This is a genomic window from Pedobacter psychrophilus (assembly GCF_001652725.1).
Taxonomy (GTDB): domain Bacteria; phylum Bacteroidota; class Bacteroidia; order Sphingobacteriales; family Sphingobacteriaceae; genus Pseudopedobacter; species Pseudopedobacter psychrophilus.
Genome location: NZ_LWHJ01000030.1, coordinates 57,672 through 115,342 on the forward strand (window position 1 = coordinate 57,672; position 57,671 = coordinate 115,342).

Below are 57,671 nucleotides of genomic sequence, written 5' to 3' on the forward strand. Positions count from 1 at the left end.
TAATAGAAATTCCAAAAGGATCAAAAGCTAAATATGAAATTGATAAGGACACTGGTCTTTTAAGATTGGATAGAATTTTGTTTTCTTCTGTAATGTACCCTGCTAATTATGGTTTTATTCCACAAACTTATTGTGATGATCATGATCCATTAGATATATTAGTTCTATGTTCAGCGGATGTTTACCCAATGTCTATGATTGAGGCAAAGGTGATTGGTGTAATGCACATGGTTGATAATGGGGAACAGGATGATAAAATCATTGCGGTAGCAAAAAATGATATGTCTGTTAATTATATTGAAGACTTAAAAGAATTGCCTCCACATACAATGAAAGAAATTGTAAGATTTTTTCAAGATTATAAAGCTTTAGAAGAGAAAAATGTAACTATCGAGCACTTGCTTGGTAAAAAGTATGCTTATAAAGTAATTGAAGAAAGTATAGAATTGTATAATAAAACTTATAGAGATAAATAATGGACCCCCACCCCGAAATTAGTACTTTAAGTATTTTATTTACTATATTTTTAGTTCTTTTAAACGGCTTTTTTGTAGCGGCCGAATTTGCTATTGTTAAAGTTAGGGGCTCCCAAATAGAAATTAAAGCCAAAACTGGCAGTAAGGTTGCCCAAATTGCGAAACATATGACCACTCATTTAGATGGTTATTTGGCAGCAACACAGCTTGGTATAACCCTAGCCTCTTTAGGCTTAGGTTGGGTAGGTGAAAGAGTAATGTCAAGCTTGGTGGCAAATGTTTTTAGTTTCATAAATCTTCCTATATCTGCAAGTTTAACAGAAACATTAGGTCTTATTTTTGCTTTTACCATTATAACTGTTTTACATATTGTTTTTGGGGAATTGGCACCAAAAACCTTGGCAATTCAAAAACCGGTAGCAACTACTATGGCTATCGCACTTCCTTTACAGTTCGTTTACATCGTTTTTAAACCTTTTATTTATGTTTTAAACGGTTTTGCAAACGTTATTTTAAAACTGATTGGAATTGATTCTACAAACGCACATGAATCCATTCACTCATCAGAAGAATTGCAATATCTTTTAGAGCAGGGAAAAGAATCCGGTGCAATTGATAAAGCTGAGCATGAGCTAATTAAGAACGTTTTTGATTTTAATGAGCGAGTAGTAAAGAATATTATGGTTCCAAGAACCAAGATATCTGCTATAGAATTAATGTCAACTCAAGAAGAATTATTAGAATGTATTATTTCTGAAGGCTATTCTAGAATACCAGTTTATGAAGATACCATCGATAAAATTGTTGGTATAGTTCACGCTAAAGATATTTTATCGCTTATTGTAAAACACGGTCAGTTTAATTTGAATGATATTTTAAGAAAACCTCTTTTTGTACCAGAATCTAAAAAAATAAATGATTTAATGGCAGAATTGAAGTTAAAACGCATTCAAATCGCTATTGTATTGGATGAGTTTGGTGGTACCGCGGGTATGGTAACTTTAGAGGATATTGTAGAAGAATTGGTGGGCGATATACAAGATGAGTATGATGAAGAAAAACCTTTGGTAGAAAAGATTTCTGATAACGAATTTATTATCACATCATCCGCAACAGTTTATGACGTAAATGAGCATTTACTCATGATTTGCCAGAGGATGAAGATTACGATACCATTGCTGGTTTGATAAGTGAAATTTTTGGGAAAATACCAGAAGTAGGAGAAACTAAAGATTTTAACGGTTACACTTTTACTATCCTAAAAAAAGTAGGTCAAAACATAGAATCTGTTAAGCTTCAATTGCTTTTAGAAAAAGAAGAACAGATAGATAATCATTAAATTATGCATCTTTTTTATACACCTGATATACAATCAAAAACTTATCAGCTAGATGAAGAGGAAAGCAAACACTGCATTAAAGTTTTACGTTTAAAAAACGGCGATCAAGTCAACTTGATTGATGGCAAAGGCGGATTCTATTTGGCTGAAATTATTGATGAACATCCAAAAAGAACCATTTTAAATATCATTGATACAAAACTGGAATTTGGCAAAAGAAACCACTACCTACATATTGCAATAGCGCCTACAAAAAACATTGATCGTTTTGAATGGTTTTTAGAAAAAGCAACTGAGATTGGCATTGATGAAATTACCCCAATTATTTGCGATAGATCAGAAAGGAAAGAAATCAAATTAGATCGTTCTAATAAAATAATTACTTCTGCAATTAAGCAATCTTTAAAAGCTTACCATCCTTATCTCAACAATTATATCTCTTTCAAAACGTTTATTTCTCAGGCTTCCGCCGATTTAAAATTCATAGCTCATTGCGAGGAAAATAAAAAATCAGCGATAGCAGATGCTTTTAAACCTCAACAAAAATATTTAATTTTAATTGGTCCTGAAGGTGATTTTTCTCCTTCAGAAATAGACCTCGCTTTACAAAATGGTTTTGTCCCCATAACTTTAGGTGAAAGCAGATTAAGAACGGAAACCGCAGCTTTAGAAGCTTGTTTCGAGATAAATTATTTTAATAGATGATTGAGTTAAAAGTTAAAAGTAAAGAGTTTAAAGCTAATAGAAAAGCTTCAAAACAAGAGATATGGTTTAGAACTAAGAGTCTAAATTTTTTTCTCATTTTAGGGCTTTCCACTTTTTACTTTCTACTTTCTACTTCATTTTCATCAACCTATAAAATCGCAAAACTAAAATATAATGGTGGGGGAGATTGGTATGCAAACAGAACAGCAATCCCTAATCTTATAGATTTTTGTAATAAAAATTTAGGCACCAATATTTCTACCGAAGAGGGTTTAGTAGAAATTGGCAGCAGCGATTTATATAATTATCCTTTTGTTTATTTAACGGGACATGGTAATGTTATTTTTACTGATCAAGAAGCTAAAAATCTAAGAAATTATTTAATTGGCGGTGGTTTTTTGCATATTGATGATAATTATGGCTTGGATAAATTTATCCGCCCACAAATGAAAAAAGTTTTTCCAGAATTAGATTTTGTAGAATTACCACCAAGTCATCCTATATTTCATCAAAAATTTGATTTCCCAAATGGATTACCAAAAATTCATGAACACGATGGAAAACGTCCGCAAGGTTTTGCTTTAGTTTATAAAGGAAAAGTAGTTTGTTTCTATGATTATGAATGTGACTTAGGAAATGGCTGGGAAGATTTAGGCACTTATCCGGATGATTCACAATCGAAAAGAATAGAAGCTTTAAAAATGGGTGCTAATCTTGTACAATATGCATTAACTCAATAAATATGTTTAAGATAAAAGTGAATAACAATTTCGATTTTGAGACAACTATTAAAAATGAGGTGATCAATTTAAATGGGAACGATTTAAGTTTAGATATGGTAAATCTTGGAAATAATAAATTCCATATCATAAAAAACAATAAATCTTACACCGCCGAATTAGTTGATAAAAATTTAGCTGAGAAAACTTTTAAGATTAAGGTAAATAATAATATTTACGATATTAAAGCTAAAGATCAATATGATGAATTATTAAAGGATTTAGGTTTAGAAAATCTGAATGCAATTAAGCTTAAAGAGATAAAAGCCCCCATGCCTGGTTTAGTCTTGAAAATTTTAATTAATGAAGGTGATGAGGTAAGAAAGGGTGAAAATCTATTTATTTTAGAAGCTATGAAGATGGAAAACATGATAAAAGCACCTGCAGATATTATAATTAAAAAATTGTATATAAAATCTGGGGATAAAGTAGAGAAAAATCAGATTTTAGTAGTTTTAAATTGAATTAATCATATAAAAATATAAATAATCACACAAATAGTATAAAATTTAAGCCTAAATGGTGTTATTTTCATAATTAATTTATACTTTAGTTTTTTAACTAAACAAAATTATATGAAAAAATTATTACTAAGCTATTTTTTAATGTGCTTTTTAATGGTTACGGTATTGTATGCTCAAAACAAAACTATAACTGGAAAAGTAACATCCGCTACTGATGGAGCTCCACTACCAGGAGTAAGTGTTTCCGTAAAAGGGAATACTTCGATAGGCTCTCAAACCGATGCAAGTGGAAATTTTAAACTTTCTGTTCCATCCACTGCTAAAACTTTAGTATTTCGCTATATCGGCTTTAAAGAAATAGAACTTCCTGTTTCTACAACAGTTAATGTAAAGTTAGCCGAAGATTTAAAAGCGTTGTCAGAGGTAGTTGTTGTGGGTTATGGAACGCAAAACAAACAAGATTTAACAGGTTCTGTATCTAGAGTTACTTCTAAAGAATTTGCAGACCAGCCTATTTCAACCTTTGAAACTGCTTTACAAGGTAGAGCTGCCGGTGTATTTATAAATTCTGGATCAGGTAAGTTGGGGCAAGGTTTAACCATCAGAGTTAGAGGTATTTCTTCTATATCTGCAGGACAGGACCCTCTTTATGTTATTGATGGACAGCCAGTTGTGTCTCAAGCTTTAGGTAGTGCTACTGAGCCGGATAATCCATTAGCCTCAATTGCTCCAGAAGATATTGAATCTATAGAAATATTAAAAGATGCTGCAGCGGCATCAATTTACGGTGCAAGAGCCTCAAATGGTGTCGTCTTGGTTACTACTAAATCAGGGAAAGCTGGCAAAACCAAAGTTAATTTTACATATTTTACAGGAATCAGTAACCCAACCTACAGGGGTGATTTTTTGAACTCTGCTGAATACAGACAATTATTTACAGAAGCGATAAAAAATTCTTCATTAAATGGAGTCGGTTGGAATACAGATGATGCTGAAGATGCTTGGTTGCAGTATGGGGCTGGAACAGATGATTGGTCTAAGGATTATGATACAAAATGGACGGATTTATCTTTTCAAGATGGTGGAATATCACAATACAATATTTCTGTAAATGGTGGTGATGCTAAAACTAGATTTTTTATAAGTGGAGGGTATAATGACCAAACAGGTATCTTGATAGGTAATTCTTTTAATAGGTCTAATGGAAGACTTAATGTTGATCATTCTGTAAGTAATAAATTTAAAATAGGAACTAATATATCTATAGCCAAAACTAAAAATAATAGAGTTTCAAGTGATAATGCTTTTACTAATCCGTTACAATTAAATGCTATTCCACCTATTCAAAGAGCTAGACTAGATGACGGAGAATTAAGTGACGAAACTTTATATTATAACAATTTAATTGATTTAGAAAAGGCAACAGCTATTTCTTCTCAGCTTAGATCAATTAGTAATTTCAATGCTAAATATAATTTTTCATCAGATTTATCAATTACTGGTGATTTGGGGTTTGACATTACACAATTGGACGAAGAAAATTATAATGGTAAAGAAACACTAGATGGAGCACCTACAGGTTTAGGATTTACACGTCAAGTAAACTCTAGTTCTTATAATACTAACATTTATTTGAGCTATTTAAAATCTTTTGGCAAACACAATATTGATTTGGTAGGGGGAAATTCTTTCCAAACAACTACTTTAAAAACGGGGTCATCAACTGGTATTGGATTTCCGAATGATAAGTTTACTAAAATTGCAAGTGCGGCAATTGTTAGTGGAGGTTCTTCAACCGAAACTGGTTATAGCTTTTTGTCTTATTTTGCTAGAGGTAATTATAAGTTTAATAACAAATATATTGTTGGAGCATCAGGAAGAATTGATGGTTCTTCAAGATTTGGTAAAAATAATAGATATGGTTTTTTCCCTTCCGTATCTGCTGGTTGGATTATATCAGAAGAAAATTTTATAAAATCTATCTCTAAAATTAGTTTCTTGAAACTTAGAGCTAGCTATGGATTAACAGGAAACTCAGAAATAGGAAACTTTCCTTCTTTAACATTGTATTCTGCCCTTCCATATGCCGATAAGGCGGGTATTGTACCATCTCAAATTGGAGTCGATGATTTGAAATGGGAAAAAAGTAAAAAATTAGATTTTGGGTTAGATTTTGGATTTTTCAACAATAGAATATCTGGAGAATTTGATTATTTTAATAATCAAACAGAAGATTTATTATTGAGCTTTCCTTTACCTGCAATCAATGGTTTTACCTCTATAGTTAGGAATGTTGGTAAATTAGAAAATAAAGGACTAGAGTTTACTTTAACAACAAACAACTTAGTTGGTAAATTTAAATGGTCCACTAGTTTCAACATCTCAACTTACAAAAACAAAATTTTAGCAACCGATGGTTCAATAATTAATGGCGGTTCTAGGCAGCTAGGTAGAATAGCAGAAGGTAATGCTTATGGATATTTTTATGGACCAAAATATGCTGGAGTGGATCCTGCAAATGGAGATGCATTGTTCTTTAATGAAGACGGAACCACTGCAAATGATTCTGACTGGGATGGTTATGAACAAGAAGTAGGTGATCCAAACCCGGAATTTTATGGTGGTTTTGGTAACACTTTCTCATATAAAGGATTTGATCTAAATATTCAATCACAGTTTGTTTATGGTAATGATTTATATAATATAGCAGGATTTTTCCAATCTGTCAATGGTGATTATTATGACAATCAAACAAGAGACCAATTAAATTATTGGACCCCTACTAATACAATCACAAATATTCCTCAACCAAGATTTCTAGATGGTAATGGAGCTTTTAAATCAAGTAGATGGGTACAAGACGGATCTTATTTCAGAGTAAAAAGCGTTGTATTGGGTTATAAAATTCCTTCAAATATATTATCTAAGTTAAAAGTTGATAATGCAAGAGTTTATATATCCGGTCAAAACCTTTTAACTTTTACTAATTATAAAGGGTATGATCCAGAAGTGAATGCAACTTATACTGGAAGAGTAAACTTGGGCCATGATTTCTATACACCGCCACAAGCTAGAACTATAACATTTGGTGTTAATTTTGGATTTTAATTATTAGATTATTATGAAAGCAAATTATATAAACAAAATTATTTTAGCAGTATTACTTTTTGGGCTAGTTTCTTGCGATAGTGAGCTTAACTTTGAACCTCGACAAAGTATTGATGCAACAACAGCATTAGAAACAGCACAAGATATAGAAAGTGCTGTTGTTGGTGCATATGCGATTATGGGCGGTGGCTCACTTTATGGAACAAATTTAAATGTTGTACCAGAACTTTTGGCCTCTGACACATATTTTTCATGGTTTGGTACTTTTCAAAGTTACCGTCAAATAGCATTAAAAACTATGGATGCTAATAATGCAGAAGCCTCTAGAACCTGGATAAATGCTTATAGAGCCATAAATGTGGCAAACACTATTCTTGCTAACATAGATAAAATAAGTGCAGGTGCTACAAAAGATAGATTAACAGGTGAAGCATATTTTATTAGAGGTTCTATGTTCTTTGAATTAGTTAGATTATATGGGTTACCTTTTTCGGCTGGAAATACTACAACTAATTTGGGGGTTCCTATTAACCTTATAGCTACAACTGACGATAAATTAGCTTCATCTCTAGGTGCTAGAAAAACTGTTGCCGAGGTTTATACGCAAGTGATTGCAGATTTGAATCAAGCAGTTACATTGATCCCTAACAGTAATCCAACAAGAGCGACAAAATTTTCCGCTCTTGCAATGTTATCAAGAGTATATTTGCAACAGGGTAATTATACTGCAGCTAGAGCTGCCGCTGATAATGTAATAACTAATAGTGGAAAATCATTAACAGGAACAGTAGGTGCCCCATTTTTAAATAAAAATTCATCAGAAAGTTTATTTGAAATACAACAAAATGATCAAAATAATGCCGGTACGTCAAATGATGGATTAGCCACATTTTATGCAAGTTTACAAGGTATTGGAAGGGCTGATATCAGAATTTTAGCTTCATTTAGAAATTTATACGAAGCTACTGATAAGAGACGTTCTGACTTGATATATTCTGCAGTAGGTGCCCGAGCAGGTTCAACAAGATATCATACTGGTAAATGGATTGCCTTCGGATCAAACATTCTTGTTATTCGCTTATCTGAAATGTATTTGACAAGGGCAGAATGTAATCTTAGACTTTCACTTCCTTTTGTTGGTGATTCTCCTACAAATGATTATAATTTAGTTAGAAATAGAGCAGGCGCAACACCGGCTTTACTAGTTTCTTCTGTTCAGACAATTTTAAACGAAAGAGTTTTAGAACTAGCATTTGAAGGTTCAAGAATTCATGATTTGAAACGAGTTAAAGTTTCTACGGGTACTTTTCCATACGATAGTCCAAAACTTGTTCTACCAATTCCTCGTAGAGAAATTGATGCAAATGCTTCTTTGATTCAAAATCCTGGTTATAATTAAATCTAATTTTAAAAAGCTGCAATTTTTATAATTGCAGCTTTTTATTTAATAATTAAATTCTTTAGTATTTAATGTAGACGATTTATAATCTACAAGCTATAAACTAAATAATAAAATATATAAAATCAGGGAAGTGTTTTATTCACAAAGCATTCAATTAGAAATGAAATTAGTTCGGCTGAAGTTTACGTTACCTGTCAGATTTAAAACTCCCCAATTACTTGTTTCCCCTTTTAGGGCGTTCCTTAAAGATTTAAAGAAAACATAATACACATTATCGCCATATAAAACGTTGTGTGTATGTTAATTTTTATCGGGCTCAATTTTAGAAAAATCCACACCGCATTTACCGCAACCGCTAGCACAACCATTTTTAGCTTTTAAACTACTATAAATGATTTTGCCGATGTAAAAAACAGCTCCCAAAAATAATACGAATACGATAATTATTTGAATATTCATGATACAATCAAAACTAAGGAATTATTAAATTATCATAGTCATTTTAAATTCAAATGATTAAGGTGCAATTTTTATTAATTAAAACCTTACCTTTGCAAAAATTTTTTAGAGCTATTTTGAATGCAAAAGATTAGAAATATAGCGATTATCGCCCACGTTGACCACGGTAAAACAACCTTGGTTGATAAAATTTTACACTCTTGTTCTATCTTTAGAGATAATGAAACTGCGGGTGAATTAATACTTGATAATAACGATTTGGAACGTGAACGTGGTATTACCATCGTTTCTAAAAACGTTTCAGTGATGTACAAAGATGTTAAGATCAACATTATTGACACTCCTGGTCACGCCGATTTTGGTGGTGAGGTAGAGCGTGTATTAAAAATGGCTGATGGTGTTTTGATTTTATGTGATGCTTTTGAAGGCGCAATGCCTCAAACTCGTTTTGTAACGCAAAAGGCTTTGGCTTTAGGTTTAAAACCGATTGTTGTTGTTAATAAAGTAGATAAAGAAAACTGTCGTCCAGAAGAAGTTTACGAGCAAATTTTCGAATTGTTCTTCAACTTAGAAGCTACAGAAGATCAATTAGATTTTCAAGTTATCTACGGCTCATCAAAACAAGGATGGATGAGTACAGATTGGAAAAAGCCAACTGAAGATATTTTCCCTTTGATGGATGCCATTTTAGAGAATATCCCACCTGCACCAATACAAGAAGGTACTTTACAAATGCAAATTACTTCGTTAGATTATTCTTCTTTCGTAGGTCGTATTGCAATTGGTAGGGTTGCCCGTGGAACTATCAAAGAAAATATGCCAGTTTCTTTGGTTAAAAGAGATGGTAAAATCGTAAAATCAAGAATTAAAGAATTATATACTTTTGAAGGTTTAGGAAAAGTTAAAGTTTCTGAAGTTTCATCAGGAGATATTTGTGCTGTTGTAGGAATTGATGGTTTTGATATTGGCGATACCATTGCTGATTTTGATAAACCGGAACAATTAGAAGTAATTAGCATTGATGAGCCAACAATGAATATGTTGTTTACCATCAATAACTCTCCTTTCTTTGGTAAAGAAGGTAAATTTGTTACTTCACAACGCTTACGCGAGCGTTTGAATAAAGAGTTAGAAAAAAATCTAGCTTTACGATTAGTAGAAACTGACTCTCCGGATTCTTATTTGGTTTACGGTCGTGGTATTCTTCACTTATCGGTTTTAATAGAAACTATGCGTCGTGAAGGTTACGAAATGCAAGTTGGCCAACCACAGGTAATTATTAAAGTTATTGATGGAGTTAAATGTGAGCCTATAGAAACTTTAATTGTGGATGTTCCTGGTGAGGTTTCTGGTAAAGTTATCGAATTAGTAACCCAACGTAAAGGCGAGTTATTGATTATGGAGCCTAAGGGCGATTTACAACATTTAGAATTTGATATTCCTGCTCGTGGAATTATCGGTTTACGTAATAACGTTTTAACTGCAACTGCAGGTGAAGCAATTATGGCTCACCGTTTTAAAGCTTATGAGCCTTGGAAAGGCACAATTCCTGGACGTGGTAATGGGGTTTTAATCTCTATGGATAAAGGGATGACAACTGCTTATGCAATTGATAAATTACAAGATAGAGGTCGTTTCTTTGTTGATCCAGGAGTTGATATTTACGAAGGTCAGATTTTGGGTGAGCACATCCGTGATACTGATTTGGTAATTAATGTAACCAAAGGAAAGCAATTAACTAACATGAGAGCTTCTGGAACTGATGATAATACTCGTATTTCACCAGCTATTAAATTCTCTTTAGAAGAATGTATGGAATACATACAAGCTGATGAATACATTGAAGTTACACCATTGAGCATCCGTTTACGTAAGATTTACTTAACCGAGCAAGAACGTAAGGTTAAAGGAAAGTCTTTAGTAAACCAATAAAATTTGTTCAATTGATATTCAAAAATCCCCACTTGAAAAAGTGGGGATTTTTTTGTTAAAGAGATTCCTGTTTTAAGTGTTAAATCAATAAGTTTGATAAATTTTTTAAAATGATAAAATTCATTCAGGATATATTTTATAAAATGGGCGTAATTATAAAATTGGTACGTCCCGAAAATAATAAATGGTTGCAAAATAGAAACCTTGATTACGTTTTAGATATTGGAGCCAACGTAGGTCAATATGCCAATCTTGTTCATGAAATTTTACCGACTGCAAAAATCATTTCTTTTGAACCTATTAAAGCTTGTTTCGATGAGTTAGTAGAAAACACAAAATGCATCAATGTTAAGACTTTAAACTGTGCTTTAGGTGATGTTAATGAACAACAAGAAATCAATATTAGCGCCCATACTCCAAGCTCTTCTTTATTAAACATGGCGGATTTACATACAGAAGTTTTTGCCGGAACAGATTATGTAAAAAAAGAATCAATTACAGTTAGAAGGTTAGATGATGTTTTTCCAGAATTAAATATTAGTGGGAAATTTATGGTAAAGGTTGATGTGCAAGGTTTTGAGGATAGAGTGATTAAAGGCGGATTAGAAACCTTAAAAATAGCAGATAGTGTTTTAATTGAAACTTCTTTTGAAGAATTATATAAAGATCAATTATTGTTTGATGGAATCTATCAATTATTGATTGGCATCGGATACGTTTTTCAAGGAAATTATACTCAAACTTTTAATAAAGAGGACGGTAGGATTTTATATGCTGAATCTTTTTTTATCAATACTGCTAAAAATTGAAAATTGGAATCATAGAAATATGTGAAGCTAATCATTATACGGCTGTTGAAGCTTTAGCAATTACTTATTCTTTAAAATCCGAAAATCAAGTTTGCATTTATACTCTAAAAAGTTTAAAAATCCCGCTTTCATTCTCCCAAAAAAACATTGAAATAGCTTTTGATAATAGTGGAGAGTTAATCGAAGATTATTTGAAAAGGATTGACAATGACGGCTTTGATCAGATTCACATTAATACCATTTCTAAATATTATAAAGAATTTGCCTCTGTTAACTGGCAATCAAAAGTTGTTTTAACAGTTCATAATATTGATGCCTATTTTGATAATTCGTTTGACAAACAAATTGATTTATTAAAATATCGATTAAATAGAGCTTCGATACAAAAAATAAAAACCAGTTTTTATTTACCGATTAAATATTTCTTCAAGGAATTAAAAAGGCAAAAACAAAGAGATTTGATAATCAAGAATTTAAAAGCCAAAGGCGATAAAGTTTTGATTTATAGCGATGCGCAAAAAGTATACTTGCAAAAGTTTATTGATGCTTCAAAAGTTATCGTTTTTCCATTTTGTATCCATCAATCTAGTAAAGATTTATCGCAAACAAATCAAAAACTAAGAATTTGTATTCCCGGTTCTGTTGATAATGAAAGAAGAGATTATGTTGGTTTCTTTGAGGTTCTGAAACAGAACATTTCCTTCTTAAAAGGTAAAATAGCTATTGATTTATTAGGATACATCCCTAAGAATAATCAGTTTTTAATCCCATTGATAAAAGAATTAGAAATTTTAGGAATCCAGTTTTTTTATCAAGCCAACTTTTTAAAAGCTGATGAATTTGAACTGCGTTTAAATACTTGCGATATTATCCTAGGTAACTTAAAAGTTAACCTCAACAACCAAAGTAAATACGGTGAAACAAAAGAAACGGGAGTGATTTTTAACATGATTAAAGCTGCAAAACCTGGGATTTTTCCATCAGATTATATTGTTCCTGAAGATTTGAAAGAAATCTGTTTGAATTATGATGAAGATATTTATCCTATTTTAAAAAATTTAATAGAAGATAATTCTTTAGTTAAAGATTTAAAAGAAAAGGCTAAACTTGCAGTTAAGGCTTATGAGCCAGAAAACTTATATCAAAAACTTGTTCAAGATTAAAAAATGAACCTATTAAAAAAGCAAGGTTTTTTCAACAGCATTACCCTTTATATAGGGACTGCTTTGGGCTTTTTTAATCTAATAATTCTTTTTCAAAGGATTTTAACGGCAGAACAGATAGGTTTTTTTGTTTTAATAACCTCTGTTTCTTTGCTTTACACTCAATTAGCCGCAATCGGTTTTAGTAGTGCAATTACTCGTTATTTTCCTTTTTTTAAAACTGATGATAGAAAACACAATGGTTTCCCGCTTTATGTTTTTAAGATTACGCTTATTGGTTTTTTGGCTGTAACCGTATGCTATATTTTTGGGAAAGAATTTATCCAAAATTATAACAACAAGGATAAAGGCGCCTCCCTTTTTTATAGCTACTACTATTATATTATTCCGATTGCGTTATTTACGCTTTGGTATAACTTGGCAGAAACATTTGCCCGAACCACTTTTCATAATATTTTACCTTCATTTTTAAGAGAAGTTTTATTAAAAGTAATGACCGCCTTAGCTGTGGTTTTAGTTTATTTTAATTGGATAAATTATGATCAATTTGTTTATTGGTACGTATTATCAAATGGACTTATTTTATTGCTTTTATTATTTTATCTAAAAAAACTCGACTTAATTAGGTTTAATAAGGTTACTGAAAAAGTAAGGGAACAATCTCCAGAAATGATAAAATATGGCTTATATGCCATGTTGGCTGGAGGTTCTTTTGCTATGATACAAAACATCGATACTCTGTTACTTAAGGTTTTCTCAAGCGAAGCGATGGTAGGTTATTATGGTACTTTTTTTGGGATGGCTTTGGTAATTAATTTGCCAGCAAAGGCTTTAAATACAACGTCTTACCAAATTATTGCAGATGCCTGGAAAACAGAGGATTTAGTTAAAATCAACAAGATTTACCACAAAACTTCCTTAGTGCAATTTCTATTAGGTTGTTTGTTATTGATAGGATTAATCGCCAACTGGCAAAACATTTTGGTAATGCTTAAAAAACCAGAATATGTAAATTATTACGATGTTTTTATTGTTCTCGGACTAGGATTTCTGTTCGATATTACTGGCGGTTTAAATGGTGCAATTATCAGTTTTTCTAAAAACTATAAACTGACGATGTATATTCTGGTAACTGCGGCATTCATTTGCGTTGGATTAAATGTTTTGCTGATTCCTAAATTTGGGATGTTAGGAGCAGCTATTTCATACTCAGCAACCATGTTATTGTTGAATTTTTCTTATTGGGCATTTCTTGCGTATCGCTACAAACTGCAGCCTTTTAATATTCAATTTTTAAAGTTATTGGTAATTTCTATTGTTGTTTTGATAATTGGTTTGCTGCTGCCTTATCTCAATAATTTCTTTATTGATGTTCCCGTTCGTTCTTTGTTGATGTTATTTATTTATAGCATTTTGATTTACTACTTTAAAATATCTCATGATATTAACGAGTTTATAAATCAAATCATCAATAAAATAAAATTCTAGCCAATGCAAAATCTAGCACCAATAGCACTTTTTGTTTATAACCGACCGGAACATACTCGGCGAACTTTAAAATTTTTGCAAGCCAATGCCTTAGCGGAAGATTCAAGATTATATATTTTTGCAGATGCAGCTAAAAACATCGAACAAGAAGAAAATGTTAAACTGGTTAATGAGATAATTTCTAATATCGATGGTTTTAAATCTGTACGAATTGTAAGGGCAAAAAAGAATTTAGGTTTGGCAAATTCTATTATTAGTGGTGTAAAAGAATTGGTAAATACTTATGGTAAAGTCATCGTTTTTGAAGATGATTTATTGAGCTCGCCTTATACTTTAGCATATTTTAATGAAGCTTTGGATAAATATCAAAATGAAGAAAAAGTGATGCACATTAGCGCATATATGTATCCTTTGGCTTTCGCCGATGATTTGCCAGAAACCTTTTTTTATAGAGCTGTGCATAGTTGGGGATGGGCAACTTGGAAACGGGCTTGGGATAAATTTAATCCAGATATTGATGAATTGATTGCTCAATTTGATGATGACAAAAAATTCGCTTTTTCCATTGAACACAAAATGAATTTTTGGAAGCAGATGCTAGGTTTTAAAGCTGGGAAAAATAATTCCTGGGCAATTAGATGGTACGCTTCAGTTTTTTTAAACGGAGGATTAAGCTTGAATCCAACTCATTCATTAATCAATAATATTGGACATGATGGTACAGGAACACATTCTAATATCGAAAAAATGTACCAGGTAAATATTCGCCAAAAACCTATCAAACAATTTCCGGATACGATAGAAGAAAATTCAATTGCTTACCAAATGATTAGGAATTTCTTGGCCAAAAGAAAGGGAAATCTTTTTGAAAGATTATTGCGGTTTATCAAACAAAGGATGTAAATCTATTTCCTGGCCTCTAAAACAATATAAGGAGATAATAATTTACTTTCCTGTCTTAATACTTTTGAAACGATTTTCCCCCCAAACCAAATTGTTTTCACAATAGCCTTATCAATTGTAGATTTAGATTCTTTGTTCTCTAGCCAAGTGCTAAAGCCGCCCGTGTAATAAGTTTTTACTTCTTTTAAGCCTAAATCTTGAGCAACTGAACTTAAAAAACTCAAATCCATACAACCAATGTTGTGTTTATCGTAATTGTATTTATCAAAATTATTTTGGACCCAACCATTTACGCCTTTAAAATTCGGAAGTGTAATAAACAAAGTTCCACCTTCGTTTAAAAACATCAAATGTTTCTCTATAATTTCTTTAGTGTTTTCAAAATGCTCAATCAAACCAAAAGAACTCACTAAATCGTATTTTTCGATTGGTTGATAAGTGAATAAATCTGCTTCAATAATATTGATGTCACTGCTTTTTAATTCGTTAAAAGCCAAAAGTTCATCAATTATTTTTTGATGGATGAAATAATCAAAAAGTGTAACTTTTAAATCGAAATATTTCTTTAAAAAAGTGGAATAATAACCTGGAAATCCGCCTAATTCTATTGCAGTTTTAACACCTCTATCTTTTATCAGCTTTGATAAAATGGCGCTAAAAGTATAATCGGGTTTTACCTTAAAAATCAATCCTTTTTTAGATTCCCAAAAGTTTTTCCAAAAGGTATGGTCGGTTAAATTATTGTTCATTTATAAATTTAAAATTATTCTTGCGGGATTTCCCACCACCACACAATTATCAGGAATATCTTTCACCACCACTGTTCCAGCTCCAATTTTCACATCATTTCCAATTTTCACATTTCCAATAATGCAAACATTTGCGCCAATATCAACCCTATTTCCAATTACCGGACAACCACTAAAAGTGCCGTCTTTTAAAATTTTATGTCCAATAGTTGTCGAGTTTCTTAAGATACAATCTTCGCCAAAAACAACACCCTGATTAATTACCAAAGCTTGTCCGTGATAAATTACCAAACCTTTACCAGCTTTGGTTTTGCGGGGAAGTTCTACACACAAAAACCACTCGACAAAAACATGATAAAAACCCAAATAGATGCACAATAATATCGCAATTAAAATATGTCTGTTGGTTAATTGAGCAAACCTGAACATAAAAAGGATAATTCTGCCCTTTAAATTTCCTTTATTCTTTTTTTGATCTTGAAATAAAGAAGAAATAATGTTCATTGATTAAATATTGATGGCATTTTTAATAATTTGCAAGATATTATTAAAAATAATTTTATTCGCATAAAATCAATAAATGAAAGTTTGCCTAATCAATACAGCTGATCATGGCGGCGGTGCTCCCGTTGCCTGCAAAAGATTATTGCAAGCTTTAAAGCCAAAGGTTGATGTTAATTTATTGGTTCAAGAGAAAAAAACGGATGATGAATATATCGTTTCTACTATTGATAATTCTTTAGATCTATTCAAATCTCAAGCAAATTTCTATTTAGAAAGATTGCCTTTTATTGCTTTTCAGGAGAGAGATAAATCGGTAAGGTTTGCGTTTTCACCTTCAAATTCTGGGACTGATATTACTCAAAATAAATACATTCAAAATACCGATATTCTTCATTTTCATTGGATAAATCAAGGTTTTTTATCGTTGAAAAACATTAAATCCTTATTTCATCTCAATAAACCCATAGTTTGGACTTTGCATGATATGTGGACCTTTACCGGAGGTTGCCATTATGCTGGAGATTGCGATCATTTTTTAAATCAGTGTGGTAACTGCAAGTTTTTGCGAAACCCCAATAAAAATGATATTTCACATCGAGGATGGCTGGGTAAAGAAGAAATCTATCAGCAAAATAAGAATATAGTTTTTGTTGCTTGCAGCGAGTGGTTGGCTAATGTTGCAAAATCTAGCAGTTTATTAAAAAATTTCAGGATCGAAGCAATTCCAAATCCTATAAAAACGGAGGTGTACAAACCTTTATATAAAACACTTTTAAAAAAAAAATGGAATATTGCTTTAGAGGCCAAAATTGTTCTTTTTGGTGCAGCAAACATCAATGATAAAAGAAAGGGATTAGTTTATTTGCTAGAAGCTTTAGAAATTCTAAAAAAATCTAACGCTAACTCAAATATTCAAGTCTTGCTTTTTGGCAAGAATAAATCCTTGGATATTTCTCAATTACCTTTCCCTGCTAAAAGTTTTTCGATAGTTAATGATGAGCAACAATTGGTAGAAATTTACAATTTGGCCGATGTTTTTGTATTGCCATCTTTGGAAGATAATTTGCCCAATATGGTAATGGAAGCTTTGTCTTGCGCTATTCCTGTGGTGGCTTTTGATCAAGGCGGAATTCCAGAAATGCTGAGCCATCATCAAAATGGGTATATCGCAAAATATAAATCTTCCGAAGATTTAGCGAACGGTATTTCTTGGGTTTTAAATGTAGAAGGAGAGCATCTTAAAAATAATGCCCGAGAAAAAGTTTTGAATTCTTACAGCGAAGAAGTGGTTGCGGAAAAATATTTGGCAGTTTACAAATCTTTAGTGAAATGAAAGAGCCATTATTAACAGTAATTACCGTTGTTTACAATAATGAAAAACATATTGAACGCACCATAAAATCGGTTATCAATCAAACTTACTCCAAAATTGAATATCTGATTATCGATGGAAAATCTACCGATGGAACTTTAGAAATCATTGAAAAATATAAAGAAAACATCACTAAAATAATTTCTGAGCCGGATAAAGGAATTTACGATGCCATGAATAAAGGCTTAAAATTAGCCAAAGGCGATTATGTTTTATTCATGAATTCTGGAGATGAAATTTATGATAATCAAACTGTTGCAAAGATTTTCTATGATCAGGCTTTCGCCGATATTTATTACGGCGAAACAGAAATGATTGATGAAAACCTGAAAAGTCAAGGGCAACGCAGGCATAAAGCGCCAGAAAATTTAAACTTAGATGGTTTTAAATATGGGATGAGCGTGAGTCATCAAGCTATTTATATCAAAAAATCAATGACCAAACTTTATGATTCTCAATATCAATTAAGTGCCGATATCGATTGGATTTTGGATGCGATAAGTAAAGCTAAAACTATTGTAAACACAAAAATGTATGTGGCTAGATACTTAATGGGCGGCATGTCTAAACAAAAACACCAGCAAAGTTTAATAGAACGTTATCAGATTTTTGAAAAGTATTATGGCTTTTTCCCTAATATTTTTAATCACTTTATTATCGCTTTAAAACTATCGACTTACTATCTCAAAAGAGGAAAAACGAACGATTAATTTAATTTTTAATCGGTTCTATCTGGAAAAGTTTATCCCATTTTTTGCCTGTCACAAAAATCCGATTTCCAGATTTATCATAGGCAATCCCGTTGAAAACATCATTATCTGCATCTGCAATAGCTCCGTGTGGTAAACCCATCATGTTGATATAACCTTCAACAGCGCCAGATTTCGGATTAATAATGGCAATTAATTCTGACTGATAAATATTTGCATACAGTTTTCCATTAATCCATTCCAACTCATTTAATTGCGTTACTGGACCTTTATCATCATAAACTTCTAAGTACCCCTTTGGCAAATAAGTGTTTTTATCCAACATAAAAATACGGTTGCTACCATCTGTATTATAAATGGTTTCGCCATCAAAAGTTAATCCCCAACCTTCGTTTGCATGGTTATATGGAAAGGTTTTTAATACTTTAAAAGTGTTTTTATCGTATTCAAAACCAACTTTTTCTTTATAAGTTAACTGGATAATTTTATCACCAATCATGGTAATTCCCTCTCCAAAATACTGCTTATCTAAATCTGCTTGTTGTACAACTTTACCTTCTAAAGTAGTTTTTCTCAAACTAGAATTTCCGTAGTCGCCGGCACTTTCATATAAAAAGCCATCATGATATTCTAAACCTTCAGTGTAAGATGTAGTAGAATGAGGATAAGTATTGATGATTTTATAACGATAAGAATCAGGTTTTATAGCACTTATTATTACCACATTTGTAGTAGCTTCTTCCTCAACTCCTTTTCTAAAAATTTTTGCAGTAATTAATCTGCTTCCTAAAGCGAAATCTTTGGTATCTAAAGTCGAACCTGTCGTATCTTTTTGAGTTTTAATTTTTAAGGTATCTACAAAATATTGGATAGAATCTACTAAACCATCAGAAAAATTTAAGTTCAGTTTTAGGCTTTCGCCCGATTTTATAACAGCGCCACTTTCAGGATTTACAAAGGAAGAACTGCTTGAGGTATCGTTTTTTTTATTGTCGCATGAAAATAAAAGGGAGACAATAGCAATTAAAGGAATATATCTTAAAAATTTATAAATCATTTTTTTGGATTTGCTTAAAATGTCTAAAATAAAGGAAAGCATTTACTATTTACAACTTTTGTGATATTTTAACATTTATATTAGGGTTTGAATATTTGATTTCCACGTGATTACACCCTAACTTAAAGTCACAAATTGTGATCTCAAACAATAAAAATGTTTATGATATATTTGATTTTAACTTTTATAAATGGCTAAGAAAGAAACATTTCCTATTATCTCTGATGATTCCGTAATTAATAAAATATATTTAGTAAGAAGTCATAAAGTGATGTTAGATAGTGATTAATCAGAACTTTATGGAGTTGAAACCAAAGGTTTTAAATCAAGGCTTAAAAAGGAATTTAGATAGATTTCCTGAGGATTTCATGTTTCAACTGAATGTAGAAGAATGGGAATCTTTGAGGTCACAATTTGTGACCTCAAACAAACGTAGAGGAGGAAGAACCTATTTACCAAATGTTTTACAGAACACGGAGTACTTATGCTCTCGAGTATATTAAATAGTTCGCAAGCCATTCAGGTAAACATTCAGATTGTAAGGATTTTTTCTCGACTAAGAAATATATTAAATGAACAAAGTGATTTCAAAATGGAAATCAGCGAAATAAAACAACAATTAAGCCATCATGATAAAAGCATAGCATTGGTTTTTAATTATGTGGATGAACTGGTGCAACATAAAAACAATCCTGTAAAAAGGAAAAGGATCGGATATAAATCTGATGATTTGTAGGGATTTTTCGAATAATCTAAATTCCGCGGGTTAGGGAGTGAAGCGACATCCTTTTTATTTGCTTGATTGGTGCAAAGCGTAAGGAAACAAATAAAAAGATAAAGCGGAAATGCTGTGAAACCCTTTAATTAAAATATACTAGTAATTCCAAAAAGCATCTTCAATATGATTTATCTCATAGCTTTCAAAACCTTTTTTGAAGAGTATAGCAATTACATCAAAACGGATTTCATGTTTATGATTTACAACATGAACGTATTCTTCTGCCGCCTTAGCAAGTAATTGCTGTTTTTTAACGCTGATAAAATCTTCGGGGTTACCAAAATAATTTCCAGAGCGGGCTTTAACTTCTACAAAAATAATTGTTCTATTTAAGTGAGCGATGATGTCAACCTCGGCTTTGCCAAATGTCCAATTTTCATCTAAAATCTCATAACCTTTGGCTTCTAAAAATGCTTTTGCAATTGTCTCTCCCTTTTTGCCATCATCATTATGGGTTGCCATTATTTAGTAATTACAGAGCCTAAATAATTAGAAATGTAGCGTTCCACTTCTTTTAATTCGAGGTATTCTTTCATTAAAATGATGACGTTGGCTTCGTCTTTTTCTTCTTGAATCAATTTTTGTTTGGCGGTAATCATGGTAGTTACTTTTTTCTTCTTTAAGTGAAAAATGGCACCCATCACGGTCCCTTTTAATCTTTCCACCTCATTTGGTACAGTAATGTTATGCATACTATACCAATTGTCGCTCAAAACATAAGGCGACGAAATCATTGAAATTGCCATAGACGCCATTGCAGAGTCTGGATGTTGGATAAAATCTTTTTCTTTAGGAACGTATCCATTTTCCAATTCATCATGATAATATTGAATCACTTTTTGATAAAGCGGATTAGAGAAAGTAACATCACTTAAATTGGTAATGATGTATGGACCAATTAAAGTATCTGTTAATCCATCCCAATTCACCATTTGATCGCCATAAATCAACAAAACCCTAATCATATCTTTTTCTTGATATTCATCGGTTTCTATAGGCTTTTCTACTAAATATTCTTCAGGAATTGGTGGTTCTTCTTCGCTATTGCGATAAGGTTGTTGGCTATCTTTTTTTGCTTTTGCCAAACGCATTTTGTTCAATTCAGAAATCAAAATGCGTTCTTCCATCTGCAACAAACCGCTACATTCCCTAATAAAAACAGAAGCTTTTATGGCATCGGGTATTTTAGCGATACTTTCTACCACTTCCCTAATTACACCCGCTCTTTTTATAGGATCAGATGCTGCTTCCTTTAAAAGTATTTCTGTTTTAAAAAAGATGAAATCTTTTTTAGCTTTTTCTATATGGGTTTTAAATGCCGAAGCTCCCAATTTTTGTACGTAAGAATCCGGATCGTGTCCATCAGGGAAAAGGACAACTTTTACATCTAATCCTTCTTCTAAAATCATATCCAATCCACGTAAAGAAGCTTTTATTCCTGCTGCATCACCATCATATAAAATGGTAATGCTTTTTGTGAATCTTCCAATTAATCTGATTTGTTCTGTTGTTAGCGATGTTCCTGAACTAGCAACCACATTTTCTACACCAGCTTGCTGTACAGAAAGTACATCGGCATAACCTTCTACTAAAAAACAATTATCTAAATCTCTAATTGCTTTTTTAGCTTGGAATAAACCGTAAAGCACATTAGATTTATGATAAATATCGCTTTCTGGTGAGTTTACATATTTAGGAACTGCTTTATCTGTTTTTAAAGTTCGTCCACCAAAACCAATTACCCTTCCGGTAAAATTATGGATGGGAAACATTACCCTTCCCCTAAATCGATCGTATATTTTTCCTTGATCGTTTTTAACCACCAGGCCAACATCCTCTAAAAAATTTTGTTGGTAGCCATCTTTAATTGCAGCTTCTAAAAGGGCACTCCAATCATCAGGAGAATAACCCAGTTCAAATTTTTGAACAATATCATCCCTAAAACCTCTTTCTTTAAAATAGCTTAAGCCGATAGTTTTTCCATCTTCAGAATTCCACATTCTATCAGCATAAAATTTTGCTGCATAGTTGGAAACGATATATAAACTTTCTCTTTTATCTTGTTCTTGCTTAAATTCTGGAGTTACTTCGGTTTCTTCAACCTCAATATTATATTTATTAGCGATGTATTTTAAAGCTTCTGGATACGAATATTTTTCGTGTTCCATAATAAATCTTACCGAATCGCCACCTTTTCCACAACCAAAACATTTGAAAATCCCTTTTGAAGGTGAAACATGGAAAGATGGAGATTTTTCTCCATGAAAAGGACAAAGCCCAATCATACTTGTTCCCCGTTTTTTCAAATGCACAAAATCACCAACAACCTCTTCCACTTGGGCAGTTTCTAAAATCTTGTCGACGGTTTCTTTCTTGATCATTTGGGATAACAAATTTGCGGAAAATTATATGGAGATTGAAACGATGGTGATTATTATTTGGATTAATAGTGTCTTTATAAGATCAAAACTTAATTATATTTTGATGGTTAATTTAAATAAGTCTACAATTTATCGTGTATTGTTAAAATTTAACATTTTTTAACGCAAAAGCAAATAACAAGATCTTGCAAAAACCGTCTTAATGGTATTATTTTTGAGTTTGTTAATTATCAATCGTAAAAATTAAATAATTAGAAAAATGAATAGAAACGTGAAAAAGATAGGCATAACATTATTAACTGCAATTGTGGGCGGTGCAGTTGCAATTGGCGCTTATAAAATTTTAGAAACAAATTCGATATCGGGAATGAGTTTGGCAGAACGACAAAAAGTTTATTTTGCTAATAATCCCTCAGAAATTACCTCTTCTACCGGTGCAGTAGATTTTACTCAAGCGGCAGCTTCTGTTTCACCTGGAGTAGTTCATGTTAGAACTACCTATAGTAAATCAATGGCCCAAAATGGAGGTAATGATCCATTTGGAGATATGTTTGAAGATTTTTTTGGTAGAAGACAACGGTCAACTCCTAATCCAAATGCACCTGCACCAATGGGAAAAGGATCTGGTGTAATTGTGACAAGTGATGGTTACATCATGACAAATAATCATGTGGTAGAAGATGCAGAAAAAATTGAGGTTATCCTTTCTGATAAAAGAGTGTTATCAGCAAAAGTAATTGGTAGGGATAAGAATACCGATTTAGCTTTAATAAAGATTGAGGCCTCTGAATTACCTATCGTAAAACTAGGAAACTCTGATAATGTAAAAGTTGGCGAATGGGTTTTAGCAGTTGGTTATCCTTTAACTTTAGAATCAACAGTTACTGCTGGAATTGTAAGTGCTAAATCTCGTCAAATAGGAATTTTAGCGCCACAAATTGATAGGAACAATTTCGATCCTAACAATCCTCCACCAAATTCATCAATTGAATCTTTTATCCAAACAGATGCAGTTATCAATCGTGGAAATAGTGGGGGAGCTTTAGTAAACACCAATGGAGAATTGATAGGAATTAACTCTGCAATTGCATCACAATCCGGCACTTATGAAGGATATGGGTTTGCTATTCCTGTAAATCTTGCTAAAAAAGTGATGGACGATTTCTTGAAATATGGAGAAGTTAAAAGAGGTTATATAGGTGTAACTTTTCAAGAGCTTAATTTTGATAATGCAGAGCAATTAGGCACTAAAGAAATTGAAGGGTTATATGTTAATTCTACTGTTGAAGGTGGTGCTGCTGCAATAGCAGGACTTAAAAAAGGAGACATTATTAAAAGATTAAATAATAATGATATCACATCTTCAGCAAGTTTGCAAGAAAAAATTGGAACCATGCGTCCGGGTGATAAGGTAAGCCTTACAGTTTTGAGAGATGGTAAAATGAAAGATTTTAATCTGATACTTAAAGGCGATACAGGAACAAAGTTGGCAAATAGTGGTAAAGAGGTTACTGAGGTTGCAAATAGTTTAGGTGCTACTTTTAATACTTTAAATGATGCTACCAAGAAAAAGTATGGTGTTGCTAATGGAGTGGTAGTTACAAGTATTACTGCCGGTAAAGTTTTTGATATGTATGAGATTCCGAAAGGAACCATTATTACTAGCATTAATGGAAAAGGTGTTAACGACAACGATCAAGTGATGGCGGCTTTAAAACAAAATAGTTCAATGGTTGATTTAAGAGGTGTAACCCCAGATGGAAGTACATTTAGGGTAACTTTTCCAGTCAAATAATAAATCATATATATTTATTTTCTAAGTCCTGATGGCTATTCCATCAGGACTTTTTATTTTTGCGGTTGATGAAGGAAGAAGGATTTCAATTTATTTTTAAAGGTGAAGAATTATGGCTTTTACCAGCCAAAGCAATTTGGTTTCCCAAATATCAAATACTACTAGTTTCAGATACACACATGGGCAAGGGTGCGCATTTCCGTAAATCTGGAATTGCTATACCAACTGCAATTGCTCAAGAAGAATTAGCCTGTTTAACAGACTTGATAGATGCTTATCAACCAAAAGAATTGATTTTTTTAGGTGATCTTTTTCATAGTGATATTAATAACGATTTAGCATGGTTTAAACTTTGGAGAGAATTTCACCATAAGGTAAGAATGATACTAGTTAAAGGAAATCATGACATTTTGCCTTCTCATTTTTACAAGCAGATAGAGTTAGAAGTTGTTGATGAAATGAGTATCGGAGAATTTGATCTTTATCATGATTTGCCCAAAACGCAAAATGAAAAATATGTTTTGTCGGGTCATATACATCCAGGAGTTAGAATTCAAGGCAAAGCCCGACAAGGTATTAATTTACCTTGCTTTTACTTTGGAAAATATAATGCCATTTTACCAGCATTCGGAAAATTTACTGGTAAGGCAATAATAAAATTAAAAGAAGGAGAAGTTAGTTTTGCTATAGCAGGAAAAAAAATAGTTCCAATAAACTTCACCAAGTAATTATTTAAAACGTTTCTAAATAATCAAATAATTTGATTTCATTAGCTGGAATGCTATTTTTTCATTTCATATTAAATACTTTTGCAGTTCTAAAAAACCTTTAAATACCATATAATGAGTAATTTTTCCAACGCATTCTCTTCTACCCTCGGGAAAAAATTAGTGATGTGTTTAACCGGATTGTTTTTATGTTCGTTTTTAATCGTTCATTTAACCGGTAATTTTCAGCTTTTTAAAAATGATGATGGATTAGCGTTTAATCAATACGCTCATTTCATGACCCATTTTACGCCAATAAAAGTAGTTTCTTATCTTTTATATAGCTCTATTATTATCCATAGTGTTTGGGCAATTATTATTACGCTTCATAATAGAAAGGCAAGACCTCAAGGTTATGCCATTAAACCAAAAGATGGCAGTATTTGGTCATCAAGAAACATGGGCATTTTAGGAACAGTTCTTTTTGTGTTTATAGTGGTACACATGAGTAATTTTTGGTACCAATACCATTGGGGAGAAACCCCTTATGTAGAATATCGTACTGATTTGAATACCGGCGCAACCATTACTAAAGAAATCCAAGCGTCAGAATTTACAGATTATGTGAGCTATATAGATAATGGGGTAGAAATCACAAAATCGAAAGATTTATATAAAGAAACCCAATTTGCTTTTCAACAATGGTGGCTAGTTGCTTTTTATGTTTTAGCAATGGCTGCATTAGCTTTTCACTTGGTGCATGGTTTTCAAAGCGCTTTTCAAACATTAGGCTGGAATCATCATAAATATCGTCCTTTAATTAAGTTTGTTGGATTTTGGATATTTTCAATTTTAATCCCACTAGGTTTTGCAGCAATGCCATTGTATTTCTTTTTTTTAAAATAAGATTATAAATCATGTTAAAAACAATCTCTTTTTGGGCTTGTTAAACATAAAAATATATAAACAAGATGATGTTAGATGCTAAAATTCCTAGCGGCCCGTTAGCCGAAAAGTGGAACAAACACAAATTCGATCTAAAACTAGTTAACCCTTCCAATAAACGAAAATACGACATCATCGTTGTTGGAACTGGATTGGCCGGTGCTTCTGCGGCAGCTTCTTTAGCAGAATTAGGTTACAATGTAAAAGCATTTTGTTTTCAAGATAGTCCAAGAAGGGCGCATTCTATTGCCGCTCAAGGTGGTATTAATGCAGCAAAGAATTATCCAAATGATGGTGATTCAGTTTTCCGTTTGTTTTATGATACCATTAAAGGTGGCGATTATAGATCAAGAGAAGGAAACGTTTATCGTTTAGCAGAAGTTTCTGTAAATATTATTGATCAATGTGTTGCACAAGGCGTTCCTTTTGCTCGCGAATATGGTGGTTTATTAGATAATCGTTCTTTTGGTGGTGCTCAAGTATCAAGAACTTTTTACGCTAGGGGACAAACCGGACAACAATTATTATTAGGTGCTTATTCTGCTTTAAACCGTCAAATCAATCTCGGTAAAGTAAAAATGTATACCCGTTCTGAAATGTTAGACGTGGTAACAGTTGATGGAAAAGCGCAAGGAATTATCACCAGAAATTTAATTGATGGAACTGTAGAAACTCATGCTGGCCATGCTGTACTTTTATGTACCGGAGGTTATGGCAACGTGTTCTATCTTTCTACCAACGCAATGGGAAGTAACGTTACTGCAGCTTGGAGAGCTCACAAACGTGGTGCTTATATGGCTAACCCATGTTATACACAAATCCATCCAACTTGTATTCCAGTTTCTGGGGATCATCAGTCTAAGCTTACGCTGATGTCTGAGTCGTTAAGGAATGATGGTAGGGTTTGGGCGCCAAAAACTGTTGAATTAGCGCAAAAAATACAAAAAGGCGAAATAAAAGCAATTGATTTAAAAGAAGATGAAAGAGATTATTTCTTAGAACGTAAATATCCATCATTTGGAAATTTGGTTCCTAGAGATGTAGCCTCAAGAAATGCAAAACAGGTTTGCGATGAAGGACGCGGAGTTGGTAAAACAGGTTTAGCAGTTTATTTAGATTTTGCAGACTCTATTAAAAGATTGGGGGAAGATACAGTAGCTGCTAAATATGGTAACCTGTTTGATATGTATCGCCAGATTACAGATGAAAATCCATATAAATTACCAATGAGAATTTACCCTGCGGTACATTATACAATGGGTGGTCTTTGGGTTGATTATAATTTGATGACATCTATTCCCGGCTTATATGCTTTGGGAGAAGCTAATTTTTCTGATCACGGAGCAAATCGTTTAGGTGCATCTGCATTAATGCAAGGTTTAGCTGATGGTTATTTTGTGATTCCTTACACTTTAGGAGATTATCTTGCTAAAATTGGTCCAGCACCAATTGATGCTAACCGCCCTGAATTTGCAAAAGTTAAATCTGAGGTTGAAGATCGTATTAAAACGTTACTTTCTTTAAGAGGAAATAAAACAGTTGATGAATATCACCGCGATTTAGGAAAAATCATGTGGGAATATTGCGGAATGTCTCGTGATGCCGAAGGACTTAAAAAAGCAAAGGGCATGATTAGCGAATTAAGAGCTGATTTTTGGAAGAATGTTATTGTGTTAGGAGAAAATGAAGAAGTAAACCAATCATTAGAAAAAGCAGGAAGAGTTGCAGATTTCTTAGAACTGGGAGAATTGATGATTGATGATGCCTTAAACAGAGATGAATCTTGTGGTGGACATTTTAGAGAAGAATATCAAACTCCAGAAGGTGAAGCTTTAAGAAACGATGATGATTTTGCTTATGTTGCTGCTTGGGCTTACCAAGGCGATAATATGCCAGAAGAATTGCACAAAGAGCAGTTAGAGTTTGAAAATGTTAAATTAACACAACGTAGTTATAAATAGGTAGAGAGTAAAAAGTAGAAAGTAGAAAGTAAAAAGACAATTGTCTGGATACCAATTACTCAATACTCATTACTAGCTACTCAATACTAAAAAGAAATGAGTGGAAACATGAACCTGACGTTGAAAGTATGGCGTCAAAAGAATAGCAGTACTTCTGGTAAATTTGTGACTTATAAAGCACCAGAGATTTCTCCGGATATGTCTTTCTTAGAAATGCTAGACGTGGTAAACGAAGGTTTAGTTAAGAAAAGTGAAGATCCAATCCAATTTGATCATGATTGTCGTGAGGGAATTTGCGGAATGTGTTCTTTAGTTATTAATGGAGAACCACATGGTCCTAAAAGAGCAACAACAACTTGTCAGTTACACATGAGGTCTTTTAATGATGGCGATACCATTGTGATTGAACCATGGAGAGCATCCGCTTTTCCAGTTGTAAAAGATTTGGCAGTAGATCGTTCTTCTTTTGATAGAATTCAACAAGCTGGAGGATATGTTTCTATAGGAACTGGAGGTGTGCCAGATGCAAATGAAATAGCAATTCCTAAAGTAATTGCTGATGAAGCATTTAATTCTGCAACTTGTATTGGTTGTGGCGCTTGTGTTGCAGCTTGTAAAAATGCTTCTGCAATGCTATTTGTATCAGCAAAAATTTCGCAATATGCAATGTTGCCTCAAGGTCAACCAGAGCGTTATGCTAGAGCAGAAGCAATGGTTTTACAAATGGACGATGAAGGTTTTGGAGGTTGTACAAATACTTATGCTTGCGAAGCACAATGCCCTAAAGAAATTAAGGTTACTAATATCGCCAGAATGAACAGAGAGTTTTTTAACGCCGAGTTTATTAAAGGATAATAATTTATCGATATAAATAAAAAGCCTCAAAATTTGCGAATTTTGAGGCTTTTGTGTTTAAAATACTTTATAAATTATTATTTCTTTGCTGCTAAAACTTCTTTCAATTTATCCATTAAATCTTCGCCTCTTAAATTTTTAGCTATTATTTTTCCATTTGGATCAATCAAAAAGTTTTTTGGGATTGCGTTAATGCCATAAGTGCTTGCTATTTGATTAGAGCGGTCTAAAAGCTGCGTCCAAACTAAACCATCCTGTTTAACAGCTTTGGTCCAAGCGTCTTCTTTTGTATCAATAGAAATCCCTAAAACCGTAAAATTTTTATCCTTAAATGTTTCATAAGCTCTAACCACATTAGGATTTTCTTGTCTGCATGGTCCACACCAAGATGCCCAAAAATCTAACAACACATATTGGCCTTTAAAGCTTGAAAGTTTGATTGCAATTTGTTCGGCAGTTTTCTCTTCAAAATCTGTAGCTATCACACCAATACCAGTTTTTTGTTCTAAATCTAGTTTTGCATTTATTGATTTGGCCAATATATTTTCTTTCAATTCTGGAGATAAACCTTCGAAAGCTTTCTTAACCTGTTCAACATCCATATCTTCAGTTGCCAAATCTGTATTTAATGCATATAAACTCACATAAGATTTCGGGTTTTTAATAATAAAATCTGCAATTGCAGATTTTCTATCAGCTAATAAAGCTTCATATTTATTTTGAAAGCCTTTTAAGATAACCTCTTTATTTTTTTTATCAGCTGGTAAACCATTAAATTCCTGGTTTAAAGCAATTAATTTTGATTCAATTTGCGCTGTACTATTATTTAATGCTTTAGAATTTTCAAATATTGATAAACCCTTTACATCTGCTTTAGCGACAGAATCTTTTGCTATTAAAGTTGCATTGCCAGGCTCAATAAAAAATCTGTAAATATCTTTTGGACTTTGTTTATCATTTAAATCATTTCCGCTGTGGTCTAATAATAAAATAGCTACAGAAGGACTGTTTAAATCAACATTAAACTCAAATTTTCCATTTAGCGTTTTAGCGGAATCTAACTTTTCTCTTTGATCTGCTATATGAATCAAATAGATATTTTTATCAGATTGTAAATTTTTAATCTCGCCTTTAAGGCTAAAATTTGTTTGGGCTTGCGCCGATAAAGTAAACAGGAATGCAATTGCAACCAATAAATTTTTCATTTAATTCAATTTTTGATAAGTGCGCCACCATAAATCTGGCATTTCTCCGGCTATAGCCAACTGATAATCATCATATAAGCAAGGAACCAAATGATAACGTTCGTTTTTAGAACCCATTGTAGGATACGGCACTTGCATCCACCACCTGTCTGTTTTTTTACTTTTTATAAAGATAAGCTCATGGGCATCATCTTGTAAACTAGTTTTGTAAATGGTATAATCTGTTTTTGGTTGCAATGGAATATCTTTTTTCCGATTGTAAAATCCATCTAAAAAGCACCAAACCATCTGTGCTAGCAACATCGCTGTTTGTCCATTTTGATCATAAGCAGGATTAAATTCATAAAATCCTATTGAGCTTAATTTATCGCTATAACCAGCATATCTTGCTAACTGACAAGCTTCTTCACCATAAAAACCGTTTGGACTAGCATTGCCATTTGCCATTGCGTCAGAAGCTCTAATACTAGAAATATCAAAACTTATCATATCCGCATTTCTGATGACAGGTTCTGCAATATGAATGGCACCGCTTATTTCTCCAAGTCGTTGCGCATCAAAAAATAGCTTATCCATTACCCGCAAACTATCCTGGTTAATATAATAAGTCTGGAAACCCAAATTGCTAAAGTTGAAAAGGTAATTTGGTTGATGTAAAAATATTTTATTTAAATAGGAAATAGAATTGGTAACAATCGTGTCTTCAGCAGATTCATCTAAATCAAAATGAGAATCAATTACTACCAGATCTACTTTTTGCTCCAACACTTCATACGCCATATATTGTGCATAAGTAAGGTCTTGGCTTCCGCCGATGATAAGTGGAAAAATATTGAGTTTTATTAGCTCGGAAACAACCATTTTAAGAGCTATATAAGTATCAGAAACTTTTTCTCCAGCTTTGATATTTCCTAGATCAACAATTTTAGATTTAAAATTTCCCTCATTTAAACTGTATAGCTTTTCTCTTACATAATCTGGTCCTAATGCGCAACCTTGATTATTTATAGCGCCTCTATCATCTAAAACACCAATTATTGCTATATCAAATTTACGCTCCTCCAAATCAGGAAAAGCTTGTTCATAAACCTCAATTTTAACCCCTAAATGACTGGCATAATAGCCATCTTTTGGAGTAATTTTAGATACATTAATGGGAGAAAAAAAATCGGCTAAAGACATATTAAAACAATTCTTTCAAATATCTATTTTTTAAATTAAATGAGGGATAAGATTTAATTTTTTATTCTATTACCTTTGAATGGATAAGAAATGATAAGCCTATAAAATGATATTAATAACAGGAGCAACAGGGTTTTTGGGTACAGAATTGGCTTTTCAGCTTTTACAAACGGAAACAAAAATTAGATGTGCCAAAAGGGAGCATTCAAAAATTCCGCTTAAACTTAATCCTTATGCAAATAATATCGAATGGGTTAACGCAGATATTTTAGATTTATCAGATTTAGCTGAAGCTTTTAAGGATGTTACAAAAGTTTTTCATTGTGCAGCTTTAGTTTCTTTTGAAACAGATTTAAAAAAGAAAATGCTTGCTGTAAACGCAGAAGGAACTGCAAATGTGGTTAATCTTTGCATAGAAAATAACATTGAAAAGTTAGTTCATGTAAGCTCTATTGCTGCCATTGGAGAAGCCAAAGGCGATGAATTGATAACAGAAAAAAATTTTTGGGAAGGTTTTGAAAATCATGATGGGTATGCCGTTTCTAAATACCGCGGAGAAATGGAGGTTTGGCGAGGAATAAATGAAGGGTTAAATGCAGTAATCGTTAATCCCTCAGTTATTATTGGCGAAGATGCAGGAAAAGAAGGCAGTGGGGCAATTTTTGAAACTATTAGAAATGGTTTTAAATATTATACCCAAGGTGGGACAGGTTTTGTGGATGTTAAAGATGTTGCAAAAACTATGATTTTATTGATGACTGGTGATATTGTTAATGAGCGTTTCATTTTAAATTCTGAAAATATCAGCTATAAAGATTTATTTGCTAAAACTGCCCAAATTTTTGGTTTACCAATCCCTGAAAAGGAGGCAAAACCTTGGATGTTAAATATGGCTTGGCGATTAACAGCATTAAAAAACTGGATTACTAAATCTAAAGGTGGGCTAAATAAAGCAACTGCAAATAACGCCTCAAAGATGAGTGCTTATAGTAACGATAAAATAAAATCTGCTTTAAACTTTGATTTTATTCCTCTTCAAGAATCGATTACCAAAATCGCAAACAGTCTAAAATCTGCTTAAATATCAATTAAATTAGCTTTTGCTAAATGATTTATGCAATTTTAGGGCTTAATAATAATTGCTTTGAAGCCATATTTCATTATAGATTTTGATAGTACTTTTACGCAGGTAGAAGCTTTAGACGAGTTAGCCCGTATTTCTCTTAAAAATCATCCTGATAGGGAAATTATTTATCAAAAGATTGAAGATTTAACTAATCTAGCCATGGAAGGCAAGCTTTCTTTTTCAGAGAGTTTGGCAGGCAGGGTTAAGCTTTTAAATGCAAAAAAATCGCATTTAGATTTATTGGTAAAGCATTTGAAGAAAAAAGTTTCTTCCTCTTTCACTAGAAATAAGGCATTTTTCAAAAAACATGCAGACGAAGTTTTAATTGTTTCTGGTGGTTTTAAAGAGTTTATCACACCTGTAGTTACACCTTTTCACATCAAAAAGAAAAATATTTACGCCAATACTTTTGTTTTTGATGCCGATGATAATATTGTTGGTTACGATGAAGAAAACCCATTATCGCAAGAAAATGGAAAAGTAAAGCTGATGAAACAAATGCCATTAACAGGCGATATTTATGGTATTGGCGATGGTCATTCTGATTTTCAGTTGAAAGAATCAGGAATGATTAAAAAGTTTTTCGCCTTTACAGAAAATATTGAACGCAAAGCAGTAATGGAAAAAGCGGACCATGTTGCTGCCAGTTTTGATGAGTTTTTATATGTGAATGATTTACCACAAGCTATTTCTTATCCTAAAAATCGGATTCTTTGTTTGTTGGTAGGAGATGTTCCTCAAGAAAGTATCGATTATTTAAAGAAAGACGGTTTTTCTATTCGTCATAAAGCAACTTTTGAAGATAAATATGTAAAAGATGTTGGAATGCTTTTATTGGGAGATGGTGAAACCATTTCTGATAATGTTTTGAAGCAAGCGGTTAAGTTGAAAACTTTAGGATATTGGGGAAATGCTAAGGATAAAATCAATCTTTCTATTTGTACAGAAATGGGAATGGTAGTTTTTGATAGTTTAAAAACTCCCAATAATAAAACGCTTATTGCCAAAAGAATGGCAGATTTTATCAATACAGGAACTACTTTTAGAAGCACAAATTTTCCAAATTTACAACTTCCAAAAATTGCTGGCTCATTCCGATTAATTCATATCCATAGAAATGTGCCGGGTATTATGGCAAAGATAACCAAGGTTTTAGCCAAACATGAAATCAATATTTTAGGTCAGTTTTTAATGACTAACACCCAAATTGGTTATGTAATTACTGATACTGATACTAGCTATGATAAAGAATTATTAAAGGAATTACGGAAGATTGAAAATACAATAAAGTTTAGGGTTTTGTATTAAAGTTGGTTAAACTTTATAATTACTTCCAAATCATTTCCAAATCACAACCTGCCATCTAAAAGCCCACATCCATTTGATAGTATATTTTTGAGCTCCAGCTTTTTGCAAAAGATTTACCAGATCTTTTTTGCTGAAACTCCTCAAAACAGAAAGTTTACTGTCATGCTTAACCATTGGCGATTTTGAGAATAATTGAGTAAGCAATCCTATAGAATGATATGCAAACGGGTGGCGATGTAAATCATTAATAATTACCGCTTTTTTAGCGGCGAAAAGCATTTTTTTGATGAGTAAAACCCAGGCATCATCATCAAAATGATGGGTAAATAAACTGCTGATTACTACATCAAATTCGTTTTCTTTAAAATTTTCTTTTAAAACATCGGCTAATCTGAAACTTAGATTTGGATAATTTTTATTAGTTTCCATTGCATATTCAACTGCAGATTCAGTAGCGTCCACTCCAATAAATCGAAGGTTTAAATTCTGCTTTCTAAAATATTTATCTAAAACTTTTAAGCTATCTCCTCCTCCGCAGCCCCAATCAGAAACTGTATTTCCATTAGATAGATTTACTTTTTTAAATGCATCATAAAAAACAGAAAAACCACCTAATAATTTATTGATGGTTTCTAATTCTGCTAAAACTGGGTCAATTTCTTGATGGTCTAGCGCAAAATTATCCATAATTTCAAGCTCAATACTTCGCTTGCTAAAATCAGGCATATTTTAAAATCATGCTTTCAAAAGTTAATCCCGGGCCAAATGCAAAACTCATAATTTGTTCCTCAGACTTATTAATTTTTAATTTTTTACTCAATTCTGCCAATACAAAAATCACGGTGGTAGAAGACATATTTCCGAAGTTTTTCAAAACTGTATAAGCAGGTTCGTTCTGCAATGTAGAAAGCTTAAAAACTTCATCGCACACCTCTAAAATTTTTCTCCCTCCGGGATGTATTGCAAAAGAACCAATTTCATCAATCGCTAAATTGGCTTTTTTTAAAAGCTTGTCAGCTATGTTTTTAATACCAGATTTTATTTGTTTAGAAACTTTATTTGTCAGCTGCATCTCAAAGCCATGGTTGCCAATTTTCCACGCCATTTCATTTCTTGCCTCAGTTACCACTTCAGTATAAAAAGAATTAATTTCAAAAAGTTTCTCTTCTGCGAATTCTTCATTTTTTACAATAACTGCAGATGCACCATCTGCAAAAAGAGAGTTTGCCAACCAATTATCTAAAGTGTTTTCTCTTTGAAAATGTAAAGTGCAAAGTTCTACATCAACAATCAAAACAGTTGAAGTTGGTTGAGCTCTGCAAATATAATCAGCAACTTTTAATGCATTAAAAGCCCCATAACATCCCATAAAATTAATGCAAGTACGTTCAACAGAAACATTTAAACCTAATTTTTCTACAATTTCTATATCCAAACCAGGAGCGTACATTCCTGTACAGCTTACCGTGATTAAATGTGTAACCGTTTTTTTATCAAAGTTTTTAAGGTTTTTTGTGCAATCCTCAATCGCCGTAAGGCTTAAATTTAGGGCATGCGATTGAAAGATATCTCCTCTTTTAGAAGTTGTAGGAAAAGGTTCTAAGCCTAAATCGTTGCCAAAAAAATCATAATCGCCTCTTTCTTTTCCAAAATCATTTAAAACAGAATGGCGAAAATCAATTCCTGAACCTTTGTAAAGTGATTCTAAGCGACGGGAATTATTATCATCTAGTTGATGAGCATCCTTCATGAAACTAAAAATCTGCTCTTGAGAAAACTTATTTGAAGGGTTGCTTGTCCCAATTGCCGAAATAATGCTGCCCATCTAATCTATTTTTATAAATTTAATCGTTTATCTGAAATAATGAAATCTGAAAGGTTAAAATCTGTTTTTCTACACCTGCGTCTTCCTTTTTCACTTTTGCTTTTGCCCGTTTATCTTTTTGCCTTAAGTGCCGCACCAAATGTTAACAATACTCATGCCTTACTGGTTTTTGTAATCCTGCATTTCTTTATTTATCCTGCTAGCAACGGTTATAACAGCTATTTTGATAAAGATGAAGATAGCATTGCGCTCATTAAAAATCCTCCAAAAGTAAATTACTCCTTATATATTACGTCAATTTGCTTAGAATGGATTGGTGCAAGCTTGGCTTTATTGGTTAGTATTCAGTTTTGTATAGGGGTAATTATTTTCAATTCTCTTTCCAAAGCTTATAGCCATTCTTCTGTGAGGTTAAAAAAATATCCAATCATCAGTTTTTTAGTGGTATTTATTTTTCAGGGAGGGTTTATATTTCTATTGTGTTACGGTGCAATTTCTAATTCTTTTTTTGGCTTTAAAGCCGATGAATATTTAGCGGCATCTATTTGTTCATGTTTAATTGGAGCTTCTTACCCAATAACACAAATTTACCAGCATCAGGAAGATGGCAAAAGAGGCGATAAAACGCTGAGCATTTTGCTTGGATATAAAGGCTCATTTATATTTTCGGGAATTGTATTTTTTATCGGCTTAAGCCTGATGTTTTTATATTGGCAATTACAAAACGATTTAATAAATTTTTATGTTTTTGCCATCATGGGGATTCCAATTTTAACTTATTTTATCTGGTGGTTTTATAAAGTGATAAAAGATATTAAGCATGCAAACTTCAGAAATACCATGCGAATGACAATGATTAGTGGCCTAACCATGTTAATCTATTTTACTTGGCTTGTATTTGTTTCTTAATTTTTAAGATGTATTCTTCTGGGAAATTTTGAGAGTGAGCAGCTGCAATTATTCCGTTTATATACTTTTCTTGAGGATGGATGTTGTTTTCGCAATGGCTACAAATAAATGCAAAAGCTTTTAATGTTTCTTTTTCTGTAATGATTTCAAACTCCTGTAAAATATACTCAGGCTCGGTAGCTGATAATTGCTCAAATTTGTTTTTGTGGATTTGATAAAGCAAACCTAAAGTATATTCATTTTCAATGGGTTGTAAATTTCCTCTAGCGCTACCATCAGGGTTTTTACGATTAAAGCGTAAAGCATAATTTTTTAATTCGCCTTTGCAAAGAATTTCTACAGGTTCATTTACCCTAAACTCAACTAAAGCTGGGTTTAATCCACTGCCATAACCGAAGTATAAAAAACTATTTTCCATTTATTTTTGGCCTTCCCATTCTTGGTAAAACTGGGTCAAATATTGCTCCATAAACTGATGACGTTGTTCGGCAATTCTTTTCCCTGTTAAGGTATTCATTTTATCTTTCAACAACAATAATTTCTCGTAAAAATGATTAATAGTTGGGGCCGTAGTGTTTTTGTAAGCTTCTTTGCTTTGATTTATAACGGGTTTAATATCAGGATTATACAATTCTCTGTTTTTAAAACCACCATAAGTAAAAGCCCTGGCAATACCAATAGCGCCAATAGCATCCAATCTATCTGCATCTTGTACTACTAACATTTCTGGCGAAGTAAAACTGATTTCACCAAGACTGCTTTTAAAGGACATATTTCTGATAATTTGCTGAACGTGGATGATTTTGTTTTCTTCAACGGAAATAGATTTTAAAAATTCTCTGGCTTTTTGCGGACCAATTTCTTCATCTCCATCATTAAATTTTGCATCGGCAATATCATGCAACAAAGCAGCAAATTCTACAATTTCTAAATCAACTTTTTCTTCTAATGCTATGGCTTTCGCCGATTTATAAACACGTTCTATATGCCACCAATCATGTCCAGCTTCTGCATTTTGAAGTTCTTTTTTTACAAATTCGATGGTTTTTTGGATGCTTAAATTCATATTTTTTTTACCACAAAGGGTACATAGTTTTAAATCACAAAGATAACAAAGTTGGTTGGTATTTTTTTAACCACAAAGGAGGCTGAATGCACAGAGTTGGTGCGATAAGAAATCCTTAAATGAATAAAATACTGGTTAAAAAAAGTATAAACTTAGCAATCAGCTCTAAGCCTTATGCTTTCCGCTATAAGCTTGGTTAATAACCAATATTCTTTAAACCATCTTTCGCTTTATTCTCAATACTATTTTCATATTCGTGATTTTTCATTGCGATGGCTTGCTTATAATAATTTGCAGCTCTTGGTTTATCGTTTTTTAGGGCATAAATATCGCCCATCAACAAAGCGGCATTTGCAGCATAATAATAAGTAGTATTTTTTCCTGAACTGATGGCTCTTTGATAATTAATTAACGCTTCTCCATCTCGTCCCAATTCATCATAAATACGTCCTAATCTGTAATAAACTTCTATTTGATCCCTTTGTAATTTAAAATCGGAAGCATCTTTTCCATTTAATTGCGCCAAAGCTTTTGGATAATATCCTCCATCAAAAAATAAACGAGCTTTTAACAAATTTATATCTGGAGCAGCGTCGTTAGCCTCTTTTAAGGCTTGTTTATCTTTTTCATCATAAACATCTCCTTGAGATTTTACCATTTTAATAAACGCATTATAGCGATTGTTATCGCCTCTTAGATAATAGTAATAAGCAAGTTTTAGGTATGCGTCTTTCCTGAAATTGATTCCATGGTATTCTTTTAAATAGCTAATTAAATAAACATTTGCGTCAGAATCCATTCTATTTAGTTTAGCATTTCCCAACAGATAATTTACCGTTGGAAAATCTGTATAATTATTTCCTTTTGGTCTTCTTAAAAGATAGGTTATTGCAGTATCATTTTTAGCATTTCTTGCAGAAACATAACCTTGTAAATAAGATTTTAACAAGCTAGAGTTATCCATAGAAGCGGTATAGTTCATTATTTTATTATAGTTTGCTTTGTTATGAACCAAATCTGTTTCTATATAACATAAAAAGAAAACTACTTCATCCTTATAAAAAGAGTAAGATGTTTTTGGCAATGCGCCTGCTAGATATTCTAATGTTTTAATCCCATTATTTACATTGCCAGTAAAACCAAAGGTGGATAAAACGCCTTTTAGATTTGAAGGAATTGCTCCTAATATCACATCTACTAATCCTGCACTTTTTTTGTTAGGCAAAAAAGAAGGGTACTTTTTAATATTTTCATTTAAAAGATTGTCGGCTTTTTTAATATCAAAACCAGAAGATAGGTAATCTTGAAAGCGACTTTTTAACATGCCCCATTGCAAATAAACCTCTGCTTGTGCAAATAGGTAATAAGGCGAGTTTCTATCCTGTTTTTCTAAAGCGCTTATCCTGCTCGATCTTAAATTCTTTAATCTTTCATAATCCGCTTTGTTTTCTGTGGTTAGCAGTGTAAAATAATCCACATAATTATCTAAAAGTATGGTTATTCCATTATTGGGATTTTGGTTTTTCTCTTTTTGGATTAGAGCTTTTGCATCATTTAAGCGAAGATCAAATATGGCCTGATAAGCATTTACACAATTGGCATTAAAATCGAAATTAGCTTTCGATGTAAAGCTAAAGCTTAGAAATAAAATAAAAATAAGAAGTGTTTTTTTAATCATTATTGATTTTGAAATTTGTTTAAAAAAAGAAAACATCTTGAAATTTTCAAGATGTTTCCCTTAATATCAATTAAAATACCAATTATTATACTAATTCGGTTTGTGTTGCGTCTGCCATTGTTTCGTCAACCAAAATTCTTCCGCAATGCTCGCAAACAATAATTTTTTTGCGTTGACGGATATCAGATTGGCGTTGAGGTGGAATTTGATTAAAACATCCTGAGCAAGAGTCACGTTGTATAGTTACTACTGCTAAACCATTTTTAAAGTTTCCTCTTAAACGGTTGTAAGCAATTTTTAAACGATCATCAATTTTTTCTTCTGCTTTGTTAGCTTCTTTAACCAAAACTTCTTCTTCTTTTTTGGTTTCTGAAGTGATGCTCTCCAGCTCAGATTGTTTTCCGGCTAAATCTTTTTTTCTCTCTTCCAAATCTGCTAAAGCTTTTTCATAAACTTCAGTTTTATTAGCGATATCGTAAGTAAGTTCTTTAATTTTCTTTTCAGAAACCTGAACATCTAAACCTTGAATTTCAATTTCTTTAGAAATTGCTTCAAATTCACGGTTGTTTTTTACGTTGTTTTGTTGCGTTTCGTATTTTTTAACCAAAGCTAAAGATTCTTTGATCATATTTTTACGGTTCACGATAGCGTCCTCAGTATCATCTAAGTCTGCTTTGATTTTTTGAATACGTGTTTCTAATCCGGCAACGTCATCTTCTAAATCTGCTACTTCCATTGGAAGCTCTCCACGGGTTTGACGGATTTTATCAACTTTAGTGTGGATGGTCTGTAGCTCGTATAAAGCTTCAAGCTTTTGTTCTACGGTTTGTTCCATTACGACAAATATTTTATTGGGTTTGTATTATTTTCAGTTAAACGGATTGCAAAGTTAGGAAATTTTTTGGTAATAATATCTAATAGTAAATGTTGTGTAAATTGCTCACTTTCAAAATGTCCAATATCGGCAATAATGATTTTTCCATCGGCATCAAAAAATTCGTGATATTTAAAATCTGCAGTAATAAATACATCAGCATTAGCTGCTAGGGCGTTTTTTAACAAAAAACTTCCAGAGCCACCACAAACCGCAATTTTTTTTACTTTTTTAGATAATATTTCAGTATGTCTAATCACACTCAAATCCATTTTTTCTTTTAAGTGATGTAGAAATTTTACACCGTCCATTTCTTCAGGTAATTCGCCAATCATACCAGAACCTACTTCTTTTAAATTGTTATCTAAAGCATAAATATCATAGGCTACTTCTTCATAAGGATGATTTTTTAAAAGAGCAGCAATAATCTTACTTTCAATTTGAGCCTGATAAAGAACTTCAATTCTTGTTTCATCCTCATAATGTGTTTGGTTTTTTTTGCCAACAAAAGCGTTAGTAAAATCGTTTCCTTTAAATGTGCCAATTCCATTAGTATTAAAACTCGCATTTGTATAATTACCAATTTGCCCGCCACCAGCTTCAAATATTTCTGTTCTAACAATATCGGCGTAAGCCAAAGGAACAAAAAACACAATTTTTTTTAGCCCATTTTTTTTAGGTGATAAAATGTGGCAATTCTGCAATCCAATTTTTTCACATATTTTAGAATTCACGCCATTATCGACTGCGTCTAAATTGGTATGTATGGCATAAATGGCAATTTTGTTTTCAATGGCTTTTATAATTACCCTTTCCACGTAGTTGCTGCCATTCAGTTTTTTTAAACCTTTAAAAACTATTGGATGATGAGAAATGATGATATCACATTTATTCTTAATTGCCTCATCAACAATTGCTTCGGTACAATCTAAACTAATTAATGCTTTGTTAATTTCTTTATCAAAACTTCCTACAATTAATCCAGAATTATCATAACTTTCTTGGTAGGCCAACGGCGCTACGGTTTCTAGATATTGTGTAAGTTCTTTTAATTGCATTCTCAAAATTAATAGTTTATTAACGATAACAATTTTAGTTAACAAATATTTTATTTAAATATATTACTTTGCAAAAATCAAATTTGTTATAAGCCTTTAATGAAATTTAAAACCTTTTTTTTATTCTTTGTTTTTTTTAGCTCGTTTGTTCAAGCGCAAGAAATTAGTTTGCAAGACAGGATAAAAAACCTACATAATTTAACAGACAGCACTAAGAAGGTTATAGAAATGGGAAGCATTTCTTACATGTATCAATATCAAGATTCTTATAAAAGTGTGTTATATGCTGATAGCGCATTAAAGCTCGCTAAAAAAATTGGTTATAAACAAGGTATAGCCAAATCGTATAATTTTTTAGGATTAGCATATGCTGCAATTGGTAAGTTAGATTTTGCTTTAAAAAATTATTTAGATGCTTTAAGCACCAATAAAGATGCAGGATTAGAAAAGGAAACCTCAAAAAATCTGAATAATATAGCAGAAGTTTTAATTACTATAGGCGATATCAATAGTGCAAGTATTTATGTAAATCGGGCGTATGCAGTAAATAAAAAGTATAATAATTTAAAATCCTTAGCTATATCATTAAGTTTAATGTCTGATATCTATTTAGAGAAATATGATTATAAGAATGCATTATACTATTTAGAAAAGGCAAATGCCATAAAAAATGATGAATTGCAAATTTTTGACAAGGGCTTTTATTTTTCAAAATTGGGAAAAATAGATTTGATGAGGGATAGTTTAGAGAAGGCCAGCAATTCTTTTGATAAGGTTTTAAACTTTGAAAATGCAGAACCCGATCAAATCATTAAGGCTTATACAGGGTTGGCAATTATTAAATCGAAACAAAAGGATTATGCTGGAAGCAAAATATTACTAAATAAGGCTTTATCAATCGCCAAAAAAACACATGCAGAAATTCAATTGCTATATATTTATGAGCAAATCATTCGATTATCAAAAGACATGAATGATTTACCAAATCAGGTAATTTATTTAAATCAAAAAGATTCTTTAAAAAGTCAATTACTAGGATACAATACATCAGGTAATATTTCTAGTTCTTTAAATAAAATTATTACCGATAAAAAGGACAAAGAGAATGAAGAATTAAGATTGCAATCTACTTTTAATGAGAAAAAGTTAAGTAAGCAAAAAAACACTTTTTTATTATTGATAACAGGAATCTCTGTTTTATTAATTCTTGGTTTTGTAGCCTTAATTAATTTTCGAAATAAAAATAAGGCGTATAAAAAACTAGATATTGCCAATCAGCAAATTTTAAAACACAATGCTAATTTAGAGCAGATGGTTCAAAAACGTACTGCCACCATTAGTCAGAAGAATGCAAAGCTTAAGGAAGTAGCTTACTTTAATTCGCACAGGGTTAGAAAGCACATGGCCAATATTTTAGGATTGATCCATGTGGCTAGTTTTGAAAAAGAAAAGCAAGAATTTTTTGATTTGATAGAATCAGAGGCCAAAAGTATGGATGAAACTTTATCAGAAATTAATGCAATGACAAACGATTAACTTCTTGCTAATTCTATAAAAGATCTACTTTCTAGTGCCATTTTATGATTAAACTCATTTGCTAAGTTTTTATAATTCACTAAATCTATAATTGTCCCAATTAAGCATAAACCTGCAGTTAAAAAATAAAGTATGCCCATTCCAATTTGATTTGTGGCAAATCGTTGTATCCCAGCTATTCCAAAAAAGCCAAGTATTCCAAAAAATAAAATATGTTGAGGGTCGCGTCTTTTACCGCTATAAATCATCATAAACTTATTTTTTGCATCAGCATCCAAGCTTTGCATAATTTCTTTGATAAACATCATTTCTTCTGTTGTGATGTTTGATAGTGTATATAAGTATTGTTCGTTCATATTGTTAAGGTTTTTAAAGTTAGAGTGCAAAGTCTATAAATTATTACAACAAAAGCAAAAATCCCTAGCGGATGTGCCCTCCAGGAATTCAGAAATTGAAAATGCATGAGATAATACAAAGAATGCCCTAAGCCACAACCCGGGCAAAATTTAAATCCAAAATACGCAAATGGGCAGAGACTAACGTGAGGTTTGTGGATATCTATGAAATAAAGAAGGATTAAAGCAGAGGAGAAAAACAATATTTCTAATCCATAGCTTTTTAACTTAACCATCAACTTAATTTCTTTTGAGGGTCCATTAATATTAAAGCATTTAAAAAAGTAAAAAGTAAACCAATGCCTAATGCAATTACCGCTACTTCCATATAATCAATTGGGTGATTATAAATGCTTATAGATAAGTACATGAAACTAAATATTGCAGATAATAAACTGCCAATAGCTAAAATTTTAAAACCTTCAAATATTGCTTCGGTAAAGCATATTTTATTTTTTCTCTTTGTTTTATAATTTTTTATCCCAAAATGTAACCCTAAGAAAGGGATTAGTAATGAAGTGTAAATAATCCATTCTTCACTATTTTGTAAAAGCGATTCAGGATAAAAGCCAATTTTCTGAGCAGAAAAAACCCATAAAATAGTGGTTAAACCTATTATTAAACCAGAAATTAAAGCATTTCTCATTTTTCAGTTTTCAAATTGGTTCTTAAAAATAAATAAAATTTAGCTTATCCCAACTTATTAGCAGGCATTTTGTTTAGTAACCATTGTTTATATTTGCAATATTAGATGAATATCAAAGAGATTTTAGAAAGATACAAGACCGATAATCGGGTAATTAATTTAACCAAAGCGATTCAAAATAAAAAAGCTAGGGTTCAATTAAAAGGATTGATTGGTTCTATGGATGCTTTTATAGTGGCAGCTAATTACTTTTTAACCCATAGAAATATGGTTTTTGTATTGCCAGATAGGGAAGAGGCCAACTATTTTCAAGCAGATTTAGAAAATTTGATGGATAAAGAGGTTTTAATTTTCCCTTCTTCCTACCGTAAATCTTTCGATTTTACCCAAACAGATTCTGCCAATGTATTAATGAGGGCAGAAGTTTTAAATGAGTTAAATCACGCATCAGAATTTGGAAACCTAATTGTTACCTATCCAGAAGCAATGTCTGAAAAGGTAATCGATAGAAATGCACTTATTAAAAACACTTTAGAAATCTCCATAAACAATAAACTAAGCATCGATTTTATCAATGAATTTTTAATTGATTATGATTTTGACAGAACCGATTTTGTTTATGAACCAGGTCAGTTTTCTGTTCGTGGTGGCATTGTAGATATTTTTTCCTTCTCACATGAATTGCCCTATCGTATTGAGTTTTTTGGTGACCATATCGAAAGTATCAGAACTTTTGAAATTGAAAGCCAACTTTCTGTTGAGCAGGTAAAATCCATCACTATTGTACCTAACGTACAATCTAAATTTTTAACAGAAAGCAATATTTCTCTTCTAGAATTTATAGATAGTGATGCTGTAATTTGGTTTAAAGATGTTCAGTTTACACTAGATATTATCAAAACGGGATATAAAAAGTCGGTTGAATTATGGAAGGCTTTAAGTGCAGAACAGAAACAACAGAACCAAGATTGGATAGATCCAAAATTTGCTTTCAGCGATGATAAAATGATGGCAGACCAGTTGAATGATTTTCCAGTTATCGAGTTTGGAAAACAATTTTTTTATCACGCTTCTGATACAATAGATTTTGATGCTCGTCCTCAACCGTCTTTTAATAAGGATTTTAATCTGCTTATTCATAATATCAAACAAAACGAAGATCAAAAAATTGAAAATTATATCCTTACAGATTCTTCAAAACAGCAAGAACGCTTATTTGCCATTTTTGACGATATCAATAAAGGCGCAAAAGGTGTAAAATTTCAACCCATTAATATATCTATTCGCGAAGGTTTTATTGATTATGAACAAAAGTTAGCGTGTTATACCGATCATCAAATTTTTGATAGATATTATAAATACAAGTTAAAACGTGGTTATGCAAAGTCTCAGGCCATCACTTTAAAAGAACTTAGAGATTTAAAGCCAGGAGATTACATCACCCATATTGATCATGGAGTTGGTAAATATGCTGGCCTGGAAAAAGTAGAAGTTAATGATAAAGTTCAAGAAATGATCAGATTGGTTTATGCCGATAATGATTTGCTCTACGTAAATATCAACTCGCTAAATCGTATTTCTAAATATTCTGGCAAAGATGGCCATGAACCCAAAATGAATAAATTGGGTACCGATGTTTGGGACAAGCTAAAAAAAAACACTAAAAAAAAAGTTAAAGATATCGCCCGAGACCTGATTAAGCTTTATGCTTTACGTAAGGCTCAAGTAGGAATGTCGTTCTCCCCAGACACTTATCTTCAAAACGAGTTGGAAGCTTCTTTTATATATGAAGATACTCCAGATCAAGTAAAAGCTACCGCGGATGTAAAAAAAGATATGGAATCACCTCATCCAATGGATCGTTTGGTATGTGGTGATGTTGGTTTTGGTAAAACCGAAATTGCCATAAGAGCTGCTTTTAAAGCGGCAACAGATGGTAAACAAGTCGCTATTTTAGTGCCGACAACCATTTTGGCGATGCAACATTACAAAACTTTTAATGAGCGTTTGGCAGAATTTCCGGTCAGGATAGATTATATCAATCGTTTTAAAAGTACTAAACAGGTTAAGGATACTCTAGAAGCTTTAAAAGTTGGTAAAGTTGATATCATTATTGGAACTCATAAGTTAGTAAGTAAAGATGTGAAGTTTAAAGATCTTGGTCTTTTAATTATTGATGAAGAGCAAAAATTTGGAGTTACCGTTAAGGAAAAACTAAAGCAATTTAGAGCAAATGTTGATACTTTAACATTAACAGCTACACCAATTCCAAGGACATTACATTTCTCTTTGATGGGTGCAAGGGATTTATCAATCATGCAAACGCCTCCACCAAACCGTCAAGCGGTACAAACAGAGTTGCATGTTTTTAACGATAAATTAATTAAGGAAGCTGTTGAGTTTGAATTGGATAGAGACGGACAAGTTTTCTTTATTCATAACAGGGTTGCAGATTTACGTCAACTGGGAGGCTTAATTCAAAAACTAGTTCCAAAAGCAAAAATCGCAATTGCCCATGGGCAATTGGAAGGTGATAAATTGGAAGACATCATGCTCGATTTTATCGATGGAAAGTATGATGTTTTAGTAGCAACCACAATTATTGAGGCTGGTTTGGATGTTCCAAATGCTAACACTATGCTGATCAATCATGCTCATATGTTTGGCTTAAGTGATTTACATCAAATGCGAGGAAGAGTTGGACGTTCCAATAAAAAAGCTTTTTGTTATTTGCTAAGCCCGCCGCTTTCTACCTTAACTTCTGAAGCAAGAAAACGTTTAAGTGCTATTGAAGAATTTTCTGATTTAGGAAGTGGATTTAACGTGGCTATGAGAGATTTAGACATCCGCGGTAGCGGAAACCTTTTAGGTGCAGAACAAAGTGGTTTTATAGCGGAGATTGGATTTGATATGTATCATAAAATTTTGGATGAAGCGATACAAGAATTAAAAGAAGATGAATTTAAAGGTTTGTTTGCTGATGATAAACCTCGTCCGTTTGTGAGCTTTACACAGATTGATACCGACATGGAATTGATGATTCCGGATGAATATGTCACCAATATTCAAGAGCGTTATAATCTTTATACCGAGCTTTCTAAAATTGAAAATCAAACTGAATTAGATGCTTTTGAAAAAGAATTGCATGACCGTTTTGGTCCAGTTCCTAAAAAGGTAAAGGATTTATTGCGTACGGTAGAATTGCAATGGATTGGAAAAGAAATAGGTCTAGAAAAAATTTCTTGGAAAAAAGGAGTTTTAAGAGGTTATTTCATTTCTGATAAGCAATCCAAATATTTTGAAACTGAAGTTTTTAGCAGGATTTTGTCTTTTGCCCAACAAAATCCTAGAAACGTAAATTTGAAGGAAGTTAAAAATACTTTACGAATAGCTATTGAAGGAATCAAAAATATAGATGATGCTATTTTTGCATTGGAGCAAATGCGAGATCCTGTGATGATTTAAAATTTCAATATTTAGCTAGTTCCCGTAGCTTCACCAAATTAATTAAACAGGCTTAGTGGCCTGGGGAAAATCTCGGACTGCATGATTTTTGAAATCTTTGAACAGATATTTTAATTCTCAATTCATTATATTTGTATATGTCTTCATTTAAGTTAGATAGAACAAAATTTAAAACTCAAACCTTTGAAGAGGCTGCCAATCATGCTAGCTATTATCAATCTTTAACATGGCAAGAGCGAATGAAGATTGCAAATTACCTAAATAGCATTGCTTACAACTATCCGGAAAATAATCCCCCAAGGTTAGATCGTACTAAATTTAAACCCTCTTCAAGAGATTAAATGAGTAATATTTTTAATGAAGATTTCAGAGATTTTATAGAAGCGCTAAATATCGCGGAAGTAAAATATTTACTGGTTGGAGGATTTTCCGTGATTTTACATGGCTATTCTAGAACAACTGGAGATATGGACATTTGGGTAGAAAAAAGCAATAAAAATTATACAAAAATCAAAAAAGCCTTTGATAATTTTGGAATGCCTGTTTTCGATATGACGGAAGCTAATTTTTTAAACCACCCAAATTGGGATGTATTTACTTTTGGAGTTCCTCCATCTGCAATTGATATGATGGTAAAGTTGAAGGGCTTAAATTTTGATAAAGCATATGAAAGAAGCATCAATTTTGAGGATGATGGTCTTTTAATTAAATGTATTAATTTTGATGATTTAATTAAAGCTAAAAATGCAACATCAAGACCAAAAGATATTGATGATATTCAAAACCTTACAAAATAATAAGCTATATCCTTAAATTATAAATCCGCATTGTTAATTAAGCAATGAGGATTTTTTATTTTATTTTTAATTAAATCTTACTCTACCGTTACAGATTTTGCCAAGTTTCTAGGCTGATCTACGTTAGAGCCTCTCAAAACTGCAATATGATAGGATAATAATTGTAAAGGAATAGTTGCAATTAAAGGTAAAAAGGCTTCGTCGGTATGAGGGATTTCAATGGAGTAATCTGCCATTTTAGTTACTTCGGTATCGCCTTCGGTAACTATGGCAATTACAACTCCTTTTCTAGCTTTAACTTCCTGAATATTAGAGATTACTTTTTTATCCACGTCTGTGTCTTCACAGACCGGAATTATGGATAGTTTAATGGTCTGTGACGACACAGACCACGGTTGAGAAATTTAAAGCAAAGACAAGAGGTTGATAATTCTATAAAGCATTCCTTTTGCATTATGTTTACTTTTGAGTCTCCTGTATCTAAAATTGAAAATTATAAAATCATTCTAAAATTTACTTCTTAATAAATCGTTTGTTAGTTTTGAATTTTTTACTGAGCCTTAAACTAATATGAGTACCATTACCAGAAAGCAAAAAGAGAAGGAAAACAGGCGAGATGATATTTTAAAGGCTGCCGAAAAAGTAATGCAAGCAAATGGCCTTCATGGATTAAGTATAGATTTAATTGCGAGCGAAACTGAACTAGCGAAAGGAACCATTTATTTATATTTTAAAAGCAAAGAAGAAATTTTAAGCTTTTTGAGTATTAAAGCTAGAAACAAACTTTATAACGAGTTTTTAAAAGTTCGAAAATCTGAAAATGCACCAATAGAAAAACTGAAGTTGATTTCGAAAGCGAATTATAACTTTTACAAAAAATATCCGCTTTATCATGATTTAGTTTCACTTTATGAAGTGAACAATACCCTTACAGAGACTGAAGAAATGTACCTATCTAGTGATAAAATTTCTAAACTTGTTTCTGATATTGCCTACGAAGCTGCTGATAATGGTACGCTAAATCCAAATTTGAACCCTTTACATTTAACCATGATTTTATGGGGAATTAGTGTGGGCGTTGTACAATTAATGAAAGTTAAAGGTCTTATTATTAAAGAAAAAATGGATATAGAAGAACAAGAATTATTAAATACTTTTCTTAATCTTTTAGATAACGGATTAAAAAAATAATTTTTTTTCAAATAAATGAACGTAATTCATAAAATGAATTATATTTGTAGAAGTTTTTTAAGAAAAAGTTAAACAAAATAATAAATGAAAAAAAGTTTACTCCTCAAAATACCTATTCTTCTTTTAGCTACTTTTCTATTGTTTAGGCAAGGAGCTAATGCGCAAAACCCCAAAGTTTTAAGCTTAGAGCAAGCTGTTAACTTAGGTTTAGCACATAGTAAACAATTGCTTTTGGATAGCATTAATACGCAAATTGCAGATAGTAAAATTGCTCAAAACAAAAATTTGGCTCTACCGCAGCTTAACGCAAATTTAAGTTACATCCGCATTAGCGATAACATCACTCCTTTTCAGGTTTCGTTTCCTACAGGGACTGTAATTTTAAATCCTCAAATTTTAAATCAATCTTACAATTCTTTACAAGCAAGGCAACTGATTTGGGCAGGCGGGAAAGTTAAATATGCAAATCAGTTATTAAACTTTGATAAGCAAGCCATTGCTTTCGATAATGAAAAAAATAAGGCTGAGGTGGCGTATACTATTTCTTCTCTTTGGTATGGTTTATATACACTTAAGCAATCTAAGAAAATAGTTAATGCCAATATAGAATTACTAAACAATCAAAAAAAAGACGCCCTTAATTTTGTTAAACAAGGGATTATTTTAGAAAACGAAGCTTTAAAAATCGATTTAGCCGTTACCAATTTAGAAACTAATTTATCTGAATTAGAGAATACAATTGCTCAAATAAAATTTAATTTGACCATTCTTACGGGTTTAAATCCCAATCAAGGTTTAGATATTTCTGAAACTTTACCAGCATCAGCGCAAGCGGAAAATAATTTAAATCCTTATATAGAAAAAGCTTTAGCAAACCGAGCGGAGTTAAAAGGTTTAACATTAAGAAAAGAACAAGCTGGCACTGGTTTAAAATTAGCTAAAGGAGATTTTTTACCCACGTTAACTGCAGGTGCAAATTATAATTACGACCAGCCAAACCAAAGACAATTTCCTAATCAGCCTGTGTTTACAGGTACATGGAATATCGGTGCATTTTTAAACTGGAACATTTCTAATTTATATACCAATAAGGATAAAATTAAGGAAAGTAAGCTTGCTTTAGATAGAGTTAATACGGTTTTAGAGCAAGCCAAGGAAGGTATCCAGATTGAAGTAAATACAGACTATAATAATTTTTTACAGGCTAAGAACAAAATTAGTTTAGCCCAAAAAGCTATAGAACAAGCTACTGAGAACTTTAGGGTTGAGGAGAATAAATTTAAAGCAAATACAACTACATCAACAGATTATTTAACGGCAAACACTCAGCTTTTACAAGCTAAATTAAATTTGGTATCGGCGCAAGCCAATGCTGAGTTAGCCTACAAAAAACTATTAAAATCAATTAATCAGAGATAACAATCAAATCCAAAAATGATGAAAAAATTATACTATATTTTATTTGCTGCAAGTACAATATTAGTTAGCTGCGGTGGAAAAGAAACCACAGATAACGCTCAGATAGAGGCAAACATTAGTCCAGTAATTCCTAAAATAAACAGTACGGTAGAGCAAGTATTGGTAAGTGATAACCAAGTGGTAAAAGAAGGCGATGTTTTAATTGTATTAGATGATGCCAATTACAAAATTGCTGTTCAACAAGCAGAAGTAGCATTAGCTTTAGCAAAACAAAATGTGAGCCTATCGCAAAGCAATAAAAATACGGCAAACTCAAGTGTGAATACAGTACAAGCCGGAACTATTTCTGCAAATGCATCTGTAGAAGCAGCAAAGGTTAGGGTAGAAGTCGCCAATAAAAATTTCGAGAGGTTTAAAAATTTATTAGCGCAAAAATCAGCTACACAACAACAATTTGATGGCATTAAGGCTGAGAAAGAAGCTGCGGAAGCACAATTAAAGATGGCACAAGCACAGGTAGAAGCGTCTAAATCTCAGGTTGTTTCTACAAAATCGAGCGTACAATCATCAGATAATGGAATAAGTTTGGCTCAACTTTCTGTTAAACAAGCCGAGAATAATTTAGAAGCCGCACAATTACAACTTACTTACTGTACCATTAAAGCTCCTTGCAATGGTGTTGTATCTAAAAAAAATGTACAAGTAGGTCAAGTTGTTGTTATTGCGCAACCTTTAATGGCTATAGCAGATAATGAAAATGCTTGGATTGTGGCCAATTTTAAGGAAACACAAATTGAGAATGTTAAAGTAGGTCAAGAAGTAGAAGTTGATGTAGATGCCTACGGAGACAAAACTTTTACAGGTAAAGTACAATCATTTTCACAGGCTACAGGAGCTAAGTTTTCTTTACTACCAGCTGATAATGCTACAGGAAATTTTGTAAAAGTTACTCAGAGAATTCCAGTAAAAATTATTTTAGACAAACAAACCGGAAATGAGTACCCATTAAGAGCAGGAATGAGTGTTAAAGTAGCCGTTAAAACAAAATAGTTATGGAAATGGTTTTGCAACAACAACCCACTTACGAAGTTGGCGCTAAAAAATGGTTAATTACCATTACCGTTATTACTTGTGCCATTATGGAGTTAATAGATACTTCTATTGTAAACGTGGCTACCAGGCAAATTGCAGGTAATTTAGGGGCAACCATTGAAGAAACAGCTTGGGTAATTACAGCTTACGCCATTTCAAATATTATTATTATTCCGCTTACGGGTTTTTTGAGTAACATATTTGGGCGTAAAGTTTATTTTACGGCCTCAGTTGTATTGTTTACTACAGCGTCTTTTTTATGTGGTTTTTCTGGTTCAATTTATACTTTAATTTTTTGGCGCTTTGTACAAGGTATTGGAGGTGGTGCTTTATTGGCCACGGCTCAAACCATTTTGGTAGAAACTTTTCCGCCAGAAGAAATAGACAAAGCTAACGGAATATTTGGAGCAGGAATAGTAATGGGACCCACCCTTGGGCCTGTTTTGGGGGGATATTTAACGGATAATTTTTCTTGGGGCTGGATATTTTATGTGAATGTACCAATTGGAATAATTGCCACTTTTCTCTCCTGGAAATATATAAAGGGTTTAAAAGGAGAGAAAACGGGAAAAATAGATTATCTGGGTGTTTTATTCTTAATTATGGGGATAGGTGGCTTACAAATGGTATTGGAGGAGGGTGAACGTAAAGATTGGTTTACTAATAATTTTATTCTTTATACAACCATTTTATCTGGCCTAGGTTTAATAGCTTTTGTGATTAGAGAGCTAAAAGCTAAAAACCCAGTAGTTGATTTAAGAATTTTAAAAAACAGAAATGTAATAGTAGGCTGTATGCTCAATTTGGCATTTGGTATCGCTATTTATTGCTCGGTATTTTTGTATCCTGTTTTTGTACAAAGCTTTTTAGGGTGGAATGCCACCAGAACGGGATTACTTATCTTACCTAGTTCTTTCCTTACGGGGATGTTGATGGGTTTAAATGCTACCCTAATTAAAAAAGGAGTTAATCCAAAGTTTTTAGTGCTTTTAGGGTTTTCTGCAGTGATATTGTATGAGGTTATTACTTATTTTTTAGCAACACCAGCTTCTGGAGAATTTGATTGGTTTTGGCCACAAATGATTAGAGGATTTGGCTTTGGGTTTATTTTTGTTCCCGTTGCTGGCTTAACATTATCAGGTTTAAAAGGTAGAGCTATTGGGCAAGCATCTGGTTTGTCTAATATGTTAAGGTTATTAGGTGGTGCAATTGGTATTGCAGTTGTAAATACTTTTGTAACTAGGCGTTTTGCTATTCATAGAAACGATTTAATTAGCAACGTAACACAATACAGCCCAGAAGCAAACGAACGTTTTTTTGGTTTAGTAAAAGGGTTTCAAGGCCAAGGAAAATCCTTAGGCGAAGCCCAAGAAATGGCAACCCGAGCCATAGAAGGGGCAGTTTCTTATCAATCTGCAGTGGTAAGTTATGCCGAAGGATTTTTATTAATAGCTATAGTTTGTGCCTGTATTTTACCCATCGTTTTTTTAGCCAGGTTTAAAAAAGGTGGTGCCGTAGATGTAAGCTCAGCACATTAAATTTGATTTTTTATGAGTGTAAAAATTAAAAAAGAGACATTAGATTTTTTGAGCGAACTAGCACAAAACAATAATAAACCCTGGTTTGAAGCCAATAGAAATCGCTGGGAACAAGCAAAAGAAAACCAAGCCCAATTTATGGATGCTCTACAAAACGAGCTAAAAAAATTGGATGATATTGTGATTAAAGAGCCTAAAAAATATGTAAGTAGAATTAACCGAGACATCAGGTTTTCTAAAGACAAAAGCCCGTACAAAAACAACATATCTTCTTTAATTGATAGGGATAGTGAGGATAAGAAATGTAAATTTTATATACATGTTTCGCCGGTAGAGACATTCATTATGAGTGGCTTGCACCAGCCCGAAACTGAGATTTTAAAAAATGTAAGGCAAGAAATAGATTATAATGGTTCGGATTTACATCAAATCATCAGCGATAAAACTTTCAAGGATTTTTTTGATCAAATTATAGGCGAATCCTTAATTCGACCGCCGAAGGGTTATGATGATAACCATCCTGATATTAAACTCATAAAGCTTAAACAATATTTAGTTAAAAGAACTTTTGATGAAAAAATAGTTCTTTCAGAAAACTTTGCTACAGAATTAGCCGATACCTTTAATGCAGCATTACCATTTCTTTGCTTTTTAGATCAAACGCTAGTTTAGTTTAAGATGTGAATTTAGAAAATAAATGATTAAAACAGAAAACTTTGAGAAAATTGAAGTAACGTCTTCATCTGAATTGAGAGAATGGTTATTAAAAAACCACTCGCAAAAGGAAAGTGTTTGGCTGGTTACTTTTAAAAAGGAAATTAAAGAAAAGTATGTTTCTGTTCAGGAAGTTTTAGACCAATTGTTATGTTTTGGATGGATTGATGGGATAAGACGAAAACTTGATGATGAAAGAACCATGCAGCTTATTGCGCCAAGAAAAGTAGAACATTGGGCACAAACCTATAAAGTAAGATTTGCTAAATTAGAAAAGGAAGGACTGGTTCATCAATCGGGTTTAAGCTCTGTAATTGCCTCTAAACAAAGTGGTTTATGGAATTTTATGGATGATGTAGACAATTTAATTATACCACCTGATTTGCATACTTCACTGATTGAAAATCCATCGGCCTTTAATTATTTTGAATCTCTCTCACCATCAAACAAAAGGTTTGTATTACGATATATAAAACTAGCTAAAACTAAAGAAACCCGTTCAAAAAGGATAGTACAAACAGTTACTCTATCGGCTCAAAATAAAAAGATTCCGGGGCTTTAAATTATTCTTCTTTATAAATTTTTAATTCCTAAAAGAGCATTTATAATCACTTAAACTTATTGTTTAAAAGCAAAACAAATAAATTAACTATTTTAAAAAAATCCGCATTGTTAATTAAGCAATGAGGATTTTTTATTTTATTTTTAATTAAATCTTACTCTACCGTTACAGATTTTGCCAAGTTTCTAGGCTGATCTACGTTAGAGCCTCTCAAAACTGCAATATGATAGGATAATAATTGTAAAGGAATAGTTGCAATTAAAGGTAAAAAGGCTTCGTCGGTATGAGGGATTTCAATGGAGTAATCTGCCATTTTAGTTACTTCGGTATCGCCTTCGGTAACTATGGCAATCACCACGCCTTTTCTAGCTTTAACTTCCTGAATATTAGAGATTACTTTTTCATAAGATGAATTTTTGGTTGCAATAACTATTACCGGCATCTCTTCATCAATTAAAGCAATTGGTCCGTGTTTCATTTCTGCGGCTGGGTAACCTTCTGCATGGATATAGGAAATTTCCTTTAATTTTAACGCACCTTCTAAAGCAACAGGGAATCCACTTCCTCTCCCTAAAAACAATGCGTTTCTAACGTCTTTAAATTTTTCTGCTATGCTTAAAATATATTGATCAGATTGTAATGCTTTTTCTACCAGTTTAGGTATTCTTTCTAATTCTGATAAAAGACCAATTAATTTACTTTTAGCTATAGTCCCTTTGGTTTCGGCCATATAAAAAGCCATAAGCGTTAAGGCGGTTACTTGTGCAGTAAAGGCCTTGGTAGATGCAACTCCAATTTCTGGGCCAGCATGGGTATAAATACCAGCATGAGATAATCTTGGAATTGATGCGCCAACTACATTGCAAATCCCAAAAATGGTTGCTCCCTTTTCTTTTGCCATTTCAATGGCTGCCATCGTATCGGCAGTTTCGCCAGATTGTGAAATCGCAATTACAATATCATTTTCGTTAATAATTGGGTTTCTGTATCTAAATTCTGAAGCGTATTCTACTTCTACAGGTATCCTAGCGTACTCCTCAATTAAGTATTCTCCAACCAATCCTGCATGCCATGAAGTTCCACATGCAACTATAATTATACGCTGAGCATTTTTAAACTTTTCGGTATATTCTTTAATCCCACCTAATTGTACTTTACCTTCTAAAGGATAAATTCTCCCTCTCATACAATCATATATTGATCTGGGTTGCTCGTAAATTTCTTTAAGCATAAAGTGTTCGTAACCACCTTTTTCCAGCATCTCTAACTTTATCTCTAACTCTTGTACATAAGGAGTTTTAATGGTGTTATCTATCGTTCTGATAACCAACTCATCTGTTTTTAGATAAGCAATTTCATTATCATCTAAATAAATAACATTATTTGTATATTCTACTATTGGTGTAGCATCCGAGGCAATAAAATATTCTTTTTTACCAACGCCAATTACTAAAGGACTTCCTTTTCTAGCAGCAATAAGCATCTCAGGATCCTTCTTGCTCATGATTACAATAGCGTAAGCACCTATTACCTCTTTTAATGCTTCTCTTACTGCTTGTTGTAAGTCTATGCCAGCTTTATTTTGAATATCTTCTATAAGATGAATCAATACTTCTGTATCTGTATCACTTTTAAAAACATGACCTCTAGAAATCATTTCCTCTTTTAAAGCCCCATAATTTTCAATAATACCATTATGGATGATCGCTAGATTTCCGCTTTCAGATTCATGTGGATGAGAGTTTCTATCTGTTGGCGCACCATGGGTTGCCCATCTTGTATGGCCCATCCCAATTACTCCAGATTTATCTTTTTCTTCTATAAAATTCTCAAGATCTTGTACTTTACCCGCCTTTTTGTAAATATTAAGGTGAGATTCTAAATCTAATAATGCAATACCAGCACTATCATACCCACGATATTCTAAACGCTGTAATCCTTTAATAATAATGGGATATGCATCCCTAAAACCGATGTAGCCAACAATTCCGCACATAAAAAAAACTATATTTTGTAGATAAGCGCTAATCTACAAAATATAGTTTCAATTAAAATATTAAGGAAATAATTTTACTTCTGCTCTGTATAATAAATCTTTAGTTTTACTTTATAATTAGTAGCTGCAGCACCTCCAGTGATGGTTCTTCCTAAGTTATTAAAAACATTTACAGTTTTAGAAACTTCAGAATTTGGAGAATTTGTAGCTATATAATCATTAGGAGTTACGAAAGTGCCATAATTTTTTACCCTTCCACTTACTAAATCCTGTACATAACCCGTCATGTTAATTTTATATTCTTTAGGTGTAGCATTGTAAAAACCACCTACAAAATTAGGTCCTAAATACCTGCGATCAAAAGAAGTTTCGTCAGCAATAAATGTTGGTCTTTCTGCAATATCATTTCTGTAAACTCTTAAGCGCTGAAGGGGTTTGTAAGGTGTTTCTGTTCCTGGAACCACCGTGAAAACCAATTCTGCCCGGTTAATTGTAATATTTTTGCCGAGATTTTTAATGGTATTAAGATAAGGGAAATCCACTTTTAATTGCGTACCGGATAAACCTTTAAGATATAATGTGGTGCTATTTTTAGCGGTACTTAGTAATTCAGTATTTACAACTGTGCCGGTTAAATCCCAAGATAATTCAGAAACTGCGTTTCCAATGTTTCCCTCAACATTTAGAGATGTGGTAACGGTATCTACTACAGTACCAGCCTGCGGTTTTTTATAAAATAAATCTAATCTAGCAGCTCCTGATGTAAAAGTATCAAAAGAAAAAACCCCTCCATTTTGTGTTGTAGAAGTTTTATTTAAAGAAACGTATAAGCCTTTAAAAATAGCATTGAAAACCTTACTATTCAATAAGCTTACTGAATCTAATTTTAAAATGTTATTAGTAATAAAAGTTGGATCTAATTTAATCCTTAATTGAGGAATTACTCTTTTAACAGTATCTTTTTTACCAACAACAATATCCTGTATGGTTAAACTATCTTTAAAATTTGCCCTAAAGTTTTTAGTGGCTAGTAAAGTGGATTTGGTTTTCCATTTTTTATTGTTGTAATAAGCTAAAGTTGGCTCGCCGTAAAGTGTTTCGTCGAGTTGTCTAACTTCTACTGTATAATTTGTGTTGATGCTATCGCCATAGAAGCCAACAAATGGTAGAACCAAAACAGCAGAATCTAAAACCGGTGTTTTACCAAAATTGAGTGCGGTACTTAATGATACAGCCAAAGCCATGTTT

The 57,671-nt window shown here is 32.4% G+C and carries 55 protein-coding genes and 1 pseudogene (2 of these 56 cut by a window edge); 35 read left to right on the forward strand and 21 right to left on the reverse strand.

From position 1 onward, the window contains the following. The 8 genes from A5893_RS13945 to A5893_RS13975 all read left to right on the forward strand — a co-directional run. Positions 1-476 carry the 3' portion of an inorganic diphosphatase gene (locus A5893_RS13945; protein WP_068823204.1) on the forward strand. It extends 73 nt beyond the left edge of the window, so 476 of the gene's 549 nt are visible here — the last part of the coding sequence; its start codon lies beyond the left edge, outside the window; the stop codon is at positions 474-476. Continuing rightward, positions 476-1,663, forward strand: a complete 1,188-nt coding sequence (locus A5893_RS13950) for a hemolysin family protein (protein ID WP_449421121.1) — start codon at positions 476-478, stop codon at positions 1,661-1,663. Before A5893_RS13945 ends, A5893_RS13950 begins: the two co-directional genes overlap by 1 nt. Continuing rightward, the gene (locus A5893_RS18350; protein ID WP_449421122.1) at positions 1,624-1,815 is read left to right on the forward strand and encodes a transporter associated domain-containing protein; all 192 of its coding nucleotides are present in this window, start codon (positions 1,624-1,626) and stop codon (positions 1,813-1,815) included. Before A5893_RS13950 ends, A5893_RS18350 begins: the two co-directional genes overlap by 40 nt. Positions 1,816-1,818: 3 nt before the next feature. Beyond that, positions 1,819-2,520, forward strand: coding sequence for a 16S rRNA (uracil(1498)-N(3))-methyltransferase (locus A5893_RS13955; protein WP_068823205.1), 702 nt, complete (start codon positions 1,819-1,821; stop codon positions 2,518-2,520). Further along, positions 2,517-3,260, forward strand: coding sequence for a DUF4159 domain-containing protein (locus A5893_RS13960; RefSeq protein WP_082911451.1), 744 nt, complete (start codon positions 2,517-2,519; stop codon positions 3,258-3,260). Before A5893_RS13955 ends, A5893_RS13960 begins: the two co-directional genes overlap by 4 nt. 2 nt (positions 3,261-3,262) lie before the next feature. Further along, a complete protein-coding gene (locus A5893_RS13965) occupies positions 3,263-3,763 on the forward strand; it encodes an acetyl-CoA carboxylase biotin carboxyl carrier protein subunit (RefSeq protein WP_068823206.1) in 501 nt (166 codons plus the stop codon). Between the two features lie 111 nt (positions 3,764-3,874). After that, on the forward strand, positions 3,875-6,871 hold the full coding sequence (locus A5893_RS13970; protein WP_068823207.1) for a SusC/RagA family TonB-linked outer membrane protein: 2,997 nt from the start codon (positions 3,875-3,877) through the stop codon (positions 6,869-6,871). Positions 6,872-6,884: 13 nt separating this feature from the next. Further along, positions 6,885-8,270, forward strand: a complete 1,386-nt coding sequence (locus A5893_RS13975) for a RagB/SusD family nutrient uptake outer membrane protein (RefSeq protein WP_068823208.1) — start codon at positions 6,885-6,887, stop codon at positions 8,268-8,270. Positions 8,271-8,573: 303 nt separating this feature from the next. Here the strand turns inward: A5893_RS13975 and A5893_RS17565 are convergent, their stop codons facing one another. Beyond that, positions 8,574-8,732: a FeoB-associated Cys-rich membrane protein gene (locus A5893_RS17565; protein WP_094336733.1), complete on the reverse strand. Its 159-nt coding sequence runs from the start codon at positions 8,730-8,732 to the stop codon at positions 8,574-8,576. 120 nt (positions 8,733-8,852) lie between these two features. Here A5893_RS17565 and typA point away from each other — a divergent pair, with 120 nt between their 5' ends. The 5 genes from typA (at position 8,853) to A5893_RS14000 (ending at position 15,027) form a co-directional block, all read left to right on the forward strand. Continuing rightward, positions 8,853-10,664 (forward strand): translational GTPase TypA, encoded by a 1,812-nt coding sequence (gene typA, locus A5893_RS13980; RefSeq protein WP_068823209.1) that lies wholly within the window; start codon positions 8,853-8,855, stop codon positions 10,662-10,664. 110 nt (positions 10,665-10,774) lie between these two features. Beyond that, entirely contained in the window at positions 10,775-11,473 is a 699-nt protein-coding gene (locus A5893_RS13985; RefSeq protein WP_068823210.1) for an FkbM family methyltransferase, read from the forward strand. Beyond that, the gene (locus tag A5893_RS13990) at positions 11,470-12,636 is read left to right on the forward strand and encodes a hypothetical protein (protein WP_068823211.1); all 1,167 of its coding nucleotides are present in this window, start codon (positions 11,470-11,472) and stop codon (positions 12,634-12,636) included. Before A5893_RS13985 ends, A5893_RS13990 begins: the two co-directional genes overlap by 4 nt. Positions 12,637-12,639: 3 nt before the next feature. Continuing rightward, positions 12,640-14,124: a lipopolysaccharide biosynthesis protein gene (locus A5893_RS13995; RefSeq protein WP_068823212.1), complete on the forward strand. Its 1,485-nt coding sequence runs from the start codon at positions 12,640-12,642 to the stop codon at positions 14,122-14,124. 3 nt (positions 14,125-14,127) lie between these two features. Next, positions 14,128-15,027 (forward strand): glycosyltransferase, encoded by a 900-nt coding sequence (locus A5893_RS14000; protein WP_068823213.1) that lies wholly within the window; start codon positions 14,128-14,130, stop codon positions 15,025-15,027. A gap of 2 nt (positions 15,028-15,029) precedes the next feature. Here the strand turns inward: A5893_RS14000 and A5893_RS14005 are convergent, their stop codons facing one another. Both A5893_RS14005 and A5893_RS18210 read right to left on the reverse strand, forming a co-directional pair. Continuing rightward, complete coding sequence (locus tag A5893_RS14005; RefSeq protein ID WP_068823214.1) at positions 15,030-15,776, reverse strand: class I SAM-dependent methyltransferase; 747 nt, start codon at positions 15,774-15,776, stop codon at positions 15,030-15,032. Further along, positions 15,777-16,280, reverse strand: coding sequence for a serine acetyltransferase (locus A5893_RS18210; protein WP_068823215.1), 504 nt, complete (start codon positions 16,278-16,280; stop codon positions 15,777-15,779). Positions 16,281-16,356: 76 nt separating this feature from the next. On the opposite strand from A5893_RS18210, the gene A5893_RS14015 reads away from it, so the two are divergent. Beyond that, positions 16,357-17,613, forward strand: a complete 1,257-nt coding sequence (locus tag A5893_RS14015; protein ID WP_068823216.1) for a glycosyltransferase family 4 protein — start codon at positions 16,357-16,359, stop codon at positions 17,611-17,613. Further along, a complete protein-coding gene (locus A5893_RS14020; protein ID WP_068823217.1) occupies positions 17,610-18,362 on the forward strand; it encodes a glycosyltransferase family 2 protein in 753 nt (250 codons plus the stop codon). The genes A5893_RS14015 and A5893_RS14020 overlap by 4 nt, the downstream gene beginning before the upstream one ends. 1 nt (position 18,363) lies before the next feature. On the opposite strand, the gene A5893_RS14025 is transcribed toward A5893_RS14020, so the two are convergent. Beyond that, positions 18,364-19,419 carry a glutaminyl-peptide cyclotransferase gene (locus A5893_RS14025; protein WP_068823218.1) on the reverse strand — a complete coding sequence of 352 codons (1,056 nt, stop codon included), beginning with the start codon at positions 19,417-19,419 and terminating at the stop codon, positions 18,364-18,366. A gap of 299 nt (positions 19,420-19,718) precedes the next feature. Here A5893_RS14025 and A5893_RS18120 point away from each other — a divergent pair, with 299 nt between their 5' ends. Further along, positions 19,719-19,922, forward strand: coding sequence for an ORF6N domain-containing protein (locus A5893_RS18120; RefSeq protein WP_232456867.1), 204 nt, complete (start codon positions 19,719-19,721; stop codon positions 19,920-19,922). Continuing rightward, positions 19,904-20,155: a hypothetical protein gene (locus A5893_RS18125; protein ID WP_232456868.1), complete on the forward strand. Its 252-nt coding sequence runs from the start codon at positions 19,904-19,906 to the stop codon at positions 20,153-20,155. Before A5893_RS18120 ends, A5893_RS18125 begins: the two co-directional genes overlap by 19 nt. Positions 20,156-20,293: 138 nt before the next feature. On the opposite strand, the gene A5893_RS14035 is transcribed toward A5893_RS18125, so the two are convergent. Both A5893_RS14035 and dnaG read right to left on the reverse strand, forming a co-directional pair. Beyond that, positions 20,294-20,659, reverse strand: a complete 366-nt coding sequence (locus tag A5893_RS14035; protein WP_068823219.1) for a YraN family protein — start codon at positions 20,657-20,659, stop codon at positions 20,294-20,296. Beyond that, positions 20,659-22,578, reverse strand: coding sequence for a DNA primase (gene dnaG / locus A5893_RS14040; protein WP_068823220.1), 1,920 nt, complete (start codon positions 22,576-22,578; stop codon positions 20,659-20,661). The genes A5893_RS14035 and dnaG overlap by 1 nt, the downstream gene beginning before the upstream one ends. 259 nt (positions 22,579-22,837) lie before the next feature. On the opposite strand from dnaG, the gene A5893_RS14045 reads away from it, so the two are divergent. The 5 genes from A5893_RS14045 to A5893_RS14065 all read left to right on the forward strand — a co-directional run bounded on the left by A5893_RS14045 (position 22,838) and on the right by A5893_RS14065 (position 28,841). Further along, positions 22,838-24,373, forward strand: a complete 1,536-nt coding sequence (locus A5893_RS14045; RefSeq protein ID WP_068823221.1) for a Do family serine endopeptidase — start codon at positions 22,838-22,840, stop codon at positions 24,371-24,373. Between the two features lie 68 nt (positions 24,374-24,441). Beyond that, on the forward strand, positions 24,442-25,101 hold the full coding sequence (gene pdeM, locus A5893_RS14050) for a ligase-associated DNA damage response endonuclease PdeM (RefSeq protein WP_068823222.1): 660 nt from the start codon (positions 24,442-24,444) through the stop codon (positions 25,099-25,101). Between the two features lie 114 nt (positions 25,102-25,215). Beyond that, a complete protein-coding gene (locus A5893_RS14055) occupies positions 25,216-25,986 on the forward strand; it encodes a succinate dehydrogenase cytochrome b subunit (RefSeq protein WP_068823223.1) in 771 nt (256 codons plus the stop codon). A gap of 65 nt (positions 25,987-26,051) precedes the next feature. Further along, positions 26,052-27,986 carry a fumarate reductase/succinate dehydrogenase flavoprotein subunit gene (locus A5893_RS14060; protein WP_068823224.1) on the forward strand — a complete coding sequence of 645 codons (1,935 nt, stop codon included), beginning with the start codon at positions 26,052-26,054 and terminating at the stop codon, positions 27,984-27,986. Positions 27,987-28,082: 96 nt separating this feature from the next. Beyond that, a complete protein-coding gene (locus tag A5893_RS14065) occupies positions 28,083-28,841 on the forward strand; it encodes a succinate dehydrogenase/fumarate reductase iron-sulfur subunit (protein WP_198342334.1) in 759 nt (252 codons plus the stop codon). A gap of 77 nt (positions 28,842-28,918) precedes the next feature. Here the strand turns inward: A5893_RS14065 and A5893_RS14070 are convergent, their stop codons facing one another. Together A5893_RS14070 and A5893_RS14075 are read right to left on the reverse strand one after the other, a co-directional pair. Further along, a complete protein-coding gene (locus A5893_RS14070; protein ID WP_068823225.1) occupies positions 28,919-30,046 on the reverse strand; it encodes a TlpA disulfide reductase family protein in 1,128 nt (375 codons plus the stop codon). Further along, positions 30,047-31,228 carry a formimidoylglutamase gene (locus A5893_RS14075; protein WP_068823226.1) on the reverse strand — a complete coding sequence of 394 codons (1,182 nt, stop codon included), beginning with the start codon at positions 31,226-31,228 and terminating at the stop codon, positions 30,047-30,049. A gap of 106 nt (positions 31,229-31,334) precedes the next feature. On the opposite strand from A5893_RS14075, the gene A5893_RS14080 reads away from it, so the two are divergent. Both A5893_RS14080 and A5893_RS14085 read left to right on the forward strand, forming a co-directional pair. Next, complete coding sequence (locus A5893_RS14080) at positions 31,335-32,309, forward strand: NAD-dependent epimerase/dehydratase family protein (protein ID WP_068823227.1); 975 nt, start codon at positions 31,335-31,337, stop codon at positions 32,307-32,309. 63 nt (positions 32,310-32,372) lie between these two features. Continuing rightward, a complete protein-coding gene (locus A5893_RS14085) occupies positions 32,373-33,662 on the forward strand; it encodes an HAD-IB family phosphatase (RefSeq protein WP_068823228.1) in 1,290 nt (429 codons plus the stop codon). A 30-nt stretch (positions 33,663-33,692) separates the two neighbouring features. Here A5893_RS14085 and A5893_RS14090 read toward each other — a convergent pair whose 3' ends face one another. Together A5893_RS14090 and A5893_RS14095 are read right to left on the reverse strand one after the other, a co-directional pair. Then, on the reverse strand, positions 33,693-34,388 hold the full coding sequence (locus tag A5893_RS14090) for a methyltransferase domain-containing protein (RefSeq protein WP_068823229.1): 696 nt from the start codon (positions 34,386-34,388) through the stop codon (positions 33,693-33,695). Continuing rightward, positions 34,381-35,487 (reverse strand): type III polyketide synthase, encoded by a 1,107-nt coding sequence (locus A5893_RS14095; RefSeq protein ID WP_068823230.1) that lies wholly within the window; start codon positions 35,485-35,487, stop codon positions 34,381-34,383. Before A5893_RS14095 ends, A5893_RS14090 begins: the two co-directional genes overlap by 8 nt. Positions 35,488-35,526: 39 nt before the next feature. Between A5893_RS14095 and A5893_RS14100 the strand changes: the two genes are divergently transcribed. Continuing rightward, positions 35,527-36,396, forward strand: a complete 870-nt coding sequence (locus A5893_RS14100) for a UbiA family prenyltransferase (protein ID WP_068823231.1) — start codon at positions 35,527-35,529, stop codon at positions 36,394-36,396. Here the strand turns inward: A5893_RS14100 and A5893_RS14105 are convergent. From A5893_RS14105 to A5893_RS14125, 5 genes are all read right to left on the reverse strand, one after another. After that, a complete protein-coding gene (locus A5893_RS14105) occupies positions 36,371-36,814 on the reverse strand; it encodes a gamma-glutamylcyclotransferase family protein (protein ID WP_068823232.1) in 444 nt (147 codons plus the stop codon). The genes A5893_RS14100 and A5893_RS14105 overlap by 26 nt on opposite strands. Next, a complete protein-coding gene (locus tag A5893_RS14110) occupies positions 36,815-37,462 on the reverse strand; it encodes an HD domain-containing protein (protein WP_068823233.1) in 648 nt (215 codons plus the stop codon). A 196-nt stretch (positions 37,463-37,658) separates the two neighbouring features. After that, the gene (locus A5893_RS14115; protein WP_068823439.1) at positions 37,659-39,140 is read right to left on the reverse strand and encodes a tetratricopeptide repeat protein; all 1,482 of its coding nucleotides are present in this window, start codon (positions 39,138-39,140) and stop codon (positions 37,659-37,661) included. Positions 39,141-39,225: 85 nt separating this feature from the next. Then, positions 39,226-39,975 carry a zinc ribbon domain-containing protein gene (locus tag A5893_RS14120; protein WP_068823234.1) on the reverse strand — a complete coding sequence of 250 codons (750 nt, stop codon included), beginning with the start codon at positions 39,973-39,975 and terminating at the stop codon, positions 39,226-39,228. Continuing rightward, complete coding sequence (locus A5893_RS14125) at positions 39,975-41,072, reverse strand: Nif3-like dinuclear metal center hexameric protein (RefSeq protein ID WP_068823440.1); 1,098 nt, start codon at positions 41,070-41,072, stop codon at positions 39,975-39,977. Before A5893_RS14125 ends, A5893_RS14120 begins: the two co-directional genes overlap by 1 nt. 99 nt (positions 41,073-41,171) lie before the next feature. On the opposite strand from A5893_RS14125, the gene A5893_RS14130 reads away from it, so the two are divergent. Then, entirely contained in the window at positions 41,172-42,608 is a 1,437-nt protein-coding gene (locus A5893_RS14130) for a tetratricopeptide repeat protein (protein ID WP_068823235.1), read from the forward strand. On the opposite strand, the gene A5893_RS14135 is transcribed toward A5893_RS14130, so the two are convergent. From A5893_RS14135 to A5893_RS14140, 3 genes are read right to left on the reverse strand one after another with little or no spacing between them, the layout of a single operon-like run. Beyond that, complete coding sequence (locus A5893_RS14135; RefSeq protein WP_068823236.1) at positions 42,605-42,964, reverse strand: TM2 domain-containing protein; 360 nt, start codon at positions 42,962-42,964, stop codon at positions 42,605-42,607. The two genes, A5893_RS14130 and A5893_RS14135, sit on opposite strands and share 4 nt — an antisense overlap. Next, complete coding sequence (locus tag A5893_RS17490) at positions 42,961-43,239, reverse strand: DUF2752 domain-containing protein (protein ID WP_082911453.1); 279 nt, start codon at positions 43,237-43,239, stop codon at positions 42,961-42,963. The genes A5893_RS14135 and A5893_RS17490 overlap by 4 nt, the downstream gene beginning before the upstream one ends. Then, positions 43,239-43,649 carry a DUF4199 family protein gene (locus A5893_RS14140; RefSeq protein WP_068823237.1) on the reverse strand — a complete coding sequence of 137 codons (411 nt, stop codon included), beginning with the start codon at positions 43,647-43,649 and terminating at the stop codon, positions 43,239-43,241. Before A5893_RS14140 ends, A5893_RS17490 begins: the two co-directional genes overlap by 1 nt. Positions 43,650-43,754: 105 nt before the next feature. On the opposite strand from A5893_RS14140, the gene mfd reads away from it, so the two are divergent. From mfd to A5893_RS14155, 3 genes are all read left to right on the forward strand, one after another. Beyond that, positions 43,755-47,114 carry a transcription-repair coupling factor gene (gene mfd, locus A5893_RS14145; protein WP_068823238.1) on the forward strand — a complete coding sequence of 1,120 codons (3,360 nt, stop codon included), beginning with the start codon at positions 43,755-43,757 and terminating at the stop codon, positions 47,112-47,114. A gap of 137 nt (positions 47,115-47,251) precedes the next feature. Beyond that, positions 47,252-47,455 (forward strand): hypothetical protein, encoded by a 204-nt coding sequence (locus A5893_RS14150; protein ID WP_068823239.1) that lies wholly within the window; start codon positions 47,252-47,254, stop codon positions 47,453-47,455. After that, entirely contained in the window at positions 47,456-47,911 is a 456-nt protein-coding gene (locus A5893_RS14155; protein WP_068823240.1) for a DUF6036 family nucleotidyltransferase, read from the forward strand. It begins immediately after the preceding gene. Positions 47,912-47,988: 77 nt separating this feature from the next. Here the strand turns inward: A5893_RS14155 and A5893_RS14160 are convergent. Further along, positions 47,989-48,237: pseudogene (locus A5893_RS14160) on the reverse strand (SIS domain-containing protein); the annotation flags it as partial. A gap of 244 nt (positions 48,238-48,481) precedes the next feature. On the opposite strand from A5893_RS14160, the gene A5893_RS14165 reads away from it, so the two are divergent. The 6 genes from A5893_RS14165 to A5893_RS14190 all read left to right on the forward strand — a co-directional run bounded on the left by A5893_RS14165 (position 48,482) and on the right by A5893_RS14190 (position 54,427). After that, positions 48,482-49,102, forward strand: a complete 621-nt coding sequence (locus tag A5893_RS14165; RefSeq protein ID WP_068823242.1) for a TetR/AcrR family transcriptional regulator — start codon at positions 48,482-48,484, stop codon at positions 49,100-49,102. A gap of 84 nt (positions 49,103-49,186) precedes the next feature. After that, positions 49,187-50,521, forward strand: a complete 1,335-nt coding sequence (locus A5893_RS14170) for a TolC family protein (RefSeq protein WP_068823243.1) — start codon at positions 49,187-49,189, stop codon at positions 50,519-50,521. Between the two features lie 18 nt (positions 50,522-50,539). Continuing rightward, positions 50,540-51,571: an HlyD family secretion protein gene (locus tag A5893_RS14175; protein WP_068823244.1), complete on the forward strand. Its 1,032-nt coding sequence runs from the start codon at positions 50,540-50,542 to the stop codon at positions 51,569-51,571. Between the two features lie 2 nt (positions 51,572-51,573). Next, the gene (locus A5893_RS14180) at positions 51,574-53,151 is read left to right on the forward strand and encodes a DHA2 family efflux MFS transporter permease subunit (protein ID WP_068823245.1); all 1,578 of its coding nucleotides are present in this window, start codon (positions 51,574-51,576) and stop codon (positions 53,149-53,151) included. 12 nt (positions 53,152-53,163) lie between these two features. Continuing rightward, on the forward strand, positions 53,164-53,823 hold the full coding sequence (locus A5893_RS14185) for a DUF2461 domain-containing protein (protein WP_068823246.1): 660 nt from the start codon (positions 53,164-53,166) through the stop codon (positions 53,821-53,823). 25 nt (positions 53,824-53,848) lie between these two features. Then, positions 53,849-54,427, forward strand: a complete 579-nt coding sequence (locus A5893_RS14190) for a YdeI/OmpD-associated family protein (protein WP_068823247.1) — start codon at positions 53,849-53,851, stop codon at positions 54,425-54,427. 154 nt (positions 54,428-54,581) lie between these two features. Here A5893_RS14190 and glmS read toward each other — a convergent pair whose 3' ends face one another. Then, on the reverse strand, positions 54,582-56,423 hold the full coding sequence (gene glmS / locus A5893_RS14195; protein ID WP_068823248.1) for a glutamine--fructose-6-phosphate transaminase (isomerizing): 1,842 nt from the start codon (positions 56,421-56,423) through the stop codon (positions 54,582-54,584). A gap of 74 nt (positions 56,424-56,497) precedes the next feature. Continuing rightward, positions 56,498-57,671: the 3' portion of a DUF4270 domain-containing protein gene (locus A5893_RS14200; RefSeq protein ID WP_068823249.1), read on the reverse strand. The gene runs 239 nt beyond the window's last position; 1,174 of the gene's 1,413 nt are visible here — the last part of the coding sequence; the start codon falls outside the window, past its right edge; its stop codon occupies positions 56,498-56,500.

Coding starts and splice junctions, on each gene's coding strand:
- A5893_RS14005 (WP_068823214.1), bottom strand. CDS start 15,776: ATGAACAATAATTTAACCGACCATACCTTTTGGAAAAACTTTTGGGAA.
- A5893_RS14190 (WP_068823247.1), top strand. CDS start 53,849: ATGATTAAAACAGAAAACTTTGAGAAAATTGAAGTAACGTCTTCATCT.
- A5893_RS18120 (WP_232456867.1), top strand. CDS start 19,719: ATGGAGTTGAAACCAAAGGTTTTAAATCAAGGCTTAAAAAGGAATTTA.
- A5893_RS13960 (WP_082911451.1), top strand. CDS start 2,517: ATGATTGAGTTAAAAGTTAAAAGTAAAGAGTTTAAAGCTAATAGAAAA.
- A5893_RS14120 (WP_068823234.1), bottom strand. CDS start 39,975: ATGGAACAAACCGTAGAACAAAAGCTTGAAGCTTTATACGAGCTACAG.
- A5893_RS17565 (WP_094336733.1), bottom strand. CDS start 8,732: ATGAATATTCAAATAATTATCGTATTCGTATTATTTTTGGGAGCTGTT.
- A5893_RS18210 (WP_068823215.1), bottom strand. CDS start 16,280: ATGAACATTATTTCTTCTTTATTTCAAGATCAAAAAAAGAATAAAGGA.
- A5893_RS13965 (WP_068823206.1), top strand. CDS start 3,263: ATGTTTAAGATAAAAGTGAATAACAATTTCGATTTTGAGACAACTATT.
- A5893_RS14045 (WP_068823221.1), top strand. CDS start 22,838: ATGAATAGAAACGTGAAAAAGATAGGCATAACATTATTAACTGCAATT.
- A5893_RS14180 (WP_068823245.1), top strand. CDS start 51,574: ATGGAAATGGTTTTGCAACAACAACCCACTTACGAAGTTGGCGCTAAA.
- typA (WP_068823209.1), top strand. CDS start 8,853: ATGCAAAAGATTAGAAATATAGCGATTATCGCCCACGTTGACCACGGT.
- A5893_RS13995 (WP_068823212.1), top strand. CDS start 12,640: ATGAACCTATTAAAAAAGCAAGGTTTTTTCAACAGCATTACCCTTTAT.
- A5893_RS14115 (WP_068823439.1), bottom strand. CDS start 39,140: ATGATTAAAAAAACACTTCTTATTTTTATTTTATTTCTAAGCTTTAGC.
- A5893_RS14060 (WP_068823224.1), top strand. CDS start 26,052: ATGATGTTAGATGCTAAAATTCCTAGCGGCCCGTTAGCCGAAAAGTGG.
- A5893_RS14150 (WP_068823239.1), top strand. CDS start 47,252: ATGTCTTCATTTAAGTTAGATAGAACAAAATTTAAAACTCAAACCTTT.
- A5893_RS14100 (WP_068823231.1), top strand. CDS start 35,527: ATGAAATCTGAAAGGTTAAAATCTGTTTTTCTACACCTGCGTCTTCCT.
- A5893_RS13950 (WP_449421121.1), top strand. CDS start 476: ATGGACCCCCACCCCGAAATTAGTACTTTAAGTATTTTATTTACTATA.
- A5893_RS14095 (WP_068823230.1), bottom strand. CDS start 35,487: ATGGGCAGCATTATTTCGGCAATTGGGACAAGCAACCCTTCAAATAAG.
- A5893_RS14165 (WP_068823242.1), top strand. CDS start 48,482: ATGAGTACCATTACCAGAAAGCAAAAAGAGAAGGAAAACAGGCGAGAT.
- A5893_RS14135 (WP_068823236.1), bottom strand. CDS start 42,964: ATGAACGAACAATACTTATATACACTATCAAACATCACAACAGAAGAA.
- A5893_RS13975 (WP_068823208.1), top strand. CDS start 6,885: ATGAAAGCAAATTATATAAACAAAATTATTTTAGCAGTATTACTTTTT.
- A5893_RS13970 (WP_068823207.1), top strand. CDS start 3,875: ATGAAAAAATTATTACTAAGCTATTTTTTAATGTGCTTTTTAATGGTT.
- A5893_RS14025 (WP_068823218.1), bottom strand. CDS start 19,419: ATGATTTATAAATTTTTAAGATATATTCCTTTAATTGCTATTGTCTCC.
- A5893_RS14080 (WP_068823227.1), top strand. CDS start 31,335: ATGATATTAATAACAGGAGCAACAGGGTTTTTGGGTACAGAATTGGCT.
- A5893_RS14015 (WP_068823216.1), top strand. CDS start 16,357: ATGAAAGTTTGCCTAATCAATACAGCTGATCATGGCGGCGGTGCTCCC.
- A5893_RS14075 (WP_068823226.1), bottom strand. CDS start 31,228: ATGTCTTTAGCCGATTTTTTTTCTCCCATTAATGTATCTAAAATTACT.
- A5893_RS14155 (WP_068823240.1), top strand. CDS start 47,456: ATGAGTAATATTTTTAATGAAGATTTCAGAGATTTTATAGAAGCGCTA.
- A5893_RS14065 (WP_198342334.1), top strand. CDS start 28,083: ATGAGTGGAAACATGAACCTGACGTTGAAAGTATGGCGTCAAAAGAAT.
- A5893_RS14170 (WP_068823243.1), top strand. CDS start 49,187: ATGAAAAAAAGTTTACTCCTCAAAATACCTATTCTTCTTTTAGCTACT.
- A5893_RS14035 (WP_068823219.1), bottom strand. CDS start 20,659: ATGGCAACCCATAATGATGATGGCAAAAAGGGAGAGACAATTGCAAAA.
- A5893_RS14185 (WP_068823246.1), top strand. CDS start 53,164: ATGAGTGTAAAAATTAAAAAAGAGACATTAGATTTTTTGAGCGAACTA.
- A5893_RS14130 (WP_068823235.1), top strand. CDS start 41,172: ATGAAATTTAAAACCTTTTTTTTATTCTTTGTTTTTTTTAGCTCGTTT.
- A5893_RS14055 (WP_068823223.1), top strand. CDS start 25,216: ATGAGTAATTTTTCCAACGCATTCTCTTCTACCCTCGGGAAAAAATTA.
- A5893_RS14090 (WP_068823229.1), bottom strand. CDS start 34,388: ATGCCTGATTTTAGCAAGCGAAGTATTGAGCTTGAAATTATGGATAAT.
- A5893_RS17490 (WP_082911453.1), bottom strand. CDS start 43,239: ATGGTTAAGTTAAAAAGCTATGGATTAGAAATATTGTTTTTCTCCTCT.
- A5893_RS14105 (WP_068823232.1), bottom strand. CDS start 36,814: ATGGAAAATAGTTTTTTATACTTCGGTTATGGCAGTGGATTAAACCCA.
- A5893_RS14000 (WP_068823213.1), top strand. CDS start 14,128: ATGCAAAATCTAGCACCAATAGCACTTTTTGTTTATAACCGACCGGAA.
- pdeM (WP_068823222.1), top strand. CDS start 24,442: ATGAAGGAAGAAGGATTTCAATTTATTTTTAAAGGTGAAGAATTATGG.
- A5893_RS14140 (WP_068823237.1), bottom strand. CDS start 43,649: ATGAGAAATGCTTTAATTTCTGGTTTAATAATAGGTTTAACCACTATT.
- A5893_RS14020 (WP_068823217.1), top strand. CDS start 17,610: ATGAAAGAGCCATTATTAACAGTAATTACCGTTGTTTACAATAATGAA.
- A5893_RS14110 (WP_068823233.1), bottom strand. CDS start 37,462: ATGAATTTAAGCATCCAAAAAACCATCGAATTTGTAAAAAAAGAACTT.
- A5893_RS13985 (WP_068823210.1), top strand. CDS start 10,775: ATGATAAAATTCATTCAGGATATATTTTATAAAATGGGCGTAATTATA.
- A5893_RS14125 (WP_068823440.1), bottom strand. CDS start 41,072: ATGCAATTAAAAGAACTTACACAATATCTAGAAACCGTAGCGCCGTTG.
- A5893_RS14070 (WP_068823225.1), bottom strand. CDS start 30,046: ATGAAAAATTTATTGGTTGCAATTGCATTCCTGTTTACTTTATCGGCG.
- glmS (WP_068823248.1), bottom strand. CDS start 56,423: ATGTGCGGAATTGTTGGCTACATCGGTTTTAGGGATGCATATCCCATT.
- A5893_RS18125 (WP_232456868.1), top strand. CDS start 19,904: ATGCTCTCGAGTATATTAAATAGTTCGCAAGCCATTCAGGTAAACATT.
- dnaG (WP_068823220.1), bottom strand. CDS start 22,578: ATGATCAAGAAAGAAACCGTCGACAAGATTTTAGAAACTGCCCAAGTG.
- mfd (WP_068823238.1), top strand. CDS start 43,755: ATGAATATCAAAGAGATTTTAGAAAGATACAAGACCGATAATCGGGTA.
- A5893_RS13955 (WP_068823205.1), top strand. CDS start 1,819: ATGCATCTTTTTTATACACCTGATATACAATCAAAAACTTATCAGCTA.
- A5893_RS14175 (WP_068823244.1), top strand. CDS start 50,540: ATGAAAAAATTATACTATATTTTATTTGCTGCAAGTACAATATTAGTT.